Consider the following 54,839-nt stretch of genomic DNA (forward strand, 5'->3'; position numbering starts at 1 on the left):
CTCTTTCCGGTTCGCTGGCGGCGCATCCCTGCTCGCGGGCCAGCCGCACGATCGATTTGCCCTCCGGGGTCGGGTCGGCCAGCGAGGACAGCAGGGCCGCTTCGCGCAGCTGCGCGGCATCGATGCCGGCCAGCGCATGGAAGGCCGTGGCCTGGCGGTCGCCGTAGGTGATGGTGCCGGTCTTGTCGAGCAGCAGCACGTCCACGTCGCCGGCCACTTCCACCGCCTTGCCGGACTTGGCCAGCACGTTGGCGGCCAATGCCCGGTTCATGCCGGCGATGCCGATGGCCGGCAGCAGGCCGCCGATGGTGGTCGGGATCAGGCACACCAGCAGCGCGATCAGCAGCAGCGGATCGACGCGTACGCCGACGAAGCCGGCGATCGCCGGCAGCGTCGCCACTACCACCAGGAAGGTCAGCGACATCGCCGCCAGCAGCAGGGTCAGCGCGATCTCGTTCGGCGTCTTCTGCCGGTTGGCGCCTTCCACCAGCGCGATCATGCGGTCCAGGAAGCTGTGCCCCGGCTCGGCGGTGACGCGCACGATGATCTGGTCCGACAGCACCTTGGTGCCGCCGATGACGCCGGAGCGGTCGGTGCCGGCCTCGCGCAGCACCGGTGCCGACTCGCCCGTGACCGCGGCCTCGTTGATGGTGGCCAGGCCCTGCACGATCTCGCCGTCGGCCGGCACGAGTTCGCCGGCGGAGACGATCACGTGGTCGCCCGGGCGCAGCTCGGCCGCGGCGACGGTGCTTTCGGCCGCGCCTGGTTGCGGCGCGGCCAGGCGGCGCGCCACCAGGTCCCTGCGTGCGCGCCGCAGCGAGGCCGCCTGGCCGCGGCCGCGCGCTTCGGCCACGGCTTCGGCGAAGTTGCCGAACAATACGGTCGCCAGCAGGATCGCGGTGACCGCCAGGCCGAAGCCCAGCGGTGCGTTGCCGGTGAGCGTGAGCAGCAGCGCCAGCAGGGTGCCGGCCATGACGATGGCCATCACCGGGTTGTGCAGCAGATGCATCGGCGCCAGCTTGCGGACCGACTCCAGCAGGGCGCGCCGCCAGCCTGCGGCGTCGAGCAGGGGCGGGCGGCGCATGGCGGCCCGGGAAACAGGGGGGGACATCGGGATGTTCATGGCTGTGGGGCTCCCTGCAGTGCCAGGCCCAGGCGGTCGGCCACCGGGCCGAGGACCAGCGCCGGCATGAACTGCAGCACGGTGAGGACGACGATCACGCAGAGCAGGGTCAGGCCGAAGGTCGGGGTTTCGATCTGCAGGCTGCCTGCGCCCTGCGGTGCCTGCCGCTTGCCGCCCAGCTGTGCGGCGATGACCAGCGGGACGATCAGGATCGGGAAACGGCCCAGCGCCAGCACCAGCGAGCAGCTCAGGTTCCACCACACGGTGTTGGTGGCGAGTCCGGCGAAACCCGAACCGTTGTTGGCGTAGGCCGAGGTGAACTCGTAGAACACCTGGGTGATGCCGTGGAAGCCGGGATTGGACGTGCCTGCCAGGCCGGGGATGGCCAGGGTCAGCGCGGTCAGGCCGAGCAGGGTGATGGGTTGCAGCAGTACCAGCACGGCGAGCAGGCGTATCTGCGGCGTTTCCAGTTTGCGGCCGAACAGCTCGGGCGTGCGCCCGGTCATCAGTCCGGCCAGGAACACCGACAGCATCAGGTACACCAGGAACTGCTGCAGGCCGCAGCCGATGCCGCCCCAGATGGCGCCGACCAGCATGTTGACCAGCGACACCATGCCGGTCAGCGGGCTCATCGAATCCTGCATGCCGTTGACCGAGCCGTTCTGCACCTGGGTGGTCAGCGTGGCCCACAGCGCGGTGCCGTCCGCGCCGAAGCGGACCTCCTTGCCTTCCATCAGCAATGGACTGGCGGCGGTGGCGCCATGGCCTTCCAGCCACACCGTGCCGAAGGTGGACAGCAGCGACATGCCGAGCATGCAGCCGAACACCAGCGCGCCGAACCGGCGCCGGCCGGTGAAGGCGCCGATCATGAACACGACCGCCATCGGGATCAGCACGATGCCGACCAGTTCCAGCGCATTGGAAAGCGGCGTCGGGTTTTCCAGCGGGAAGCTGCTGTTCGGCCCGTACCAGCCGCCGCCGTTGGCGCCGAGCTGCTTGGCCGCGACCATCGCCGCTACCGGCCCCAGCGGGATCTTCTGCGCCTGCATGCCGGCGCTGGCGTCGATCGGCACGGCCTGCGGGCCGGCCGCGAGCGTCGAGGGCACGCCCTGCCAGGTCAGCAGCAGCGTCCACAGCAGGCACAGAGGCAGCAGGAAGCGCAGGCACAGGCGCACCACGTCGGCGTAGTAGTTGCCGACCCTGATGCGTGCGGCGTTGCCGTTGCCGTTGTCCTGCGTTCGGGCGAACAGTGCCCGCAGCGTGGCCACGGCCAAGGCCAGGCCCATCATCGGCGTGATCACCTGCAGGCCGGTGATGGCGGTCATCTGCGACAGGTAGGACAGCTGCGCCTGGCCGCTGTAGTGCTGCTGGTTGGTGTTGGTCAGGAACGACACCATCGTGTGCAGCGCGGTGTCCCAGCGCAAGTTGGGAATGTGGTCCGGGTTGAGCGGCAACCAGGCCTGGCTCATGAACACGGCCAGCGTCGGCACGGCCAGCACCAGGTTGCTGAGCAGGAAGGCGGCGACATAGCCGCGCCAGGACATGGCGCGGCCCGGGTCCACGCCCAGCAGCCGGTACAGTGGCTTTTCGATCCAGTGGAACAAGGGATCGATGCGCATCGGCGTACCGCGCATCAGCCGCGCCAGGTACAGGCCCAGCGGCCAGGCCAGGAGCATGCCGGCCAGCAGGATGACAAGGGCTTCGGTCATGGCGCGCTCCTCAGAACGACTCGGGCCGCAGGACCGCGTACAGCAGGCAGGCGGCGGCGACCAGCGCCACCAGTCCGCACAACAGGGAAAGCCAGCCGGGCATGGGAAACCTCGCTTTCTGGACGCCACTCGCGGGGCGCGCCGGTGGAAGGGCGGGGCGGCGCCGTTGCCGCAGGCCGTCGTCCCGATCAGGACCGGCATCGTCCTCCCGGAGGCCGTAAACGTTCGATGCCATGGAACCGGTGCGGGCGTAAAAACGCCATAAAAATGCGGATCGATGGCGCGTTGCGATGGCCGGGGGCGCCGGCGCCTTCCAGCCATCGCGGTCGAGGCTGCTGTCGGAGCGGTGGCGAAGGGCCCCCCGGCGGTTTTGACCGCGCCTGCCGATGGTCGGAAACGGGAATGGCAGGAACGGGGCAACAAAAAAGTGCCGGTGTCAAGTCTTTCGCGCAAATCACGCAGGGCTTGAAACCGTATATGGGACAGTAGGTTAGCTCTTTTACAGGCCACTTCGTAGAAGTGCCACCGCGTGGGCTAGGAGCCACATAAGAGCGTCGGGAGAGCAAGCCGCATCGCGCTGAATCGTGCTGGATTGCCGAGGAACGGCGAACCTGTTTCGTCATCATAGCCCAGCGGTTTAGCGGCATCCAGAACGAAGAACACGCAGCCCTGGGGCTGCGCGTTCGATGGATGCCGCAGGATGGTAGGCGACGCCATCATGTCGGCTTCGACGGCGCGCTCCGCGTTGCCGTGCCCTTCCTGAATCCCCGATCCCCCGCCATGAACGCCTCCAGCATATGCGGGATCAGCGTCGCCGCATCGACTGCTTCGCCGTAAGTCTGCGCATGCAACGCAGCGTAGCGGTCGAGGTCGGCTTTCAGGCTGGCCGGGCACGCAAAGGTCAGTTTCGTGGATTCTAGTTTCGGCAGCGGCCCCAGCCGCAGTTTCTTGCCGGTGCTCATCGCATCACCCCCCTGTTGAAGAAAAGCGGCTGGTACGGCCGCAGCACCAAGTCGCGGTTAACGATGATCCGCACCGGCAGGCCCGGCCGCTCGGTCAACGTCGGCTGGATATTCATGTTGCGCCGGGTCATCTCCTGGCCGATCTGATTGATGCTGTCCTGCGCGCTGTCGCGCCCGGCGATCACGATGCGGTTGCCGTCCTGTCGGTTCTCCGGCGCGGCCAACTCCGCACCAACGCCCAGCAGCGTGGTCAGCGCGGCACCGGCGACGATGCGGCCCCAGTGATAGTCCACGCCATCTTCCAGGCCGGAATAGCCCGCCGGATCGGTGCCGACAAGGTTGTCGAGGGTCAGCGAGGACGTGTCCGGCAGGATGATCCGGTTCCACACCACTTGAACCCGGCTCTGCCCATAGCTGACCTGGCTGTTGTATTTGCCCAGGATGCGCGATCCCTGCGGGATCAGCAGGAACTTGCCCGTGGCCGTGTCATAGACCGGCTCCGTCACCGTGGCGATCACATCGCCCGGAAGATCGGACTTGATGCCCGTCACGAGCGCGCCCGCGATCACCGTCCCAGCCATCACCTGGTAGGGCGAAGCCGGCATTTGCAGATTGCTGGAATTACGGGTTTCAGTAGCGCCGCCTTTCAGGAAAGCCTCTTTCTGGTCCTGCCGGTTCTGCGTCGCAGTCGGGTCGGCAAGCTGGGCCGCTGTCGAGGCTGGCCCGGCGGCGAGCGGATCGAACCCCGCCAGGGCTGGTGCGGAGCCGGCTGCGGCAACCTGCGTAGTGGTCGGCGCTGCGGTCTTGCCGGGCGTGCCCGAGCGGAAGAACACCGACGAAGCTGCTGCGGCTTCGGCTTCCTTGCGCCGTGCATCCTCCGGGTCGTGGCCCGGCGGCGCATAGGCTGGCGTCACGGGCTGCTGCGACTTCACGATCGCTGGCCCAAGATCGCCCGGCAGCGGCGGCCCCAACTCCGGCACCTTCGGCAGCTTGGAATAGTCCGACGGCAGGCCGTCCAGCCCTTCGGACTTCGAGACGCGATCCACGTTGTAAAGCTCGGTCTGCTCGCCCGCGCCGCGACGGTGCGGTTGCAATGACCAGATCGTGGCCCCGAGCACGGCGACCGACAGGCTGCCGACGAGGACGGCCAGCGTGCGCCGATTCAGGCGCGTGACCGGGCGCGGCTGCGCGCGCAGCGCCACCGCCTCGGGTGCGATCTTTCCCGCCTGCGGCGCGGCGAGGTCGGGGGTGTCGTCCTGGCTCATGGTCAATTCCTCCGCGTGCCGTCCGTGCGCTCGATCCGAACCACGTCACCCTTGTCGCCGCCCAGGCGCAGCTCCGCCGCGCCAAAGAGCCGATCCACGATGTAGTACGGCGCACGGAAGCGGTAGTTCACCAGTTGCCCGTCGCCCTGCGCACCGATCACGAACAGCGGCGGCAACTCGCCTTGCGCGATGCCGGCGGGGAACTGGATATAGACCTTCTCGCCATCATCGAAGGCGCGCAGCGGCTTCCACGGTGGATTGCTGCCGCTGATGGCGTAGCGGAAGCGGATCTTCTCCAGCGACAAGCCGGTATCGACCGGCGCGGCGGCGTTGGCCGCCTGCGCCTGGCGCTGCAAGGCCAGCATCTCGTCCTTCGGGTACTCCCACGACACCGAAGCCATCCACGTCTTTTCCGTCGAGGTCAGCTCCAGCAGGTAGGTGCGCCGGCTGGTGGTGATGACCAGATTGGTCTTGAGGCCCGAGCGGATGGGCTTGACCATCACATTGACGCGCAGCGCATCGCCGCTGCCGCTCGATGTGTCTCCCACGATCCAGCGCACCGTGTCGCCGGCGGCCACCGTCACCAGTTCCTCGCCCGGCTGAAGCGCGATCACGGTCACGCGGCCCACGGCCGCATAGACCTGATACAGCGCGCCGTCGGTGAAGGGCCAAACCTGAATCGCATTGACGTAGCCCTCGCGCGTGGGCGCGACGCGGGCCTCCGTATTGGCCCGCGAGACGCGCACCTTCTCGTCGGCCGGTTCCGGCGCGGGCTTGGCGTCCTCTGCTTCGGGCAATGGCTTCAACTGCGCCGGCAGCGCCAGCGGCTCGGGCACCTTGACCACTTCCACCGGCGCGAGCGGCTCCGGCAGCGGCTGGGCTTGCACCGGCTCATCGAGCGAGATGGCCGGCGGCGGCTTGCCCTGCGTGGCGCAGCCAGAGAACAGGACAGCCGAAACAAGCAGGATCAACGGCAAGGCGGATTTACGGAAAAGCGGGTTCATGGCTTGGCTCCTTCGGAAGAATCCAGTTCGCGGCTCCACGACAGGCCGTTGACGTAGATGCCCAGGGGGTTCTTGCGCAGGCGCTGTTCGGTGCGGGGGGTCTGCTGCACGATGGACACCACGGCCGTCCATCGCTCCAAGCCCGCCGCGGCACCGTTGACGTAGAGGCGCTCCGTCCAGCGCACGTTGTAAGACGTGTCGCTGGCGCGCACGACGCTGGTGATCTGCACCGTCACCGACTCCCTGCCGATGCGCGCGAACGGATCGTTCACGCGCGCGTAGTCGTTGAGCACGGCCGCGCCCTTGTCGGTCGTGTAGTCGTAGGCGTCCAGCCAGTTCTGGCGGACGACGATCGGGTCGATAGACAGCGAGCGCACCAGCGTCACGAAACGCGCGATGTGGTGCGCCGTCTGCGCATCGTTGGGCCGGTACGGCGTGGCGGCTTCGCCGACCGCGCGTACCTGGCCCGCGTTGTCCACTTCCACGACGTAGGGAGTCACGAAGGACTGCGCCGAGCGCCACACCAGGCCGCCGGCCATCAGCAGCGCGAGCGTCAGGCACCCGAAGGCCATCAGGCGCCAGTTCTTCGCCTGCACGCGCGGCGAGCCGATACGGCCGTCCCACACCTGGCCGGCAGCTTGGTACGGCGTGGCAGGCTGCGGCGTGTCGGCGTAGCGCACCTGCGGTTTCTTGAATCGCATGGTCGGTTCTCCTTATGAATCGGAATCGCGCAGGCTCGGCCCCTGGCCGGAGCCGCCGCCATCGCCGCCGCGCAGCGCGTGGGCAGTGGTGGTCGCGGCATGGGTGAGTTGCTGGCGGCGATGCAGCCGCTTGGCCCAGGCGGGTTGTTCCGGCTTCTGTGCAGCGGCGGCACCTGTGGAGGCTTGGCCGGCTGACGCGCCAGCGTCGGCCGTCGAGCCATTCCAGCCAGCGCGGAACGGAGCGGCCATCCGCTGCCCGGCAGCGGAAGCACGGGATGCAGCTGCGCGTCCGGCGGACTGCGCGCCGGTCTTGGCGACGTTGCCCATGCCGGCCATCGCGCCTTTCGCGCCACCGCCTGCGGCGGCAGAACCGGCCTGGAACGCCGACTTCGCACTGCTGGCCGCCGACGTGGCGGCGCGCGCACCGCTACCGGCCAGCTTGGCGGCAGCCGGGGCCATGCGCGCACCAGCAGCCACGGCGCCACCCACGCCCGTCGCGGCGGCGCCGATGGCGACGGCCGTGCCGGCAGCGCCGACAGCAGCACCGGCCATTGCGCCAGCGCCGAGCTGCGGCGCACCGGACACGAGGCCCGTGGCGATGCCGGGGCCGAAGATCCCGAGCGCCAGCAAGGTGAGCGAGGCCAGCATGATGACCAGCGCGTGGTCGATAGACGGCTCGGCGGGATGGACTTGGAACTGAGCGAACAAGCCCGAGCCGATACCGACGATCACGGCCAGCACCAGAACCTTGACGCCGGAGGCCACCACGTTGCCCAGCACTTTTTCGGCGAGGAACGCCGTCTTGTTCCACAGCGCAAACGGCACCAGCACAAAGCCCGCAAGCGTGGTCAGTTTGAACTCGATCAGCGTGATGAAAAGCTGGATCGCCAGCACGAAAAAGCACAGCACCACGACCAGCCACGCGAGAAACATCACCGCGATGGCATCGAGATTGACGAACACCTCGGGGAAACCGGCCATCTCGCCGACTTGCTCCAGAATCGGCGCCCCTGCGTCGATGCCGGTTTTCGCCAGCCGGCCCGGCTGCAAGAAGTTCTCCATCGTGATGGCCGAGCCGGTGGCCGTCAGGCCCAGCCCGGCGAAGGAGCGGAACACGATGCCAGCCAGCCAGTTGAAGTTGCCGATGATGTAAGCGAAGGCACCGACGTAGAGCACCTTGCGCAGCAGCTTGGCGATCACGTCCTCGCCCTGGCCGGTGGCATGGCTCATGGCCCAATACAGGCCGGCGATGGTCATGTCGATGACGATCAGCGTCACGGTCAGGAAGGCCACTTCGCCCTGCAACAGCCCGAAGCCCGAGTCGATGTAGGCGGCAAAGGTGTTGAGAAACTGGTCGATGATGGTCACGTCATTCATGGCGTGTCCTCTGATTCGGCGGGCGATGCCGGTGCCTTGCCATCGGCCGGTTCATCGAAGCTCGGCGGGATCGGCGGCAGGTCGGCCAGCGTTTGATATTCATCCGGCCCGGCCTGGCCGGAGAAGAAGCGCCGCCGGAAGGCTTCGGCGGCGGCGCGGCAGGCGTCCTCGCCCGTGGCCTGCCGATCGGCGGCGCATTGCGCGCGCAATGCCTTGAGCCGCACGGGATCGGCGGCCAAGGCATCGGCAAGGTTGTCGGCCGGCTGCTCGCTGCAAGCGGTCAGCAGCGCCACAAGCAGCGAAACCGACAGGGCGAGGACGCATCGCATGGCGGCCTCCCGTCAGTTGCCGTAAAAGTTCACGGACTGCGGCGTGTACGGTGTGCCGTCGCCCAGGAAGCGCCGCCGCACCTCGCGGGCGCGTTCCGTGGCCGCCGCCTGTCGCGCCAGCTCCAGCGCAGTCGCCCGGTCTTGCGTGATCTGGAGCCGCTGCGACTGGATGGACTGCTTGGCCTGCAAGGCCAGCAACTGGTTCATGGCCTGCATGGCTTGCAGCGCGCCTTCGGCCGACTGGCTCTTGCCCACGAGGTCGGCCAGCACGCTCTCGTCTTCGCCCAGGTTCTGCGACACCTGCGCCTGCATCTGCATCGTGGTCTGCAAGCCGTTGAGCGTGTTCCGCCAACGCTCCTGCGCGTCGCGGTACATCTGGTCGCCGCTGACGGTGGCGGCGTACTGCTCGGGATACAGGCGCGCGAACTCCCGATCGAGGTTCGTCACGTCGTAGGCCAAGCCCCTGGCCTGGGCGATCAGTCGCTCGGTCGTCGCCAGATTGGCGCGCAACTCGTTCACCACACTGGACGGCAGGCTGGCGAGGTTGCGCGCCTGGTTCATCAGCATCTGCGCTTCGTTCTGGAGCTGCTGGATCTGGTTGTTGATCTGCTCCAGCGTGCGGATCGCGGTCAGCGTGTTCTGCACGAGGTTCGTGGGATCGACCACGACCCATTGCGCATGGGCGGTGGCGGTGCAAAGCATGGCCGCGACGGCGGCGGCGATAAGGCGCTTCTTCATGACAGGCTCTCCTGTGGGTGGTCGGTGGTACGGAGGGAACCCGGCGCAAGGCCGGGGAACGAGGGCAGCAGGTCGGCCGCCCAATCGAGGCCGCGATGGCGCAGCCAGGCGCCCGCGAAGCCGGGCACGCCGGCGTCCAGCAGCACGCGATCCATGTCGCGCTGGTCTTGCGGCGTGGAAGCGCCCGCAAACGCCAGCGCCGCCGGCCCCAGGTCGAGGTCGAACAGGCGGTTGCCGAGGCGGGATTGGTAGTAGTAGTCGCGCTTGGGCTGCGCGGTGGCGACGATTTCGATCTGCCGCCTGTTGAGGCCGAAGCCCTCGTAGATCGTGCGAATCTGCGGCTCGGTGGCCTGCGGGTTGGGCAAGAAAATCCGACTCGCGCAGCTCTCGATGATCGCGGGCGCGATGCTCGAATCCTTGATGTCAGCCAGCGACTGCGTGGCGAAGATGACGCTGACATTCTTCTTGCGCAGCGTCTTGAGCCACTGGCGGATGCGCGCGGCAAACACCGGGTCATCGAGGAACAGCCATGCTTCATCGAGGATCAGCAGCGTGGGAGCGCCATCAAAGCGTTCGTCGAAGCGCGCAAAGAGGTAATGCAGCACGGCCATGACGGCGGCCTTGCTGTGCATCAGCTCCTCCATCTCGAAGCACTGCACGTCGGCCATGCCCAATCGGTCATGGTCGGCGTCCAGCAGCTTGCCGTGCGCGCCGCCCAACACATAGGGCGCGAGCGCTTGGCGCAGCGCGTTCGATTGCAGCAGCACGGAAAGCCCCGTCATCGTGCGCTGCTCCACCGGCGCGCCTGCGAGGCTTCCCAGCGCCGACCAAATTGCGGCCTTCTCGTCGGGGCCGACTGCGACGCCTTCGTGCAGCAAGCGGCCCTCGATCCATTCGGCCGCCCAGGTGCGGTAGCCCTCACGGTCGATGCGCGCGAGTGGCTGGAAGGCGATTTCGCCATCCGTGCCCAGGTCGTAGTGTTCGCCGCCCAGGCCGAGGATGGCGGCTCGCATGGAGCGGCCCATGTCGAAGGCGAAGATGCGCGAGCGGCGATAGCGGCGGAACTGCATTGCCAGCGTGGCGAGCAAGACCGACTTGCCCATGCCGGTCGGCCCCGCGACCAGCGTGTGGCCCACGTCGCCGATGTGCGTCACCAGCCGGAACGGCGTCGCACCATCGGTGCGCGTGACGATCAGCGGCGGGCCGTCGAGGTGGTCGTTCTTCTCCGGCCCGGCCCATACCGCCGACACCGGCATCATGTGCGCCAGGTTCAGCGTCGAGACGATGGGCTGGCGCACGTTGGCGTAAGCATTGCCGGGGAGCGAGGACAGCCACGCATCCACGGCGTTGAGCGTTTCAGGGATGGTGACGAAACCCCGACCCTGAATGACGCGCTCCACCATGCGCAGCTTCTCGTCGGCGACGGCGGCGTCCTCGTCCATGACGGTGACGGTCGCCGTCAGATAACCGAAGGCGACTTGATCGCTGCCCAACTCCTGCAAGGCAGCGTCGGCGTCGGCGGCCTTGTTGCTCGCGTCGGTATCGACCAGCGGGCTTTCCTGCTGGAAGATCGTTTCGCGCAGCAGCGCGATGACATTCTTGCGCTTGGCGAACCACTGGCGGCGCAAGCGTCCCAATTCCCGTTCCGCCTCGGCTTTGTCGAGGCAGAGAAAGCGCGTGCTCCAGCGGTACGCAAAACCGAGGCGGTTGAGGTCGTCCAGAATCCCCGGCCAGGTCGAGGTCGGGAAGCCCCGCACCGACACCACGCGCAGGTGCTGGTCGCCCAGCATGGGCGCAAGGCCGCCGACCAGTGCGGAGTCGGTCAGCAGCGCGTCGATGTGGAACGGCACGTCGGGCACGCCGACGCGGTAGTGCCGCGTCGAGATGGTCGAGTGCAGGTAGGTCAGCGTCTGGCTGTCGTCCAGCCAGGCGATCTCCGGCATCACGCCATCGAACAGGTCGAACACGCGATCCGTTTCCGCCATGAAGGCCGCCAGGCGCTCGCGCCAGTCCACGCCATCGGTGGGCCGGTTCTCGTACAGCATCCCCGCCGCGCGGGTGCGCGATTCCTCGGGCGGCAGGTACACCAGCGTCAGGTGATAGCCGCTCTCGAAGTCGTTGCCCGATTCCTCGAAGGTGGCCCGGCGTTCCTCGTCCACCAGCCACGACAGCGGCTCGGGAAACTCCGAGTGCGGGTAATCGGCGGCAGCGCGGCGCTCGGCCTCGATGAACAGCGCCCAGCCCGAACCCAGGCGGCGCAGCGCATTGTTCAAGCGCGCCGACGTGGCGATCAGCTCGCCTTGCGTGGCGCTGTCGAGGTCAGGCCCGCGAAACCGCGCCGTGCGCTGGAACGAGCCATCCTTGTTCAGCACGACGCCCGGCGCCACCAATCCGGCCCAGGGCAGCCAGTCGGCAAGCAAGGCCGGGCGCTGGCGGTATTCGGCAAGGTTCAGCATGGCATTCCCCTCACACGTCCAGCAGCGGGCGGTGCTTGATGTGCCGCGCGAACACGGCCATGAACTGCGGATCGACGCGCGCCCCCCAGACCGCCAGCGCGTGGCCGACGATCCAGAGCACACCACCGGGAATCCAGAGTTGCAGACCCAGCCCGACAGCGGCGGCCAACGTGCCGTTGGCGATCGCCACGGTGCGCGGTGCGCCGCCCAGCAGGATCGGCTCGGTGAGCGAGCGGTGCAAAGGCACCTCGAACCCCGCCGCGAAGCTATCCGGGGCGCTCATACGACAGCCCCGCCGGAGAAGCTGAAGAACGACAGGAAGAACGAGGACGCGGCGAACGCGATGGACAGGCCAAAGACGATCTGGATCAGCTTGCGGAATCCGCCCGACGTGTCGCCGAACGCGAGCGCGAGGCCCGTGGCAATGATGATGATGACCGCGACGATGCGCGCCACCGGCCCCTGGATGGATTCGAGGATGGATTGCAGCGGGCCTTCCCACGGCATCGAGGAGCCGGCGGCCTGCGCGGTTCCGGCCAGAAACAACAGCAGCGCGGCCAGCAGCAGCCCTTGCCCCGCAGGGCGGGCCAGGCAGCGCAGCCGCGCAAGACGCAAAGCCGGATTTGCAGAAAAACGGAAAGCAGGAATGGTCATCTGCGTCATGGCAGTTCTCCAAGTGAGTGAGGGGATGGGGAAGTCGCCGCAGCGGGTGCGGCATCGGGATGTGGCGGCAGCTCGGGAAACGGCGTTTCCAGCGCGTCCGCCAGTTGGTAGCCCACGCCATCGAAGCCGACGACGCGGGCGATGCTCTCGATGCGGCGTTTGCGCCCGCGCCCGGCGATGTGGATCACCACGTCCACGGCCTCGGCGATCAGCGCACGGGGCGGATTCACCGCCACTTCGAGAATCAGTTGCTCCAGGCGCAGCAGCGCGCCGAGCGCGGAGCCGGCATGGATCGTGGCGATGCCACCGGGGTGGCCCGTGCCCCACACCTTGATGAGATCCAGCGCCTCGGCGCCGCGCACTTCGCCAACGACGACGCGATCAGGCCGCAGGCGCATGGACGAGCGCACCAGCTCGGTCATCGACACCACGCCTGCGCGGGTGCGCAGAGGAACGTGGTCGCGGGCCGCGCATTGCAGCTCCACCGTGTCTTCGAGCACCAGCACGCGGTCGCCCGTGGCAGCGATCTCAGCCAGCAGCGCATTGGCGAGCGTGGTCTTGCCGCTGCTGGTGGCCCCGGCGATCAGCACGTTCTGCCGCTCGCGCACGGCGCGAACGAGAAAGCCCGCCTGCGCGCTGGTCATCATCCCGCCGATGACGTACCGCTCCAGCGGAATCACGCCGATGGCGCGCTTGCGCAAGGCAAAGGCCGGCCCCGGCGCGGCGGGCGGCAAGATGCCCTCGAAGCGTTCGCCCGTCTCGGGCAACTCGGCGGACAACAGCGGCTGGCCGCGATGTACTTCCGCGCCGACGTGGGCGGCGACAAGGCGGATGATTCGCTCGCCGTCCGCCTCGGGCAGTTCCACGCCCATCGGCGCGCGCCCACTGGAAAGCCGATCCACCCAAAGGGTGCGATCAGGATTCAGCATCACCTCCACCACGTCCGGGTCTTCGAGCGCGGCGGCGATCAGCGGTCCCATCGCCGTGCGCAGCATCTGGATGCGGCGGTCGAGCGACGTGGCGGTCATGGATTGGGGAACGGCGCTCATGACGCACGCTCCCGCGCTTGGGCGGCTGCCGCCGCGTCCTCCATCCGCATCGGATCGGGATGCAGTTCCTCCACCACGTCGCGCACCAAGCTGCGGCCCCGCAGCAGGTGGCGGCCAAGCTGCTCGGTGAACTGCTCGAAGCGCGCTTTGCCCTGCGCGCGTGCCGCGTCTTGGTGCGCCTCGGGAACCGGCGTGCTGACGGTCAGGTAGTAGCGGATGAACAGCGCCAGCGTTTCGATGGCGATGTTCTGGTCGCGCTCCATGCGCTCGGTCTGGCGCGAGAGGCGATCCAGCCGCTTGGCGATGGCCGCCTCGCGCTGGTCGGCGGCATCGGGCGACAGCCACGATGCGAGCGCCGCCGCGACGATGGACGACTTGGACACGCCTTTCTTGGCGGCCAGCTCATCCAGGCGCTTGGCGTGCTCCGGCTGGATGAACAGGTTGAGGCGGTAGTGGCTCATAGCTCGATTCCGTCGTTGGGGTCGAGGGAAGCCAGCCGGGCCGTGCGCTGCATGGCTGGATCGAGCTGGCGCGGAAGGGGAAGCGGAAGGTCGTCGTCGTCATCGAGCAGCCCGAGGTCAGCCGCAGGCGCGGCCAGCTCGGGGTCGTAGGCGACGGTTTCGGAGAGTTCGGGCTGACGGCGCGGGCCGCCGTCGTCGGCCGAACCCAAGTTCTCCAGGCCATCGGCGGATGCCGTGGCAGGCGCAGCGGGCACGGACGGAATCGCCAGCCCGCTCCAGTCGTCGGGACGCAGCGTCGGCGCGTCCGCGTACTGCCCGTTCGCCAGTGCAGGCGGCGGCAGCACGCGGCGCTTGAAATTGGCGTCCGCGTAGTAGCGCAGCTTCTTCGCCTTGATCGGCGCCAGGCTGGACACCATCACCACGGCCTCGTCAGGCGGAAGCTGCATGACTTCACCCGGCGTCAGCAGCGGGCGCGCGGTTTCCTGGCGCGACACCATCAGGTGCCCGAGCCACGGCGCGAGCCGGTGGCCGGCATAGTTGCGTTGCGCACGCAGCTCGGTGGCCGTGCCCAGCGTCTCGGAGATCCGCTTGGCGGTGCGCTCGTCGTTCGTCGCAAACGTCACGCGCACGTGGCAGTTGTCGAGGATCGAATGGTTCTGGCCGTAGGCTTTGTCGATCTGGTTGAGCGACTGCGCAATGAGGAAGCTGCGGATGCCATACCCCGCCATGAAGGCCAGCGCCGTCTCGAAGAAGTCCAGGCGCCCCAGCGCCGGGAACTCGTCAAGCATCAGCAGCAGCTTGTGCCGGCGCTCGATGCCGTCGGAGCCGTCGAGCGATTCGGTGAGGCGCCGCCCGATCTGATTGAGGATTAGGCGAATGAGCGGCTTCGTCCGCGAAATGTCCGAAGGCGGCACTACCAAGTAGAGCGACACCGGATGCTTGGCCGCGATCAGGTCGGCGATGCGCCAGTCGCAGCGCGAGGTGACTTCGGCCACCGTGGGATCGCGGTACAGGCCGAGGAACGACATGGCCGTGGAAAGCACGCCCGAGCGTTCGTTGTCGCTCTTGTTGAGGACTTCGCGCGCCGCCGAAGCGACAACAGGATGCGGGCCATCGCCCAGGTGGGGCGTGGTCATCATCCGATGCAAGGTCAGCTCGAACGGGCTGGCCGGATCGGACAGGAAGTTGGCGACGCCGCGCAGCGTCTTGTCTTCGCCTGCGTAGAGCACATGCAGGATGGCCCCGACCAGCAGCGCGTGCGAAGTCTTTTCCCAATGGTTGCGCTTCTCCAGCGCGCCTTCGGGATCGACCAGAATGTCCGCGATGTTCTGCACGTCGCGCACTTCATGCGCGCCGCGCCGCACCTCCAGCAGTGGGTTGTAGGCCGCCGACTTCGCATCGGTCGGGTTGAACAGCAAGCAGTGGCTGAATCGGCTGCGCCAGCCTGCGGTGATCTGCCAGTTCTCGCCCTTGATGTCGTGGATGACGGCCGAAGCCGGCCAGGACAGTAGCGTCGGCACCACGAGGCCCACGCCCTTGCCCGAGCGCGTGGGCGCGAAGGTCAGGACGTGTTCCGGGCCTTCATGCCGCAGGTACTGGCGATCGCGCTGGCCCAGGAACACGCCGGCAGGCTGTGCGAGGCCCGCCTTGCGAATGTCCTGCGCGTTAGCCCAGCGCGCAGAGCCGTAGGTGGTGACGAGGCGTGCTTGGCGCGAGCGCCAGACCGACATGGCGATGGCAACGCCCACGGCGACCATGCCGCTGGCGCCGGCGATGGCGCCGCCGGTGTCGAATACTTCCGGTGCATAGGCCCCGAAGAAGAACCACCACTCAAACAGTTTCCAGGGGTGGTAGATCGACGTGCCAAGGAAGTCGAACCAGGGCGAGCCAAGGCGTACTTGATAGCCAAGGGCGGCTGCTGTCCATTGTGTGGCGCCCCACACGCCAGCGATCACGATGCCGAATACGACGGCGATCTGACCGAACAGCACGTTCGTCCCTTGCATGACCTGGCCTCCGATTTCTCCTGAGCTGATTCCTCATGGAAAGAGCGGCACAAAGGCGTGCCGCAGGCGTCAGGATCGGTGCCGGGCCAGTGCCGGTCAAAGACCGTTTTCGGCAGAAAGGTCGAGCAAAAAGACAGAATGAGTGCGACGGCGAGCCAAAGAAAAACGCCGCAAGCGCGGGCGCATTGCGGCGTATCGAGCAAAAAATTAAGGCGATTCGGCGAACCGCCAACGATCAGAACTTAGGCGGTTCCTTCGGTGGTGTGTACGGCGTTTCGCCGTCGCCATAGAACCGCTTGCGCGTGGCCTCGGCCACCCGGTTGCACAGCACGTCGCCCAGCTTCGGGCGGTCGGTCTTGCATTGCTGGCGCAGCTCTTTGAGCCGCTCAGGATTGGCCGCCAGTTCTTCCACCGTTGGGATATTCGCTTCCGAGGTGTCGGCCTTCTGAGGCATCTCGGACGAGCCGCAAGCAGTCAACGCGGCAGCCAGTAAAAGCGGAAGTATCTTCCTCATGATGCGGGTTCCTCCGATATGTCAGAACAGCGGCCTCGCATAGGCCTGGGAGATTCCAGGGATTCGATCGCCTGTACGCGCCCAATAAATCGTTCTAGCACTTCCAGCGGCTCACTTTCGGGATACAGCAAATAAGTGGTCAGCGGCGGTACGCGCGCCGCCAGAGGCCGGGCCACTACGCCAGGTTCACGGCTGGCAGCAATGTGCGCCGCACCTGCCAGTCCAAGCGCAAAGCCTGCCGCCACCAGCGCCATCATCAGGTCGGCGGATGCCACTCGTTCCGCGATCAGCGGCTCCATTTCGGTACGGCGCAACACTCGCTCGACATGCTTGGCATGGCCTTCACAGATTTGTGGGTCACACAGGACAAGCGGATAGCGCAGCAGTTCGTCCAGAGGAATCCGCTTGTGGGCCAGCAGTGGATGCCGAGCTGGCACCGCAACCATGAGCGGATCGCTCCAGACAGGTAGAGCGAAGATGCCATCGCCTACCTCGTCGGACTGCGCAAATCCCACGTCGTACGAGTCGTCATGCAGTCCCTTGATCTGCTGCGACAGTGGAATCTCGAAGAATCTGAGTTCCACTTCGGGTTCTTCCTGCCGGCATTGCGCCAGCAATGCCGGCAAGCGCGACGGTGTAATGCCGTCCGATAATGCCACGCGCAATTGTCCGTGAAAGCCGTTAGCTGCCGCTCGCACGCTATCCCGTGCTTGCTCCAAGGCGGTGAATACACGGCGCACATGCTCCAAAAACAACTTGCCAGAACGGGTCAATTGCGTGCTGCGTGTGGTGCGCGCAAATAGCAGGACACCCAACTCCTCCTCAAGCTCCTTGATTGCGCGCGACAACGGTGATTGCTCGATGTGCAGTCGCTCGGCAGCACGAACAAAGCGAAGCTCCTCTGCAACTGCGAGAAAGTATCGAAGGTGGCGTAACTCCATTCTTTCTATCTCGCTGACGCTTCATTTTCGGTCAAATCAATCACCCATATATGCAGCTCTAAGAAGATTGGCGCATATTTGAAAATTGCGGCTCGGTAGTGATTCTTTAAGTCGACTTGCAAGCCATGCAGCTCATTTCTGCGATACGAAAAAAGGAGACGAATCCAACCACAACAGTGCCAATGAGGATGGCGTCTTGTATTTGATTGGACACTCTTGCGCCGGAGGCCTGAAAACCATACCTCAAGCAGACTCCGCTCGTCGTAAATTCAACATAAATTTACGATCACAGCCGCCGCGCGCACGCGGACGTCGACGCGCCTTGACCGACTTCACTAAACTCGTGTGCGACAGCGAAGATCTTCATAATTTACGTAGAATTTATGCGTGGAGATTGTTCATGAATGGAAAATTTACGCGCTTTCACTGAATACTTGGTTGCATGGGCATTTCGCTATTCGTTCGCGAGAAAAATCATGCATCTCGAAAAAATTCAGGCGACTAGAAAGGTCGTTGCTGCTGCGATCAGCGTGCTGCTGCTTGGGGCGGCAACCAGCGTTCAAGCGCAAGTCTCCGGCAATGTTGCATTGACGTCGGACTACGTGTGGCGCGGCTCTTCACAGACACGTGAGAAGCCGGCGGTTCAAGCAGGAGTGAAGTACGCCCACGACTCCGGCTTCTATGCTTCGGCCTGGGGTTCCAACGTCAAGTTCAAGCCAGATAACAATGCCAGTAGCGAATTCGATATCGCTTTGGGCTGGAGCGGCAAGCTGGCAGAAGACTGGGCGCTTGATGCGTATTACCTGCGCTACCAGTACCCCGGTACACAAGGCTCCCCCAGCTGGAACGAAGTCAACGCGGCGCTTACTTGGCGCGACAACTACTGGCTGTCGGTGGGGCGCTCCACGAACGCGATGGCCAGCAAGACAACTGGTACCTATGCGCTCATCGGCGTGCGATACCCCGTCAATGACAAATGGCGTTTCGAGGGCACGCTAGCGCGCTACTTCCTGGACAGCGCCTACGCGGATAGCTACACCCACGGCTCCCTGGGCGTGGTGTGGGGATTTCAAGCCCCATTCGAGGCAAGGCTGACGCTGCACGGGACGGACTCCGCCGCAAAAAGGATGTTTCCCAGTATGGCGGGCTCTCGTGTTGAGTTCGCTCTGCAAGCCTCTTTCTAAAAATCATTAACTTGCCAGCAGCATGGCAATTTTCAATAAAGGTGGATCGTGAATTTGATTATCGGATTGATATCGTTCGGGTTATTTGCATATTTGCTTTATGCACTGATCAGGCCTGAAAAGTTCTGATTACAAAATTATTCAAATCAATCGAGGTGCATTTATGGGTGATTTCTTGTTTTTGGTATTGGCTTGCGGATTTTTCGTAATCACGGCGGGGTTCATCGTTGGCCTCGAAAAAATTTGATCGGAGTCCAAGATGACTGTCGACATTGTCCAATTCGCTATCATCCTGGTGATCATGACCGGCCTGGTCGTGGTGCTCGGGAAATGGATGGCACGTCTTTTCACAAGTCCTGCGCACAGTTTTCTGGAGCGTGGTACCTATCGAGTTCTTGGCGTTGACCCGTCGGAGAAGATGTCATGGAAACGCTACGGGATGGTGCTCGTCCTGAGCAACGCCGCCATGATGCTCCTTGGCTACGTTCTGCTGCGCGTGCAGCAGTATTTGCCTGGCGATGCGCTGGAGAGGGCGTCTCAAACGCCTGATCTGGCATTCAATACTGCGGCTTCGTTCATCACCAACACCAACTGGCAAGCCTATTCAGGCGAAAGCAGCCTGTCCAACTTCTCACAAATGGCGGTCATCACCTTCTTGATGTCCGTTAGCGCAACAACGGGCGTGGCTGCCGCAGGGGGGGTCATTCGGGGCCTGAGCCGAAGGTCCACGGGCGACATCGGTAATTACTGGGTGGATTTCACCCGTGTGCTCTATCGGCTCCTGCTGCCACTGTGCTTCGTGATGGCACTGGTTTATGTCTGGCAAGGCATGCCGCAAACGCTGAGTGCCGACGCAGTTGTCGCCACGCTCGAAGGAGCCAAGCAGCAGATCATCATGGGGCCGGTCGCGAGCTTCGAGACGATCAAGCACATCGGCACCAACGGCGGTGGCTTTTTCGGCATGAATGCCGCACATCCGTTCGAGAATCCGACGCCGCTGACCAACACGCTGCACATGCTCAGCATGCTGCTGATCCCATCTGCGCTGACTTACACGTTCGGCTCGATGATCATGCGCCGCAGGCAAGGCTGGGCCTTCTTTGGCGCCTTCGTTGTGATGTTCGTAGGCTTTCTTGCGTTGATCTACAACGCGGAGCACAGCGGCAATCCGATGTTGACGCCCCTGGGCGTGGATCAGACGCAAACCGCTCTGCAGGGTGGCGGCAACATGGAGGGCAAGGAGCTGCGCTTTGGCGTGGCTCAAAGCAGCATGTTTGCAGCAGTAACCACAGCCGCAACCACCGGCTCGGTGGACTCGATGCACGACTCCTACACCCCGATGGGCGGTTTCGTTCCGTTGGCCCAGATGATGCTCAACAACGTATTCGGTGGTGATGGCGTGGGTCTAATCAATCTGGTCACTTATGCCATCCTCACGGTGTTCCTTGTGGGCATGATGATCGGCCGCACTCCTGAGTTTCTTGGCAAAAAAGTCGAGGCACGGGAGATGAAGTACGTGATGATCGCCGTGCTCGCCCATCCGTTGAGCATCCTCGGATTCACGGCCATCGCATGCCTGGTCCCGGCCACCATGGAAAGCTTGGCCAACCTCGGGCCACACGGCTTCAGTGAAGTCCTGTATGCGTATACGTCAGGCACGGCGAACAACGGCTCTGCATTTGCAGGCCTGAATGCCAATACGCCTTTCTTCAATACGACCATCGGCCTGGCCATGCTCGTGGGCCGCTATTTCACGCTGCTGCCCATGCTCGCGGTCGCTGGAGTAATGGCAGCCAAGAACAGCATTCCGGCCAGCGCAGGAACGCTCTCGACAGCCACGCCCCTGTTCACGGGGCTGCTGGTTTTCATCGTCCTCATCGTCGGCGGACTGACTTTCCTGCCCGCTCTCGCTCTGGGTCCCATCGTGGAGCACTTACTGTTGCTCACGGGCCAGACCTTCTAAGGAGTAGCTATGACTGAAATTCAAACACAAGTCAGCCCGGCTGTGACATCGGCATTCAGCGGTGTCACCCGCCCGGTGCTTGTTTCTGCAGTGCTCTTCATGATCGTGACCGGACTGGTGTATCCACTGGCCACTACTGGCGTGGCCCAATTACTCTTTAGCGATCAGGCGCAAGGCAGTTTGATTACTCGCAACGGACAGGCCGTCGGCTCGCGTGTCATTGGCCAGCTTTTCTCTAGCCCTCAGTATTTCCATGGCCGCCCCAGTGCCACTTCCGGCGCTGACCCGAACGATCCAGCCAATTCGATCGACCAGCCGTACAACGCTGCCAACAGCGGCGCGAGCAACCAGGGGGCGCTGAGCAAGAAACTGCTCGACGCCGTGGCAGAGCGCACCAAAGCCTACCGGGAGGAAAACGGTCTGGCAGCTGACGCGAAGGTACCGGTCGATGCGGTGACCGCATCTGCCTCCGGCCTTGACCCGCACATTTCGTTAGCGAACGCCCGGCTGCAAGTGTCCCGGGTGGCAAAGGCGCGCAATGTGCCTGAGAAGGATGTGCTGTCGGTGCTGGAAAAGAACACAGCGCAACGTCAGCTCGGCGTTCTTGGCGAACCCCGCGTCAACGTGCTGGAACTCAACCTTGCACTGGACGAGGCCTTCAAGGCCCGGCCAGTCACCCAATAAAGCTGGGAGTTTTTATGTCCCAAACAGAAGTCATCACGTCTACTAATAGCACCGGCCCGTCTGGTAAGCAGCCAGACCCTCAGCCCGGCGCCCTGCCATGGTCCTCGATCATTGGTGAAGCTTTTCGTAAGCTGTCTCCGCGCGTGCAGATGAAGAACCCAGTGATGTTTGTCGTGTATGTCGGCAGCATCGTGGCAACGGTTCTGGGGATTCAGGCTGTGCGAGGAGATGGCGACGCCCCGGCGGGCTTCATCTTTGCAGTGGCTGCCTGGCTCTGGTTCACCGTGCTCTTCGCCAACGCAGCCGAGGCATTGGCCGAGGGCCGCGGCAAAGCGCATGCTCAAGCGCTGCGCGCCTCTCGGCGGCGAGTGGTTGCCCGTGTGCTCAAGGAACCTAAGCTGGACGGTACGAGCTGGCCCGTCCCCAGCGACGAATTGGCCGTGGGCGCTTACGTCCATGTCAACGCCGGAGAAACCATCCCAGCGGACGGTGAGGTCCTGGTTGGGGTCGCCTCCGTCGATGAGTCGGCCATCACAGGGGAGTCGGCTCCGGTGATCCGCGAGGCTGGGGGCGATCTCAGCTCGGTTACCGGCGGGACCCGCGTGCTCTCGGACTGGATCATCATGCGCGTCACAGCGAAGCCTGGTGAGGCGTTCCTTGACCGCATGATCGCCATGGTCGAGGGTGCCAAGCGAGGCAAGACACCGAACGAGCTTGCGCTGAACATCCTGTTGGTCGCCCTGACGCTGATCTTCCTGCTGGTATGCGTGACCTTGTTGCCGTTCTCCATGTTCGGCGTACAGGTCAATGGCGCAGGACAGCCAGTGAGCATCACGGTCCTCATTGCCCTGCTGGTATGCCTGATCCCGACGACCATAGGGGCCCTGCTATCGACTGTGGGCATTGCTGGCATGAGCCGCATGATGAAAGCAAATGTATTAGCAACCTCTGGTCGCGCGATCGAAGCTGCCGGTGACGTTGACGTGCTGCTACTCGACAAGACTGGCACGATCACCCTGGGCAACCGCGAGGCTGTCAGGTTTGTCGCCGCTCCTGGCCTGTCTGAGCCGGCTGTTGCCAATGCTGCCTACCTGGCTTCGCTGGCTGACGAAACGCCGGAAGGTCGCTCCATTGTGACGCTGGCTAAGGGCAGCTTCAATGTCAAGCTTCGGACACTGGACGGTGCACAGCCCATTGCATTCAGTGCAATGACCCGCATGAGCGGCATAGACATCGATGATCGGCAACTGCGCAAAGGGGCTGCATCGGCGATTCGCGCCTACGTGGAGCATGCCGGCGGGACATTCCCTGAGGCCGTTAGCCGGATCGTCGAGGAAATTTCTCGGCGTGGCAGCACACCTCTGGTCGTGGCCGACGGCCCGAGCGTCATTGGTGTGGTCGAACTCAAAGACATCATCAAGCATGGCATCAAGGAGCGTTTCGGCCAACTGCGCGCCATGGGAATCAAGACTGTCATGATTACGGGGGACAACAGGCTCACTGCAGCCACGATTGCCGCTGATGCAGGCGTGGATGATTTCTTGGCTGAAGCCACGCCTGAAGACAAGTTGCGTCTGATCCGCAAATACCAGGCCGAGGGCCACTTGGTGGCCATGACGGGGGACGGCACAAATGACGCGCCGGCCCTTGCGCAGGCTGATGTGGCCGTGGCGATGAACAGCGGCACTCAAGCCGCAAAGGAAGCGGGCAACATGGTGGATCTGGACAGCAATCCCACCAAGCTTCTGCGGGTTGTCGAGGTGGGCAAACAGATGATCATGACGCGCGGAGCGCTGACTACCTTCAGTGTCGCGAACGACCTGGCAAAGTACTTCGCGATCATTCCGGCCGCGTTCGTCGCCACCTACCCGGCATTGGGGGCCTTGAACGTGATGGGCCTGCACAGCCCCAATTCGGCGATTCTGTCCGCGGTGATCTTCAATGCGCTCATCATCGTTGCCTTGATCCCGCTTGCCTTGCGTGGGGTGAAGTATCGGGCCGAATCGGCCTCGCATCTGCTCAGGCGCAACCTTTTGATCTACGGCGTCGGTGGCCTCATCGCGCCGTTCATCGGAATCAAGCTGATCGACATTATGCTGACCCCATTCTTCTGAAAGTTAATAATCTGGAATAATTGGGCAACGCTAAAAAACGTTGCCCAAAACCCTATGAAGTTATCGAGTTAAGAGGACCGCCTTATGGGAGCGACCCAACCCATAAAATCCGACGCCATACTGGGTGAACTCAAGCGAGAGTCTGCCGGACGGTTGACGGTATTTCTGGGTGCTGCGCCTGGCGTTGGCAAGACCTACGCCATGCTGGCCCGTGCGCGAGAACTGCACCGCCAAGGGGTGGATGTCGTTATTGGTATCGTCGAAACCCATGGCCGTGGCGAGACCTGGGCTCTGGTCGAGGGGCTCCCATTGCTGCCTCGCAAAACAATTGAGTATCGAGGGCGGCAACTGGAGGAAATGGACCTGGATGGCTTGCTAGCACGCAAGCCGGCAATTGCCTTAGTAGATGAGCTAGCCCATCGCAATGCCCCCGGAAGCCGCCATGAGCGGCGCTGGCAGGATGTGGAGGAATTGCTCAACGCCGGTATCGACGTTTACACGACGGTCAATATCCAGCATTTGGAGAGTGTGAACGACGTTGTGCACCAAATTACAGGTATTCGAGTAAACGAGACTGTTCCTGACACTATTTTTGAGCGTTTGCGTGACATTCGCCTGGTCGATTTGCCTGCGCGCGAACTGATAGAACGTCTGAACGATGGAAAAGTCTATATTCCCGAACAGGCTGCGAGAGCGCTACAGGCGTTCTTTTCACCGTCTAATCTCACCGCCTTGCGTGAGCTTGCAATGCAAACGGTGGCGGAGCACGTCGATGTCGACCTTCGCGAAAAGCGTGCCGCACGCGGGTTGGCAGGCATTCCCATTCAACACCATGTGCTGATCGCCATTGATGGCCGGGGACAATCCGAATATCTCGTGAGAGCGGGTTCCAGAATGGCCGAGCGACGTGGCTCGCCATGGTCAGTGGTCACCGTAGACACAGGCAGGTCTGCCGACGCGACACAGCAAGCAGGAAGCATCGCCCAGCCGATCTCATGGCTCAGAAGGAGCGCGCGTGCTGAGCAGCAACGTTTGATGGAGATCGACAAGGCTTTCGCGCTAGCGCGCAATCTTGGCGGGGAGACGGAGGTGATGCACAACACCGACGTCACGCAGGCATTGCTGGACGCTGCGGAAGCGCGCGGCGCAAGATCCATTGTGATCGGTCGCACGCGCGAGCGTCCTTTCGCCCGAATGTTCAACCGTACATTGACGCAGCAACTGCTACAGCGCGGCGCTCGCTACGAACTGACGATTGTCAGCACACCGCAGGCGCGGCAGCAGACGATATATTGGACTGACACGGCCAGCAGCCGAATTACGAAACGGGAAGTCTCGCTGATTCTTCTGGCCAGCGCTGCCACCATAGGTTCAGCAGCCTTGGCTGAACGAGTTCTAGGATTACAGGATCTGTCGCTGATCTTTCTCGTAGCTGTTGTGCTGGTCGCGTCACGCACTCGCATGGCGTCAGCAGTTATCACTGCCGTTCTCTGCTTCTTGGCCTATGATTTCTTCTTTATCGAGCCAAAACTTACCTTTCTGATCAGTGCCCCTCGCGGCGTCGCAACCGTAATGCTGTTTCTCGCAGCAGCACTGATCGCAGGGCGCTTGGCTTCGCAACTACGCAGACAAGTAGTGGCACTGCGAGCCGCCAACACTCACGCTACAGCAATGCAGAAATTGGGACGCCAACTTGCCAAGGCAGCCGATCTTGGACAGGTTATTGCGTCAGGCGCCTCGATACTAAGATCGACCCTTCATGCCGAAGCATGGATACGCATCAACGGGGAATCGGGGCCTACCGCCGCCACAACCCCGCTTACCGATAAAGATTTGATGGCGGCGGACTGGACGCAACAACACGGACAAATGAGTGGGCGTTACACAGACACCTTGAGTAGTTCCAGTTGGCTGTTCCTCCCAGTGCGTTCGGACAAAGACGCGCTAGGCGTGGCCGGACTAAGGTTCCGGTCGGATATGGGGCGTCTATCGTTTGAGCAGCGCCGCCTCGCAGAAAGCATGGTGGAAGACATTGGTCAGGCGGCGCTACGCACGCGGTTGGTATCACAATTGGAGGAGGCGCGGGTCACGGGAGAAACGGAGCGTCTGCGGTCCGCGTTGTTGTCATCCGTGTCGCACGATCTGCGCTCGCCCTTATCATCGATGATAGGGGCGGCCGACAGTCTGGCGCGGTACGGCAAGAACATGGGAACGGAGGATCAGCAGAGTTTGCTGGAAACCATTCATATTGAGGGCGAACGCTTGGATCGCTACATTCAGAACCTGCTCGACATGACGCGACTTGGGCAGCAGGGCCTGACGTTGACGCGCGACTGGATCGGTATAGACGAATTAGTGGGGTCGGCGTCAAGGCGTCTGCAACGGTACGAGCCGAATATCCGCCTGGAGCTCGACATTCCCTCGGGGCTGCCGCCGATTCATGTCCATCCCGCCCTAATCGAGCAGGCTTTGTTCAACGTGATGGAAAACGCGGCAAAGTTCTCCCCTCTGGAAGTTCCCATCCACGTGAAGGTCCAGCGCAATGAAGATGGCCAATTGCAAGTAGACGTCTCGGACCGTGGTCCCGGCATTCCAGAAGACGAACGACGACGCATCTTCGATATGTTCTACAGCGTGGAGCGTGGCGACCGGGGCAAGCAAGGGACTGGTCTAGGATTGACGATAGTGCAAGGCATCGTGGGCGCCCATATGGGCAGCGTCCAGGCACTGCCCGGACGGGAAGGCAAGGGAACCACGATCCGTCTGACCTTGCCGTGGGGCGAATATGCCAAGCAAGAGGCGAAAGAAGATGATGGGACGACCTAATGAAACGACTGCGAGCGCGCCGGCTGCCAGGATTCTTGTAATCGATGATGAAACGCAGATTCGCAAGTTCATCGACATCAGTTTGCGTTCGCAGGGCTATGCGACTTTGTTGGCAGGAACGGGACGCGAGGGACTAACGCTGCTAGCCAGTAAGGGGGCGGATCTTGTCGTTCTTGATCTGGGACTGCCGGACAAGGACGGAAAGGAAGTTCTCAAAGAGCTTCGGCAGTGGTCACGCGTGCCTGTCATAGTGTTGACGGTGCGGTCCGGCGAGGAGGAAAAGGTAGCCTTGTTAGATGCGGGCGCTAACGATTACGTGACCAAACCATTCGGTGTCGAGGAACTCATGGCGCGTATTCGCGCATTCCTGCGAACCGTAGGATCTGGTCTGGAGGAAGGTCCAGTCTATGACGATGGGACTGTCAGCATAGATCTGGTAAACCGGGAAGTGACGGTTCATGGCCAGATCGTCACGTTAAGTCGCAAGGAGTTTTCTCTACTGTCTCTATTGGCTCTCCAACCAGGACGGTTGATCACGCAAACGCAAATTTTAAGGGAGCTGTGGGGACCGACGCACGACGAAGATGCTCACTACTTACGCATTCTTGTCGGCAAGTTGCGTCACAAACTTGGAGACGATGCTTCCGCACCCCGTTATATCGTGACTGAACCTGGGGTTGGACTGAGATTCATCGCGAAGGAACGACAAACGGCTTGAACTGAATTCAGTGATCGGTGCCAAGCAGTTCTTGATGGCCACGTTGCCGACCAAATTCCCATGTCACTCTGCCACCGCACACCGTCGCGGCGGTCTGCTGCCCAAGCCGCTGCTTGATCACAGGTTTCCTCGGCAGACTGAAGCCCATGCCGTCGTCCAGCACGGCCGCGCCAAGGTCACGCGCTGCCCACGCAGCTTTGCCAGCCCCTGTTTGGCCAGGGAGTCGGCGCGCTGCTGCATCGCCTGTTTAGCCTCGCTACCAAAACTCAGCTCGCCCAGGCCCGAACCGCCACTGATCAACTGCTGGTCGAGCCATGTGGCCCCGATAAAGCGAACCTGCCGCTCGATGGGCACGTGCGATTTCAGCTCCACCGTCACGCCGCCTAGGCACTGCGCGTCGTAGCGGCGACCCCATTCGGCCAAGTCGTCCGGCACCTTCGGCCACGCGCTCCACGATACCGGCCTGGTGCAGGACTTCGAGGCGGTGGATGTGGCCCGCAACAACTTCCAGCGGATCAAGGTTCGGCACGGCCTGACCTAGCTCGACGACCAAGTGATGATCGGTGACCGCGCTAGTCGAGCAACCGGCGTGCCATGGCGTTGACGGCCAGATCAATCGCCGCGCACTCGCCATCGTCGATGAACCAGGCTGCCGACAAGCCGGTCCATGCAACGATCCAGCGCAGAAGCCGTTCGGGCTCAAGCCCGGTCTCGGCGGCCACAATGCGGAGCCGGGCCTCCAACCTGCACGGCAGGACCGCAAGCGGCCGATCAGGGTCGCTGAGGTCTGGATTCGTGAAGATGTTGGCATAGTCGAAGGTGCGCTCACCCAGCAGCCCGTGCGGGTCGATGGCCAGCCACCCGCGGTCGCCGAAGTCGAGCACATTCTCGTGGTGCAGGTCGCCGTGGAGCGGGCACACCTCGCGCGGCGCCGCCAGAAGTTGGCGCGCCACGCCGGCGGCGGGCGCAAGTGCCGCGTGCTCAGCGGCCAGCCGGAAAAGCGGCTGGAACCATACCTGTAGCGGATGGAGATCGGGCAGCGGCCCCGACCGCGGAGCATGCAGGCGAGCGGCCGTGTCACAGAGGATCCTGCAGGCGTCGTCGTCCTGGCCGGACCGCGCCATCCGGGGAAGGTCGCCGGCCCCGGACGCGCGCTCCATGGCTCCATGAGCAGAGCGCCGGCCGCCGAGGCGAAGACCCGGGCAGCGCCTTGCCCTTCCCACCAGGTCAACAGGCGGTAACCGGTCTCTTCATCGGGAACCCGCGCGACCTTCAGCATCGCCGGCATGTCCCCTTGGCGGACGGCAAGCAACCAGCTCGGGTGCGTCGTGAGCAGCGCACCGTCGCGCTGCAGGCGCCAGCGCTCCATCCACACAGTGACCTGAGGCGGAAAACGGGAAGACGCGCTCATGAGATGCCTGCAAGCTATCCGTTCTGTATCAGGCGCAGGAGCGTCCCGTCCGAATCGACCAGGGCGGCCATCGTGCCTCCCCACTCCTGCAGTTCGGGGGCATGGATGCGGGGATAGCCTCTGCTGGTTTCCTGGATGCCGACGGATTTGCACCGCTCGTAGAACCCCGCGAGGTCGTCCAGCCTCAGGCAGCAACTGAACCAACTCGTGAGGGGATCGAGCTCGGGGTGGGCGAAGAACTCCAGCATGAGATCCCCCCGCTTGAGGATCATCCAGCCGGAGTCGCGAAAAACTCTCCTGAAGCCCAGCTTTTCATAGAAGGCGGCGGTGGAATCGAAATCCCGTGATGGCAGGTTGGGCGTCGCTTGGTCGGTCATTTCGAACTCCAGGGTCCCGCTCAGTAGAACTCGTCAAGTAGGCGATAGAAGGCGATGCGATGCGAATCGGGAGCGGCGATACCGTAGCGCACGAGGAAGCGGTTAGCCCATTCGCCGCCAAGCTCTTCAGCAATATCACGGGTAGCCAACGCAATGTCCTGGTAGCGGTCCGCCACACCCAGCCGACCGCAGTCGATGAATCCCGAAAAGCGGCCATTTTCCACCATGATATTCGGCAGGCAGGCATCGCCATGCGTCACGACGAGATCCTCGCCGTCGGGCACGCGCGCCTTGAGCCTGGCGAACAGTTCGGCTGGCGCGAGCCCCTGATGCGCTTCATCCAAATCATCCTGATCGACAAGGCCGGCTTCCATCCGCGCACGCGCCCGCTCGACGCGATGCTTTGCCTGGTGGTCGAACGGGCAGGCAGCCGGATCAAGCGCATGCAGCCGGCGCAGGGCGTCGGCCATGAGGGATACCTTCTCGGCGGGAGCAAGGTGAGACGACAGGAGATCCTGCCCCGGCACTTCGCCCAATAGCAGCCAGTCCCTTCCCGCTTCAGTGACAACGTCGAGCACAGTTGCGCAGGGAACGCCCGTCGTGGCCAGCCACGATAGCCGCGCTGCCTCGTCCTGCAGTTCATTCAGGGCACCGGACAGGTCGGTCTTGACAAAAAGAACCGGGCGCCCCTGCGCTGACAGCCGGAACACGGCTGCATCAGAGCAGCCGATTGTTTGATGAGCCCAGACATAACCGGATAGCCTCTCCACCCAAGCGGTCGGAGAACCTGCGTGCAATCCACCCTGTTCAATCATACGAGACGATCCTCATATATCGTCGGTCAGCGCCGGATCGGTCAATTCAAATAGCGGACATTCAGTGATGGCGACTATCCCAAGGCAGGCCCTCGCTGCCGTCCGATCTTCCACGACACCCCGCCGCCGCGCACCGTTGCGGCGATCTGCTGCCCCAGCCGCTGTTCGATCACCGGCCTCCACGGCACCAGGCTGAAACCCATGCCGTCATCAAGCATGGCGTAGCGTCCGCTGGCTAGCATGACAGAGCGCCGGTAGATGCCGGCCACGCGCTGCCCATCGGCCACCGGGCGATGCTTCAGGCCGGTTTCGGCAGCAATATCCCTCGCAGCCTGCGTCAGTTCCCGGTTGCGCAGCGTGCCCAGCAGGTTGCGGGCGAGGATGACGCGCTGCCCGCGCCGCTCGGCCAGCCCCTGTTCGGCAAGGAAGTCGGCGCGCTGCTGCATCGCCTGCTGGGCTTCGCCACCAAAGCCCAGGTCGCCCAGGCCCGAGCCACCGCCGATCAACTGCTGGTCGAGCCAGGTGGCACCAATCACGCGGGTCTGTCGCTCGATGGGCAGGTGCGATTTCATTTCCACGACCACACCGCCCAGGCGCTGCGCGTCGTACTGGCGGCCACGCTCGGCCAGGTCTTCCGGCACCTTCCATAGCCCTTCGGCCACGCGCTCCACGATGCCGACCCGGCGCAGGGCTTCGAGGCGGCGGATGTGGGCTACGACGACCTCCTGCGGATCGCGGCCCGGTACGGCCTGACCCTGTGCGATGGCGAGGTGATGATCGGTGCGGTACAGCCCATCGCTCGCCAGCGCAGCGATGTTCTTGTCGGCGGCGCGCACGTCGGCCGATCCCTTCACCTCCACCACGGCGCCGGCTGGATAGTTCGCCAGCTCGTCGCGGGCGTTGAGCGCGACGTAGTGGGCTTTGCCGTCCACCCCGTCGATAACCAGATAGCCCCGGTCGCGCAGCTCGTCGGCCAGCCCCTTCGCGGCCACGCGGCCCAGAATGGTTCGGCCATCCTCGCCCGGCTCGAACACCGCCAGCTCGCGCGGCTCGCCGCGCATGACACGCTGCATGGTGCGGATGATGTCGCCACGCTCGCCCAGGGCGCGCAGCGTCTTTTCAGCGTCGGCATGGACGGCCCAGGTGCCGGGCCGCAGCTCGTCGGCCAGGCCAAGGCGCTGCAAGCGTTGCAGGCGGCCGATCAGTAGCAGGCGCTGGCGTTGCAATCTCGGCTCGTTGAGGCGTTCGACATGCAACAGGCCATCGTCGCCCAGCTCGCGCTTGAGCGTGCGATCCAGGCTCGTCCACCGCTCCTGCTCCACCTCGCGCTGCAAGGTCTGCTGGATCTCCAGCTCGGTGCGCGGCCCCAGCCATTCGGTCGCCAGCTCGGCGGCCCGATGACGGAAGCCATCGGCAATGTAGTCGCCCGCGATGATGAGGTCTTTTCCGGTGTCGTCGCGCCCGCGCACGACGATGTGCGTGTGCGGGTTGTCGGTGTTCCAGTGGTTGACGGCCACCCAATCGAGGCCCGCGCCCAGGTCGGCGTCCATGCGGCCCATCAGGTGCCGCGTGTAGGTGCGCAGGTCTTCGAGTTCCGCGCCATCCTCGGGCGAGAGGATGAAGCGGAAATGGTGTCGGTCGTCGGCGCAGCGTTCCTTGAAGGCGTCGAGGTCGGCAGCATCGGTCTGCGGCCCGTAGGCTTGGCCCGGCTCGCCATCGCGGCCCACGCCGTCGCGTTCGATGTAGCGCAGGTGCTTGGCGAGCGACTGCGGGCTGGCATGGCGCTGGTTGACCAGCAGCGTCTTGATGGTCACACGCCGCGACAGGTGTGACAGCTTCGCGCCCGCGAATCGCGCCGCGGTGTGGCCGCGACCCAGGCGCGAGCCGGGCCGCTGGCCCGTGCCCCTCCCGGAGCCGCTGGCAACGCCAGGACGACGCACCGACGACTTGCCGCTGCTGGCCTTGCCTGCCTGCTTGAGCACCTTGGAGACGAAGCCCTGGCCCCGGTTCTTCGGGGCGCTGGGGCGGATGCGGAAATCGTCATCGCGGCGGTCGGTCATGGCCGCGTTCCTTGCAAGCTCTGGCGTGTCCGGTCGTGCGAAGCACGCAGACATGCCCGCATCGGCGCGGGCTTCGCGCCACAAGCGGCACGGCGGCGAAGCCGCTCCGTGCCGCGCAACCCCCATGTGCAGACTGGCTTTCGACGCGGCCCGGTGCCGCGTCCTTTTGTCTTGCCTTCCGCCTTTGCCCCTCGCTGGCGCTCCGGGCAGCGGCGGCCCGGCGGCGCTGCTGCGTGAGCAGCCAGCGCGCCGGCGAACGCGACGACGGCCACAGGCCGGGCGCGTTCGAGGCAAGACGCCTGCACGTTGGACGGTTGCGCCGAAGGCAGCGCGAAGTGCGGTGCGAATGCACCCGCACTGCACGCGCGACGACACGGCGACGAACAGCAGAACGACACGCCTGATGGCACGATGAGATGCACGGCGGCGTGGAGCGAATCGACGGCCATCATGGGCGGGATTCCAGCCAGACCGGATCCGCTACGCCGATCACGGCGGACGTGCTGACAGGCCCGAAATACCGGCTGTCAAACGACGCCGGGTTGGTCACGCTGAGCAGGAACAGTTCGCCGGATTCAAGGCGGCGGCATTGCTGCCAGGATGGCAGCGGCCGGCCCCAGCGGTCAGCAGACAGCACGGCGGCCGAAGGCACACCGTCGATGAGGACAACGCGGCCAGTGATGCACACTTCCTGCGGCGCGACGGCGCCCACGCGCTTGAGCAGCGGCACGCGCGCCGGCAGGTAGCCGCGCTGCGCAGCCAGCGCGGCGGCGTCCGGCGGTAGTGTGGTTAGGACGATGCTGCCCACGGACGAAGGGCGTGGCAGCGAGCCGGCGCCGTCGCCTAGCGGATCGACGCGATACCAGCCGACCGCCACGCTGTCGGACGGGTTGTAGATCAGGCGCGGCAGCGGATGCACGAAGGACGCCCAGGCCAGCGCAGCGAGGCCGCAGGCGGACAGGCCCGCCAGCACGATGCGAGCGCGCAGGCGCGAGCGAGGACGCGGCGCGGTGTCGGCAGTGGAAACGGCGGTCATGGCAGTTCCTTCCCGATCAGCCATGCGGCGTGCCGCTGGGCGGTGTATTCGGGCAGCGGCAGACGCGCAGCGAGCCGGTTGGCGAGCGTGCGCCAGTACGCGGGCGAGACAGCGGCGGGTGCGATGCCCAGCACCTCGATGGCGTCGATGCGCTCCAGTACGGTGCACACCTGGTTCTCGCCCTCGGCGTGCAGCAGGAGGCGTGCGCCGGGCTGCACGCCGGGGATGCGCTGCGCTGCATCCAGCGGCGTGCAAGCCTCCATCACCATGAGCTGCCAGCGAATGGTGCCGTAGTCGTTAGCCTGCCAGCGGATGCGGCACAACATGGCGCCCGGCAGGAACACGGCGCAGCGCCGCCAGCGGTCGAGCTGGTGCGTGCGCGCAGGTTCGCCGAAGCGCAGGTAGAGCTTGAAGCGCGGTTCGATGTAGGCCAGCGCCACGCGCGTCAGCGGCGCGCTGGCAGGCTGGCCGGAAGGTGCTGCGAGCGCAGTCGTGGCCGCGCCAGCGGCAGGCGAAGCGGATGCAGTCATGGCGTGTTCTCCCCGCGGTGTTCTGGAAACTCGCGCTCCAGCAGGCCGCGCAGCAGATCGGCCACGGTCACGCCTTGACCGAAAGCAGCGATCTTGATGCGAGCGCGTAGCGCGGGCGTCACGTCGAGGGTCAGGCGGGCGGTGTAGAGGTCGCCTTTGCCCAGCGCATCGGCGTCGCCCTGGCGAATCCACGCCTCGGCGTGCGGATTCGCGGGCGGACGCGCGCCGATGCCGACGCGCTTTGCGCGTATCGGTGGCTTCGCTGTCATGTCGGCCACCGCAGCAGTTCGTCCACCAGCGCAGTGATTTCGCGGGCGGCGGCGCTGTCCGGCGCCGTCTCGCGTGCAAGCCGGCCAGCGGCCACGCTGTCGGCGAACACGATGCGCTGATGCACTTCCGCGCGTAGCGCCGGAAGCGGTTGGTCGGCGAGCGCCTGGCGCGCTTCGCGTCCGATCACAGTGGTACTGACGCGCCGATTGATGACGAAGGCCGCGCGAAGCGTAGGCCGAAACACCTGCGCCTCGCGGATCAGCGCCACCATCTCGGCGCTGGCCCAAAGGTCATACGGGCTTGGCTGCACGGGAATCAGCACGCGCTCGGCCGCCAGCAGCGCGGAGCGCGCCAAAGCGGCGATCCTGGGCGGGCCGTCGATGATGACGTGATCGGCCCGCCTGGCGAGTTCTGGCGCTTCCTGATGCAGTGTTTCGCGTGCGAGGCCCACGGCGCTGAACAGCCGTGGCAAGCCTTGCTGGCTTCTGCGCTGCGTCCAGTCCAGCGATGAACCCTGCGGGTCGGCGTCCAGCAGGACGACGTGCTGGCCGCGCATCGCCAGCTCGCCGGCGATGTGCGTGGCGAGCGTGGTCTTGCCCACGCCGCCCTTCTGGTTGAGCAGCGCGACGATCATGGCGCGGCCCTCCATGCTGGAAAGCCTTGCTTCGATTCGCCTGCAGAACCTGTCTGCTGCTGGTGGCGGTTGCCTGCCGTTTGTGGCCGTTTGGTGGTTGTCCACCGCAACGGCGCTTCCCTACTAAAAGTTAGAGAATTTAAGTTAGGGAAGTTAGAGGGCGCGCAAACCCAGTGCTGGCGAGGGTTTGCGGCCGATCGGCACGCCTGATAGCACGATAGTCCCACGGCTGATAGCACGATACCCCGCACGCCTGATAGCACGACACCATTCACAGGTTGTCCCGGAGTTATCCCCGTGCCGTTTGCGGCACGGGCCGGAAGGTCAGCAACTCCATGCCGTTGTCCGGCATCCGCTCGATGCCCAGGACGTAGCCAGGCAGCGACTGCCGCGCGACCAGCGCGCGCAGGTCGCAGGCGAAGTCGTAGGGCTTCGCGGTGCTGCCTGATTTCTGGTGCAGGTAGCGAAAGTCGAACTGCCAGCCATGCTCCTGCTTGCCGCCGTGCTTGCGCACCAGGCGGTACAACCACCGCTCGATGCCGCCGGTCAGCCGGAAATACGCCGGGTCGATGGTCAGCACCAGGGCGGCATCGAGCACGCCCGCATAGAACCAGTCCGGCAAGATCAGCTCGATGCCCAGCGGCGTGCCGCTGGCATCGGCCAGTTCCTTCCATTCGTTGATCCACGAGAAGCGGTGCAGGCGCCGTCCGGTCGTCTCGCGGATGGACGTAGCCACCGTGGTCGATTGCAGCCGATCCAGCGCGGCCTTGAGGCGCTGGTAGTCGCGCAGCGACTTGCCGCGCCCGATGAAGCGCAGGATCTCGTAAGGCGTGGCGCGCATCAGGCGCGACGGGCGCAGGCCCGCGTCCTTCGCCTCCACGATCTGCGAGGCCGCCCATATCAGCACGTCTGCATCCCAAATCGTGGCGATTCCGTGCTCGGCCGTGCCTTCCACGCGGATCGTGACGTTGCCCGCGTGGAAGTCGATGGGCTTGACCCGCTTGGACTTGCCGAGCGAGAAGAACGGATAGGCCATCAAATCCTGGCTGTCGCGAGGCGCCATGTCGCCGGGCAAGGCGCGGAACAGGTCGAGCTGTTCGCGCTCCTGCAACGGCCGCTGCCGGGACGGCAGCGCGGTGCTGGACATGGCGATGGCCTGCCGCGCGCCGCCGATCAGCGCGCACGGCTGTCGGCCGAGTGGTGCTCGGCGTATTCGGGATCGGAGGTCGTCTCGAAGCTGCGATCGGCGGCCCAGGCGTCGAGGTCGGCCACGGCGTACATGACGCGCCGGCCGAACTTGCGAAAGCGCGGGCCGCCGCCAATCACGCGCTGCTTTTCCAGCGTGCGCGGCGACAGGCGCAGGTACTCGGCGGCTTCGTCGTTGGTCAGATAGCGTTGGGGCTGCGCGGCAGCGGTCGAGGCAGTGGCGGCAGGCCGCAAGGGAGCGGGACGCATGGTGTGAACCTCCATCGGTTGAAAACGCCCGGCCACACAGCGCGACCGGATGGAGGCAGTCTCAAGAAGCGAGGGGTTTCCGATCAGGGCCGTTTTGCGTCCGCATCAAAACGACCCTTTTCAAGCGGCGGAAGCTGTGCTAACCGGCGATAGCCGCCGCGCATCAGCGCATCGCCGCGCCGCACCAGGCGGCGCACCTTGGAGCGCAGGCCGCCGTCGCTGTACCAATCGGCTGCGGCATCTACGCCGAACAAGCCTTCTGCGACTTCACGCAAGGACGCGCCCGCCAGGGTCGCGTCGAGCGCCTGCAAGGTGTGCAGCTCCAGCAGCGCGGCGGGTGTCGGCCTGGGCTTGGCGGCGGCCAGAGCGGTATTGGGCGCACGGCCGCGCGCAAGCGTGGCGGTGGCGCTGCCCCGATGGGCATAGGCGACAGCCATGCCGTCTTCCAGGCCGGGCGCCAGCGCGAAGCGCAGGCAACGGCCTGGGCTGCGCGCGATCAGCGCCAGTCCCTTGCCGTCGTGGAGCAGTTGCTTATGGCCCGGAAGGTGCCAGAACGCGAAGGCCGTGGCATCGGCTGGCGGATCGGCATCAGGATAGAGCTGCACCACGGCGGCATGACCGGGCAGCCAGGCGGGATGCGCCTCGCGCGCATCCAAGGCCGGGTCTTCCAGCAGGCGCAGCCCCCAGCGATGCGCCTGCTGTGCAGCTTGCGGCCGGCGATGGTGGCGCAGCCAGTCGAGCCGGTAGTCGTGATGCCTGCGCAGGTACTCCCAGGCGAGCGCGAGCGTATCCAGCCAAAGGACGTACAGGTAAGCGGCAGTCGGATACCAATGCGCGACGTGATGGGGGTCGACCATGACGCAACCTCCTGCGAACAGGACTCGCCGCCACGGGCAGGGCTACGCGCTACATCGCCATCGTCAGAACGTCATGGGTTAAAAAGGCGGATGGGGCTGTCAAGACCGATTGGCTCCGATGCGTTGCGTTATTCGTCTCAATGCTGCGGCGGCAGCGCCCCAATGTGGAGCGCCGTACAGGCCAGCCTGCCGCAGCCCGCGCCGGGCATCATGTCTATTTGGATCAGACTGGTGCGGCTACGCCGCAAGAATCCCGATTAAGACCTGCCCGGTATGACACCAGACTGAGAAAGTCACAGTAGGCTGTATTCGGTCGGCCGCATTTAGTCCGGGATGGCGCCGTCGCGCTGGGCCAGCCGGGTGTATTCCGACAGCGTGCGCGTGGCGTGGAAATAGAGGTCGCGCATCACGGGCTGCTTGCGCGGCCCGACGATGCTGGCCAGTTCGGACAGCTTGACGGTTCCTTGCGCCGGCATGCCGATCCCCAAGTCAATGAGGCCCCAAGCGGTATCGCCATCGGCGGGATCGAGCGCGGCCAGCAGCCACGTCACATGCGCGTCCGGCGTGAATAGCCGCACCACGGGCACCGGGTCGATCGTTCGGCCAGCGGCGCGGGCCTCGCCGTTGGCGAGCAGTTGCGCGCGCTCCGGGGCGGTGGCGAGTGGCTGGGGCATGGTCGGCAATCCCACAAATCCAATGATGCACGAATGCGGTTTCACGTCGAAGCGCAGAACCACGAAACCGGATTTGCGCCTTCGTGCGCAAGCACGGATGCGGTTCTATGGCTTTGCCGGAATCCGCCGATACGGATTTCCGTAAAGGCACAAAAACGGAGAACACCAAATGAACACTATAGATTGTAGCCCTATAGGGAGCAATGGGATGTCATCTTGGTTTTTGAGAGGAAACCATAGGTGGCGGCTGGGAACTCATTGGCGAAGGCTTTGAAGACAGTCAGGAAAGCGCGTGGCTTGAGCCAAGAAGCGTTTTCGGACGTGTCGAGCCGCACCTATATGAGTACCTTGGAGCGCGACCTCAAAAGCCCGACTTTGAACAAGCTGGCCGAGCTGTGCGAGGTAATGGAGATCCACCCGCTCACGCTGCTGACGCTGGCTTACGCAGGTGATAGCACGCGCAAGGCCGACGAGTTGCTGGCGCAGGTTCGCCAGGAACTTGAGGCGGTATTGAATTCAGATGGAGATTGAGAAGCGCCATGGCATATCGAAATGGAAACTACACCGCCTTTTACGTTGCAGAGCCATTCCATCCCAGCTCGCTGGGTGCCAATGCGACGAAAGATTTTCAGTACTACAACACCCTGCGGATGTGGAAAGGCGCTGATGCGACGTTCCCCTTCGTCGATTCACACGGCAAAACTTACAGCGTCCGCGACGGCAGCGATTGGGAATACACCCTGAAGCCGAGGCTCAGGGAGCGCCTTCGGAACTCGAAGAACATCATCCTCATCTTGAGTTCGATCACGACGAATTCCCTCGCCGTTCGAGAAGAAATCGACTACGGGATCAACGACCAGGGGCTGCCCGTGATCGTCGTCTACCCCGAATATGCCACCAAGGAAAGTCTGTTGGTCGATGGATCATTGAAGCAGGCGATCAAGAACCTGTGGGGAAATCTTCCCGTGTTCCGGGATTCGATGAGCAAAGTCCCTACGCTTCATGTCCCGATGAACAAGGAACTCATCAAAAAGTCCTTGCTGGACAGCGAGTTCATGGTTGGGAGCATGAAGGCCCCAGGCATCTACAGGTACAGCCCATAATCAATCGACATATCGGAGCGAATGGTCCACGTCATGGCGAAGGTCAACTTTTTTGACAAGCGGGTCATCAAGAAATTCCTTGAGATCACCGCTGTCGTCAGCGGTACGCTGTCATTCGTGGTTATTTTTGTTGACGTCCCTGTCGAGTGGAAGCTGAAGGCCGGCTTGGCTTTCCTGGCAATACTGGTACTTACCTACCTGGTGATATGGCTCTGGTCGAACAACCTGAACAGTATCGACATCAATGTCGAGGGCAGCGATGTAGCGATCAAGACTGGCGACATTTTCCAGCAGCCTGGATTGAAGGCCATCGCCTTCAATGAGTATTTCGACACGCAGGTGGACAACAAGATAATTGGCGAGACTTCCCTCAACGGCGTTTTCATCCAGAAGCATCTCGGCGTCCCGCTCTCCGAACTGGACAGCCACATCGAGGAATACGCTTTTGATGACAGCGAAGTCCTGGAGGAGAACGAGGCCAGAAAACAGGGGAAGAAGAAAAGGTATCAGATAGGTACGATCTGCCTGTACAAAGACTACCTCCTGACCGCGTTCTCCAAGTTCGACGAGAACAACAAGGCGCTGCTGATGATGCCGGAGTACCTTGAGTTCCTCATCAATTTTTGGGACAAGGTAAACAACGTCTACGCCCAGCAAAGCGTATCGACCACGATCTTCGGCTCGGGAATCACGCGGATCAAAGGACACAAGAACATTTCCGACGAGGATCTCCTGAAGATAATGCTGTGGACGTTCAGGATCAGCGAGATGCGATTCAAGTATCCCGCGAAGCTGACTATCGTGATCCACAAAGACAAGATTGACCAGATCAATCTTCTCGACATTAAATCCGCTAGAAACGGCGTGTAATTCCCAATAGCGGTTCGGAGCGAGCCTGCTTCTCATAGATGCTGGCTGGGTAGGTGCTGTACCAACAGCGCAGCGCCCCGCCGTAACGGGCGGGGCGCTGCGGCGGTCACGCCGCCTGCGACTTGCTGCGCGACCAGATCAGGTCGTGCGTGCCGTCCTCGCCTTCGATTAGGCGGGCATAGACCGGAGCCGGGAACGAAGGATCGTCAAGGGTCACGGACTTGTAATCCCGCCCGGCCTCGCTGGTCTTGTTCCATGCCGCGCCGATGTCGTGGCCTGCGGCCTGGAGGCGGAAGTCGGGGGCGTTCTCGCTGCTGCCCTTGTCGTTGGGAACCAGCTTGACCTTGGCGTTGAGCGTCAGGGTGCGCAGCGTGCCGGTGAAGCCGTCTTTGTCGGTGGTGAAGGTGCCGATGTTGGCCATGATGATTTCTCCTTTCGGTTGAACAAGGTTCGCGCCCATCGCGTCCTTGTTGTGATCCGACCGGCGGGGGACGGGCTGGCTGCACCGCTTGCGGTCGCAACGTAGTGGAGAGCCGGGAGGCGAAAAGAATTTGCTGCGCGAGGAAGCCGCGCAGCGGCGGGGAAATTGTTTTCGCCAGACGGTTGCAGCCATGAAGCCCGAGGCGCAGCCGCGCCCCTGCCAGGATTCACAACAACACAAGGACGCCTTGGGTCGAACCACTCCGAAAGGAGATGGGGCCGACTCGGCATCCCCGTCCGAAGGCTTCTACGGCTCGCCCGCTGACGCGGGCCAGGTCAACCACCCAACGACAGGCGAGAACGCCCCTGCCACACCTTGCGGCGCAGGTCTTGAGGCGTGGCGTGGAAGCTCCATAGCGATGCCGGGCGGGTTGTCCGTGAACCGTCCTTCGTGACGTGATGGGCAGGAACCGCCAGCGTTGAGGACGGCACGCACCTGCACAACCTGCCGCAGCGAGCGCCAGCGTGTTCGCCAGCGCCCCGCCCATCGCGGCGGGGCGCTGGCCGGGCCGATCCGGCGCAGCCGGTTCGGCGGCATCGAGGGGCGCCAAGCATTGCGCGGCGGGGATAGCCCGTAGGGCTTTCCCCTGGAGGCAAGCGAAGCGCGCAGCGCCGCAGGCGCGAAGGCGTGAGGGATTGAAGCCGAATGGCCGTGACGGCAAAGGCGGCACGGGGCGCAGCCCGAAAGCCCGGTGGCGCGGAGCGGCGACACGCTCACACCAGCATGAATCTAGGCTCTCGGGACAGGAAGCTGGATGAACCGCTCTGGTGACGAAATCGTCAGTGATCGAGTGGCCCGAGAAATAGCCACATAGAAGAGCTTTGCCTGAGCCTGACGCTCATTGGCAAAGTGGGTGGCATCGGGGATGACCACATGATCGAATTCCAGGCCTTTCAATAGCAACGGCGTTGAAACAGTGCGCTTGGGTAGCTTCCGGCCTGAATTGCTGACTCGCTGGCGAATACCGATGGTGGCCTTCGCCATCGTTTCAGCCCGATTCGATGCCACTTCGGTGGCTGCTCGCTCCGCATCGCGCCACAGTTCATTGCGGTAGAGCTTCCATCTAGGCCGTTTGCGGGCCAACGCGAACATCTGGGCAACAGCTTCCGCCCCGTTGTCATTGCCAAGACTAGGCACCAAATCCCGCATCACTTGCTGAAGCGCAACGTCCTCGGGATCAGGAGGCTCGCCGTCCACGGCCGGCTTCTTGTGGAAGCAGTCCTCAATGAGAGCAGTAAACGCTCGAAGCCTGCCGCCACTGTCTGTTGCCCGATCCCACGCGGATGCAAAATCTCGTAGTCGATTTGCGGCGATTTCCTCGATGGCCTGGTAGCCGCCATTCGCGGCTTTGGCCAATCTGTAGCAGATGGTCTTGTTGCAATGGATAGCGGCAAAGCTACCCTCCTTGCCGTCGATGCCTTCAAACAGCGTTCCCATATCGAAAGCGTCGTCGGATTTACGGTAGTTGATGCGGGGATCGGACAGGTCGATGACCTCGCCGCGCATAAGTTTCAATCGAGTCTCGGCGATCCACTCTCCGAGTTCAGGATTTTTACCAGTCCAGCGGTGAGGTGTTTCGAGCGTTCCTGCAAATGGGAAGCGAGGATGGATTTCGTTGTCCCAGCTCAACGTCGCGCCAGCGAACTCGAAGATACCCTGCATCGGGTCGCCAAAGATCAAGGTCGGCACGATGCTTGAGAGCTCCACAGCAAGCTGATGCTGCAATTCGTGGCAGTCTTGATATTCGTCGATCAAGATACGGTCGTAGGAAGCTGCAATGACTTCGCGAACAGCTTTGACCCCGAGGGCCCAAGTCGCACCACGGTAAAGCTGATTCCATTGCTCGCCAGTCTGAGGCATGCCATCAGGCGGTTGAGCCGCACGGGGGAAAGCATGCGCGTAGCGCATGCACCATCCGGCGATGGTATCGACGGCGACGCGCGCATGAGGGACTCCCAAGCGCTTTATGCGTCCTCGAATGGCATGCACGCCCGCATGCGTGTGGGTCAGGATCAGCGCGCGACCGCCCAAGGCTGCGACATTGGCAATGATTTCCGTCTTGCCATGCCCGGCGGGGGCAACCACTGCCGCGTTGCCCAACGCGAAAAGATCGGCGGCGTCAGGCATATAGCCATGTCTCAGCTTGGGTTAGGGCCGTTGCAAGAGGAGATGTTGGGTTTTCTGCCGCGATCTGCCAGACCATTGGCGCTAAGCCACGACCGATCCTTTGATCTTTAAACCATTTTTTCCGGCCAGCCACTTCGGCAATTGCTTCCCGAAGCTGGGTGCCATCCATTTCCGTGAAAAGCTCCCAAGTCGAAAAGTCTCCTCTGATCGTTTCTATATCCAGGTCGAGGACTTTGATGTCGATGTTGTTGTCGATGGCATCATCGCCCCGTTCTTCGCGCGCATAGACCAGCAACTCCTGAACCAGTGCATCGCTTGCCGTCGAGAAAATGGCCTGTTCGGTGTTGAGTCCTCCGCCGTACTCAAAAATGGCAACACCAGCCGCCGCCAGCGCGGCCATGATGGCGGGGTCCAAGACCGTGTCCGAGTCACGATAGATCGCAGTCGAATAGCCGAGGCCAGCGAGCGCAAGAGCCATTGATGATGCTTGCTCACCATTGCCGTCGGCGAGGGCTGCTCCCAATTGCTCAATGGGGCAATTTGCATGACGCGCCGGCCAGTTTTCGCGCAGACCGAGAAGAAGACCAAGCTCCGTGTTCCCTTCAGTCACCAAGATCCGACGGGCGAACATCGCCCTGGGCGTGAAGCGCATCAGTGCACGGATCGGATCAGGGGAATTCGGGTGAGCGATAGTGGCGGCTCGTCCTGGTCGGAACGTTTGGATTACGCGCAGACTGGTCGCACCGGCCTCTCCGAGTGCAACATCGGAGTGTGTGGTCATCAGGACCTGCCCCATAGGCTTGCCCGCATCCTTCGCCTTGGCTTGATCGGTCTTGAGCTGCGCAATCGCGCCAATGATCCGGTGCGGCTCAAGCCCATGCTCGATTTCGTCGATTAGGACAATGGCCCCTTCAGCGATAGCGGATTTCTGGATCGCGAGGGTGGCCAGTCGTCTACTTCCAAGGCCGGACAATCGAAGCGGCACACCACTGTCATGAAGGGCGATAGACCCCGAAGACAGCCCAGATCTTCCAAGCTCCAAGCCGGGCTCATATGCGCCTTCGACGTATGCGCCCAATCCTTTGGCAAATCCTTCCGCCAATTCAGCCGTGTCGGCTAGCGCTTCGATGTCGCTCAGATTGGCACTCGCTCGGGCCGCCCGATACGCCTCTGCGAGCCGGGCTGCTGCCTCTCTGTTGTCGCCTGTCAACCTAGCCAAAACCGATCCCTGGCCCCAAGCCAAATGCCGTGCGTCTTCACCGGCTAACCGAACAAGGCCGAACAGCGCGCGGTCACGGTTGGACAGCGTGCGAGGCTCCTCGCTTCGATCACACACCAGCTCCCAGACAGGCTCCATCGTGGCGTCGACAGTGAGGCGGACTGTCAACACGGGCTCGTCATCATCTTCGGGTTCATCGCGTAGCTGACCAGCAGCCGTCCAGCCCCGGATGTAGAGGCCGAGTCGCTCATCCGATTTCAGAGACTTGGAAAGCTCCCCGACTGTCGCCTCGATGACGATGGGATTGGAGGTGTCGCAGGTATGAAAGTCGGGCTCTGTGAACGAGAACCAGCGAGACGAGAGTGCCGCTTCGGCCGCGTCAAGCAACGTGGACTTGCCCGAATCACCCGAGCCGATTAGGCAGCAGAAGGAAGAGTCAGGCCTCCATTCCAGCGCGGAGATACCGCGAAAGTTAGCTATCTTCAGTTGTCGGATTTGCATGCGTCCCCTTTCGATGCGCGCCGGGTGACTTCTATTTTCAACCTGGAAATAGTATGTCAGGAGGCGCACATCCCAGCGCTTCAGACATTAGTTGAGGGTAAACCCGTCATTTCGGTTCCTGACGTTCACGCCGCTGGCTGAGTGCCAGCGAAGACGGCGGCGTCGCGTTTGGCTTTGAACACCGGGCGCGGCTGTTGCCGCGCCCGGATTTTGCGTTTCACCGCGCCGAGGACGCTACGGCTTGGGCGCGGTGCTGATCGCGGTTATTCCTTTGTCTCAAGGAGCCACCACACGGCACGCGGCAAGGCGCGGCCCGTGATGGGATGCAAGTCAGTCAGGTCGGCGCAGGCCGTCCAGCCACGCGGCGGACGGTAGCCGCGCACGTCACCTTCGCCGTGCCAGCGGCGGGCGCGTACCGTGCCGGGGGCATAGGTCGCCGCCATGCGTGGGCGGCTGGTCGTGGTGCGGGTCATGGGCGGTTCTCCTTCCAGCGAAGCGCCCCGGTCGAGGCCGGGGCGCTTGCCTTCGGCGCGGGTCAAGCGGCCAGCGCCTCGGCGGGTTCATCCGCCATTGCCTCGGCTTCCTGCGGGGCGTCGTCCTGCTCCTGCGGTTCTTCCTGCGTGGCTTCCGGCGTTTCGGTCTTGAAGATGGCGGGCATCCAGCCCGTGCCATCCGCCAGCCGTTCGGCTTCGCTGGCAATGTCGGCCTTCTTCAACTTCGCCAGCCTAGTGACGTGCTCGGGCGCGTACTCGCCCACGGCTTGCAGGATCGCGGCCTTCGGAACGTGCTTGAAGTAGCCTTCTGTGGTCGGTTGCCACCATGCGGCCATGTCGAGGCCCACGGCCTGCGCCAGTTCCTCGCCGGGCCGGTGCGGCGTGGCGCGAGGCGTCACCACGTCCACCGTGGAAGCCACGCACACGGCCAGCAGCCGCACCAGTTCGTCTTGCGACTTCGCCAGCAGCGCGGCGAACAGTTCGGCGCTGTCCTCCGGCAAGGCAACACCTGCCACCTGTTGCAGTTCGCGCAGCGCCACGGCGGCGGGCGATTCCGGCCAGTCCGGGGCCATGCCTTCCAGCCGGTCTTGCACGGTGAGGCGCACGCCCAACGGCAGGCCATCGCCGTAGGCGTCGGGCTGCAAGACGGTCTGCACCATGCCATGCACCAGCGCGGCCAGCGCGACTTGCGGATGCCGGGCGACTTCGATTTGCAGCGCCGCCGTGCGGTGGGCACTCAACCGCTGCGCGAGCCGGTCGGACAGGCTCGCGGCCTTGGGCGCGTCGTCGGCGTCCTCGTGCTCGTCGTCGGCGGCTTCGCCTTCGGTACTGCCGAAACCGCGCCGCAGCTTTTCCAGCGTGCGCAGCGCCTTGGCCTCGACTTCGCGCAGCAGGCCGCGATGAATGACGGCCTCGCCGTTGCGGTCGATGGTGACGATGGCACCGGCCACCTCGCGCACTTCGGGGGCATAGCCTTGCAAGGCATCCTCCGCGTCTTGCAGTTCCCCGACCACCTGATCGCGCCGCTGTTCCAGCTTCTCGGCCTTGGCCTCGTCCTCGGCGTCGCAAGCGTCCTCCAGTTCGGCGTCGATCTTTTCGAGGCGGTTTTCCAGCGAGGCAATGCGGCGGGCCTCGCGGGTGGTCGGCTCGCGGCGATGGCGCGGGGCGTTCTGGAAAGCCTGCCGTTCCTCGTAGGCCAGATGCGGCACGGCCTCCACCCATGCCCAGCCCTCGGCGCGCACGTCCTCGGCCAGCGTTGCCAGCTTGTCGCGCACCAGCGTTTCCAGCACTGCGGTATCGGTGAGGTAGGTTCCGGCATCGCCTTCCGCGAACAGGTCGCGGCGGATGCCGCCGCCTGCCTGCCGGTAGGCGTCCAGCCCGACGAAGCGCACCAGCGCGTGCGCGGCGTCGATTTCGCGCTCGGTCAGGCGCTCGCGCAGCTTGGACGGGCTTCGCTGCCATTCCGGCGCACCATAGAACGCGGCTTCCTGCGCGGCGTGGTCGTCGGTGATGGTCAAGGCCATCAACTGTTCCAGCGTCACGCCACCGGCGCGATAGTCGGCCATGAGGCGCGGCGAGACGTTCGCCAGCTTCAAGCGGCGCTGCACCACCAGCGGGGTCACGCCGAAGTCGGCGGCAATGTCCTCGATGGGGCGACCTTCCTTGACCAGCGCGGCGAAGGCCGCGAACTGGTCGGCGGGGTGCATGTTCTCGCGCTGCACGTTCTCCGCGAGGCTGACGGTGCGGGCGGACGCATCGGCCACCAGCAGGCATGGCACTTCGTAGTCGGCGGGGATGCGCTTCTTCTTCGCCAGCAGCTTCAAGGCGGTCAGGCGGCGGTCGCCTGCGACGACTTCGTATTGCTCGCCATCGGCGGCGAGGATGACGATCAGGTTTTGCAGCAGGCCGATGCGGGCAATGCTCGCGGCCAGTTCGGGAATGGACTGGCGCGGGGTCGTGCGGACGTTGCGCTTGGAACGGCGCGGCAACAGTTGCGACAGGGGAACCAAGATCAGGTTCTTGGTCGGGTCGGCCACTTCCAGCGGTGCGGCGGCTTCGATGGCGAGGGCTTCGGTTTTGAGTACGGCGTTCATGGTGATTTCTCCTAGCGGTTGGGATGCAGCAGCGAGAGAAGCGGCAAGGGCTGCTGCCTGCCCCTGCCGCGTGGGGGTTCAGGCTTTCAACTGGCGCAGGCCATCGGCCAGCAGCCACAGGGCGCGGTTCAGGCGCACGCTTTGGTCGATGCCCTGCACGGGCCGGGTGGTCTGACGGCGGCCATTCGCGGCGCGGATGGACAGGCCGCCTTTGGTCAAGTTCTCCTGCGTGCGGTTGAACACGCTCCACAGGTCGCGGCGGTCGTCGTCGCCACGGCGCGGCATCAGGATTTGCGATTCCGTGATGGGTGCGGGCTTGTCCTCGTCGTACTTCAACGCCAGCGCAGCGCGGGCGAACACTTCCGATTCCCCGGCGTCGAGCGTGATGGACTGCATGGCATCGCGCGATGCCTGCGCCCGGTCGAAGCTGTGCAAGACTTCGTAAGCGCCTTCGATGACGTGCCCGGCTACGTCGCCCTTGTGGGGCACGCGCACGTCGGCCACGGTGTCGCCGCAGACAAGGCCATTGCTGCACACGAAGCGGAACATCCCGGCCAGCATCTGATAGCTGCTGGTGCCGTCATGGGAGTTCAGCAGGATGATTTCGTTGGCCTCGCGGCCGTTGATCTGGCTGGCGTGGCGCAGCCGGATCATGTGCTTGGTGTAGTCGCGGCGGTCGTCGTGGCGCACGCGGGTTTGCGTCACCATGAAAGGCTCGAAGCCTTCCCCGCGCAGTTCTTGCAGCACGGTGGCGGTGGGGATGTAGCTGTACCGCTCGGAGCGGCTTTCGTGCGGTGCCTCGGCGAAGATCGACGGGGCCACGGCCCGGATTTGGTCATCGGACAAGGGACGTTCCGAACGCAGCACCGGGGAACGGGAAGCGAAGCGGGATGCGAGTTGCATGGCATTTCTCCTGACAAAGAAAAAAGGGGTTGCTGTTCACCGCACACCGGATTCCTAGATTCGGAGCCCAGCCTTTCGGCTGTTCGGTGCGGTCGGCACGAGGAACCCGGTTGGCCCTGTTGCCACCGTCTTTCCTGAGTTCATCGCCCGCGACGGTCAGGAGCGCGCGAACGGGTGCCGTCAAGGAGGCAAGCGCAGGGTTGGTGCGGCCCGCAGCGCAGCGAGGACACGGCCCTGCGCGCCTTGACGGCACACGGGCGCGGGCTACAGTCGCGGTGAAGGTGATGAAGTCAGGGGAGACGGCTGGACAAGGCAACGGCCATCCCACACGCCGACCGCACGGCAAGCGAAGCGCGCAGGCCCGGATCTAGGAATCCGGGCCGGAGGCGTCAGCCGAGCGGAGCGAGGGAACGATGGAAGCCCGTCAGGGGCGAGACGCCGAGGCGGCTCGATGCGCCACGCGCACGACAGCGCGACCGGCCATGTTTCTTGGCCGGGGACGCCCGGACTTCTAGGCCCTCGGCCTCAGATCGCGTCAGAAGGTCACTTGCGCCACCAGCAGGATGAACATATGATTCATATATGTTTCATATAAACCAAAGCTCATGGGCATAGTGAACATCGACGACGATCTGCACGATCAACTGCGCAAAGCAAGCGCCGTGTCGTGTCGGTCGATCAACGCGCAGGCGGCCTTCTGGATCAAGATCGGCATACTGTGCGAAATGAATCCGACGCAGAGCTTCAACGAGATCGTTGCTCGTGAACTGCGGGCCGCAGGCGTTGTGGCACAACCTGTCAAGATGGGATCGGCATGACCAAGCGACCGGAAGAAATCGCGCTTCTGGCAGATTCGGGCCAGTTGTTGGCGCAGGTGTTCGGCCATCTCGATCGGTTGGATCTGATCGGCATGTCCACCATGCAGATCAACGATCTGGTAGATGGCCTCATCGTCCATGAACTCGATGCACGTCCAGCCAGCAAAGGCCAGTACGGCTACGCCTATGCGCTCAACGCCTCCCGCAACAACGTGGTCTGCCACGGTGTGCCTTCCGCTGCGGACATCCTGCAAGATGGGGACATCGTGAACTTCGACATCACGCTGGAGAAGAATGGCTACATCGCCGATTCCAGCAAGACCTATCTGGTGGGCGAGGTGGCGCTACCGGCCAGGCGGCTCGTGCAGACGGCCTATGAGGCGATGTGGAAAGGCATTCAAGCCGTCCGCCCAGGTGCCACGCTCGGTGACGTGGGGCATGCCATCGAGCGGCACGCCCGCAGGAATGGATATTCGGTGGTCAGAGAGTATTGCGGCCACGGCATCGGCCGTGAAATGCACGAGGAGCCCCAGGTGCTGCACTGGGGCAAGCCACGAACCGGCTTGGTATTGCGCGAAGGCATGGTGTTCACCATAGAGCCTATGGTGAATCAAGGCCGGCGGGCCGTTCGGACGGAAGACGATGGCTGGACGGTCGTCACGTGCGACGGGCAACTGTCCGCTCAGTTTGAGCACACTGTGGCCGTCACCGCGAGCGGTATGCGAGTCTTGACCTTGCGCTCTGGTGAGAAGAAGCCGCATTGAGCCAAGGTAGTGGATAGGAGCGCCTTGCGGCGCTCCAAGGGCCAGGTCAGACAGCGATCCGCCCGGCCAGCCGCGCATCGCGCGCATAGGCGCTCAACCGCTTCTCGGCGCGGAACGACAGGTCACGCTCGATCGGCAGGCCCAGCCAGCCGCGCACCGTCGCCAGCTCGCCCAGGCTGACCCAGCCGATTTCCGGCTCTCCCAGGCCCGGGTCGCAAAGACCGAAGGCGCGGTCGTGGTCGTCGGGATCAATCTCGGTCAGCAGCCAGGTCGCGCCGGCGTCCGGCGTGAACAGCTTGACCACGGGCGCCGGATCGAAGTCCGCGTTCTCCAAGGATGCGCGGCCGTTGGCCAGCAGCACGATGCGCTGCTCGTCAGTGATGAGTGCGTTGTTCATGGTGAACTCCTGAAAGGATGCCGGGCGGAATTGCCCGACCCTTCCGGGGCACGGCGCAGCGCAAGCAGTCAGGGGTCAACGACGGCCGCCAGGCCGCAAGCGCCATCGGCGCGCAGCCCTTGACGGCGAGCAAGCCGTGGCACGATGAAGGGAACAGCAAGACCGCCTCCCTCACACCTCCGCGCACCCCAGTTTTTGACAAGTGCCCAGCACGCGCAGGCCCGCGAGGGCCGGAGTCGCGCCACCAGGCGCAGCAAAAAGGGGGCCGAAGCCCCCTCGGTCAGATCAGGCCGCGTTCGGCGAAGGACATGGTGCTGCCGCCCGCCACGACGATGTGATCCAGCGTGCGGACATCCACCAACGCCAGCGCCTCCTTGAGTCGCTGGGTCAACACCTTGTCGGCGCCGCTCGGCTCGGGATTTCCGCTCGGGTGGTTGTGCGAAACGATGACCGCCGCCGCATTGAGCCGCAGCGCCTCCTTGACCAACTCGCGCGGATACACCGATGCGCTGTCGATGGTGCCGCGGAACATCTCCGCGTACTCGATCAGGCGATGCTGCGTATCGAGGAACAGCACCGCGAACACTTCGTGCTCGAAGCCAGCCAGCTTGGCGCGCAGGTACTCCTTGACTGCCGCCGGCGAACTGAACGAGGTACCGCGCTGCATCTTGTGCTCGATGGCCTGGCGCGCGGCCTCCAGAATCTGGTCTGCCGTCGCCAGCAGGTAGCGGCCTTGTGCATCGCGCACCATCAGCGAGGCATCGAACGAGGAAAAGGACAGTTGCGACATGATCGCGCTCCGGTTGCTCGGGCGGAATTGCCCGGAACCGTCGCCAGCACGGCGCAGCGCAAGCAGTCAGGGGTCACAGACGGCCGCCAGGACGCAAGCGCGCACAAGCGCGCGCCGCCCTTGACGGCGAGAACGCCGTGATACGGTGAAGGGAACAGCAAGACCGCCCACACCCCGCCCACTGCACACACTCGGCTTTTGGGGCAAGCGAAGCGCGCAGGCCCTCAAGGGCCGGAGGCGTCAGGGGTCAAAGCCGAATGGCCGCGACTCGGAACGAGGCGCGGGGCGCAGCCCGCGAGCCCGACGGCGGTACGCCGGGACGCCATGCGGTTCTGTCTGCTGACGATTTGCGCAATGATTCAATAGATGTTGTATTATCGAATCATGAACGAAGCCCAAGCCGTTTCCGCCCTGAGTGCCCTGGCCCATGCCCAGCGGCTGCGCGTGTTCCGCGCCCTGGTCGTCGCCGGCCCCGAAGGGCTGACGCCCAGCATCCTGGCCGACCAGCTCGACGTGGCCCGCAACACCCTGTCCTTCCACCTGAAGGAATTGGCCCATGCTGGCCTCGTCACGATCGAGCAGCAGGGCCGCAACCTGATCTACCGCGCCGAGTACGGCCACATGAACGGCCTGATCGGCTACCTGACCGAGCACTGCTGCCAGGGCGGCGTGTGCGAGGTCAACCCGTCTTCCGCCACCTGCACCACCTGCTGAAAGGACCTCCCATGAAACGCTTCCACGTCCACCTGCACGTCGATGACCTGAACCGCAGCATCGGCTTCTATTCCCAACTGTTCGCCGCGCAGCCCGCACGCACCGAGAGCGACTACGCGAAGTGGATGCTCGAAGACCCGCCGGTCAACTTCGCCATCTCCACGCGCGGCAGCAAGCCGGGCATCGACCACCTGGGCATCCAGACCGACGATGCCGAGGAACTGGCCGGCCTGAAGGCCCGCGCGCAGGCCGCCGACATGGCACTGCTCGACGAAGGCGCCACGACCTGCTGCTACGCGCGCAGCGAGAAGCACTGGATCACCGATCCGCAAGGTGTGGCCTGGGAGCACTTCCACACGCTGGGCAATATCCCCGTGTTCAACGAAGCGTCCCAGCCCGCGACGGGCACAGCCGCGGCGTGCTGCGCGCCAAACGATGGTCGCGCTGCTGCTGCGACGCGCTCTGCCTCCTGCTGCTAACGCGAGGCGCTCATGACGACAGAGACCACCTACAACGCGCTGTTCATCTGCACGGGCAATTCGGCGCGTTCCATCCTGGCCGAAGGCATCCTCAACGAATTGGGCAAGAGGCGGTTCCGCGCCTACTCGGCAGGCAGCTACCCCAAGGGCGAAGTCCATCCGCTGGCGCTCACCACACTGGAGCGGCTGCATCTGCCGACGACCGGCTACCGCAGCAAGAGCTGGGACAAGTTCGTGGCGCCCGGCGCGCCGGTCTTCGACTTCATCTTCACCGTCTGCGACAACGCCGCCGGTGAAGCGTGCCCCGTCTGGCCGGGCAAGCCGGTCTCGGCCCACTGGGGTGTACCCGATCCGGCGGCCGTCGAAGGCAGCGAGGAACAGCGGCGCAAGGCGTTCATGGACGCCGCGCTGACTTTGCGCCGACGCATCGAATTGTTCCTGTCGCTGCCACTCCAGCGGCTCGATGCCATGTCGCTGCAGCACGAGCTGCGCGCGATCGGCAAACAGTGAGGTAGCACGGTGGCCGTACAGACTGAAGCCGGTGCTACCGCACCGACGTTCTCGATGAGCGCCTTCGAGCGCTACCTGACGGTATGGGTGCTGCTGTGCATCGTCGCCGGCATCGCCCTGGGCCAGCTCGCGCCCGGCGCGTTCCAGGCCGTCGGCCGCATGGAAGTGGCCCAGGTCAATCTGCCGGTCGGCCTGCTGATCTGGATCATGGTGATCCCGATGCTGCTCAAGGTGGACTTCGGCGCGCTCGGCCAGGTGCGCCAGCACTGGCGCGGCATCGGCGTCACGCTGTTCGTGAACTGGGCGGTCAAGCCGTTCTCGATGGCGCTGCTGGCCTGGCTGTTCATCCGCCAGGTCTTCGCCGAGTGGCTGCCGGCCGACCAGCTCGACAGCTACGTCGCCGGCCTGATCCTGCTGGCCGCCGCACCCTGCACGGCGATGGTGTTCGTCTGGAGCCGGCTGACCGGCGGCGATCCGATGTTCACGCTGTCGCAGGTGGCCCTGAACGACACCATCATGGTGTTCGCCTTCGCGCCCCTCGTCGGTCTGCTGCTCGGGTTGTCGGCCATCACCGTGCCGTGGGACACGCTGTTGACCTCGGTGGTGCTCTACATCGTCATCCCGGTCATCATCGCGCAGGTCTGGCGCCGCGCGCTGCTGCGCCAGGGCCAGGCGACGTTCGACCGCGCGCTGGCGCGCATCGGCCCTCTGTCGATCGCGGCGCTGCTGCTGACGCTGGTGCTGCTGTTCGCCTTCCAGGGCCAGGCCATCCTCCAGCAGCCGCTGGTGATCGCCATGCTGGCGGTGCCGATCCTTATCCAGGTGTTCTTCAATTCCGGCCTGGCCTACTGGCTCAACCGCAAGGTGGGCGAGAAGCACAGCATCGCCGGCCCCTCGGCGCTGATCGGCGCGAGCAACTTCTTCGAGTTGGCCGTGGCAGCGGCCATCAGCCTGTTCGGCTTCCATTCCGGCGCCGCGCTGGCCACCGTGGTCGGTGTGCTGATCGAAGTGCCGGTGATGCTGCTGGTCGTGCGCGTGGTCAACCGCTCGCGTGGCTGGTACGAACAGGCTCCGCGCAACGGAGGAAGGCATCCGGCATGAGCCTCGTCACGATCTACCACAACCCGGACTGCGGCACGTCGCGCAACACGCTGGCGCTGATCCGCGCCAGCGGCATCGCGCCCACGGTCATCGAGTACCTGAAGACGCCACCTGACCGCGAAACCTTGCAGGCGCTGATCGCACAGATGGGCATGCGCGTGCGGGACGTGCTGCGCGTCAGGGACACGCCGTACAAGGAACTCGGGCTGGATGCCGCCCGTTGGAGCGATGACGAATTGATCGACCAAATGCTGGCGCACCCGATCCTCATCAATCGGCCCATCGTGGTTTCGTCCCTGGGCGTGCGCCTGTGCCGCCCCTCGGACACGGTGATTGAGCTGCTGCCGCAGCGACCGGCGGGCGAGATTCGCAAGGAAGACGGCACACCGCTGCTGGTGGACACGCCGATCGCGGGAAGCGACACGGGCCTCACCACGGCTTTGCAGGAGGCCGGACTTCCCGCGGATGATCTGACCGAACCGGGGCGCAGCTTCTTCGCCTATGCCACGGTGACAGGCGAGCGCGTGGGCTACGGTGGCTTCGAGCATATGGGCCGGGATGTGCTGGTGCGCTCCCTGGTCGTGCTGCCGCACGCACGCCATCGCGGCATTGGCGGCGCCATGCTGGCGTTACTACTGCGACGCGCCTTCGATCAAGGCGGGCGTGACGCCTGGCTACTGACCACGACGGCGGCGCCGTTCTTCGAGCGCGGGGGCTTCAAGCCGGTGGATCGCAAAAGCGCACCGACTTCTGTGCTGGCGACGCGGCAGGCTGCGAGCTTGTGTCCCGCCAGCGCAGCGTTGCTTAGGCGGCCGATCCATTTGTAGTGCAGAACCGTCAGGACTCGCGCTGCTCGATCTGCAACCGTGCCCGTTCGGTCGCCTGCTGCAACCGCTCGCCCAGCACTGCACGCGGCGGCAAGGTGGTCAGGTACTCGGCAACGTGGATGCCGGACTTATCCAACTCCAGCAATTCGATCTGCTCGCGCTTCTTGCCGGTGCAAAGGATGATCCCCAGTGGCGAGGCCTCTTCCGGCTCGCGCTCGTGCTTGTCGAGCCAGCGCAAGTAAAGCTCCATCTGCCCTTTGTACGCCGCCTTGAACTCGCCGATCTTCAACTCCACTGCCACCAGCCGGCGCAGCTTGCGGTTGTAGAACAGCAGGTCGAGGTGGAAATCCTCGTCGTCGATCTGGATGCGCTTCTGCCGGGCGACGAAGGAGAAACCCGCGCCCAGCTCCAGCAGGAAGGATTCCATTTCGCGGATGATGGCCGCTTCCAAGTCGCCTTCCTGCCAGGTGTCGCGCAGGCCCAGGAAATCGAGGATGTACGGGTCGCGCATGACCAAGGCCGGCGACATGCGCTGCGCATCGCGCAGGGTCGCCAGTTCCTGCGCGATCGTCTCGCCCGGCTTTTGGGACAGCGCCGTGCGCTCGTACAGCATCGAGTCGATGCGCTCGCGCAGCGTCCGCACGCTCCAGCGTTCGACACTCGCCATCTGTGCGTAGTAGTCCCGCTGGAGCGGGTCTTTCAGCGGTATCAGTGCGATGAAGTGCGTCCAGCTCAATTCTCGTATCAGTGATACGAGAATCTGCTCGTCGGGAAAGGTGGCTGCGAACTGCACCATACGGCGCAAGTTTTGCTCGGCAAAGCTGCTGCCGTACTCCTTCACCAACTGCGCCGCCAGGGTGGGCAGGACTTCCTTGCCATAGGCACCCCGGCGCCCATCCAAGACCTGCGTGCGGATGCGCTGGCCGATGCGCCAGTAGAGCGTTGTCAGTTCGCTATTCACCGTCGAGGTGGCGCGCTTGCGCGCCGCCTCGATCAGTGCCCGAATGTCGCCCAGCAGCGCCGACGGTGCTGCGGGCGATGCCACGGATGACCGGCGCCCGTTCATGCTGCCGCCTCCGCAAGCTGGCGCGCGCCCGTGATGGCCTTGCGCCGGCTGGCCACCAACTCGGCCGCATCACGCACCGGCTTGTCCTCGGTGTGGACGTAGTGCATGAACATCGCCACGGTCTTGTGGCCTGTCAGCTTCATGCCCACTTTGGTCGGCACGCCCGAATTGGCAATGTCGGTGGTCGAGCGGTGACGAATGCCGTGCGTGCCGACGTGCGGGACGCCAGCGGCCTTGAGCGCCCGGCACCAGCCGCCATAGTGTTCGCCAAAGGTCAGGTGCTTGGTCGGGTCGTTCGGCGACGGTAGGACATAGGGGCAGCCCTCCCGGCGCGGCGCCGTCGAAAGCAGCCGATAGGCTTCCTCGCTCATAGGCTTGGAAATACCGCCGACCTTGCTGTCGGGCCACACCACGCGCCGGTTCTCGAAGTCCAGCCAGCTCCATTCGAGCGGGCAGATTTCGGAGCGTCGGGCGGCGAACTCGAATTGCAGCCGGATCGCCAGCGGGATGACGTAGTTCTCCAGCCCTTCCGCCTCCAGCTTCTCCAGATGGCGGAAGATCCGCACCATTTCCTCGTCCACGATGAGTCGGGTTTCCTTGCCCGGCGGGTACATCGGGACGTGGCGGCACGGATTGGTGCCGTCCGGGCGGAAACCCCACACTTCGGCCAGGTTGA

Annotated in this window: 56 protein-coding genes and 4 pseudogenes (2 of these 60 running past the window's edge); 18 read left to right on the forward strand and 42 right to left on the reverse strand. The window is 64.2% G+C overall.

The annotated features are described in order from the left end of the window. The 18 genes from kdpB (ABB22_RS07185) to ABB22_RS17720 form a co-directional block, all read right to left on the reverse strand. Positions 1–1,084, reverse strand: partial view of a potassium-transporting ATPase subunit KdpB gene (gene kdpB, locus ABB22_RS07185; protein WP_235504360.1) — the 5' portion only. It extends 938 nt beyond the left edge of the window; the window shows 1,084 of its 2,022 coding nt (coding positions 1–1,084); its start codon is at positions 1,082–1,084; its stop codon lies beyond the left edge, outside the window. A 35-nt stretch (positions 1,085–1,119) separates the two neighbouring features. Next, on the reverse strand, positions 1,120–2,832 hold the full coding sequence (gene kdpA / locus ABB22_RS07190; protein WP_055773065.1) for a potassium-transporting ATPase subunit KdpA: 1,713 nt from the start codon (positions 2,830–2,832) through the stop codon (positions 1,120–1,122). A gap of 10 nt (positions 2,833–2,842) precedes the next feature. After that, entirely contained in the window at positions 2,843–2,935 is a 93-nt protein-coding gene (locus tag ABB22_RS07195; protein WP_055773068.1) for a hypothetical protein, read from the reverse strand. Between the two features lie 613 nt (positions 2,936–3,548). Further along, a complete protein-coding gene (locus tag ABB22_RS07200) occupies positions 3,549–3,794 on the reverse strand; it encodes a DUF2274 domain-containing protein (RefSeq protein WP_057505126.1) in 246 nt (81 codons plus the stop codon). Beyond that, positions 3,791–5,059, reverse strand: a complete 1,269-nt coding sequence (locus ABB22_RS07205; protein WP_057505127.1) for a TraB/TrbI/VirB10 family type IV secretion system protein — start codon at positions 5,057–5,059, stop codon at positions 3,791–3,793. The genes ABB22_RS07200 and ABB22_RS07205 overlap by 4 nt, the downstream gene beginning before the upstream one ends. 2 nt (positions 5,060–5,061) lie before the next feature. Next, positions 5,062–6,063: a P-type conjugative transfer protein TrbG gene (trbG, locus tag ABB22_RS07210; protein WP_057505128.1), complete on the reverse strand. Its 1,002-nt coding sequence runs from the start codon at positions 6,061–6,063 to the stop codon at positions 5,062–5,064. Next, positions 6,060–6,764 carry a conjugal transfer protein TrbF gene (gene trbF, locus ABB22_RS07215; protein ID WP_057505129.1) on the reverse strand — a complete coding sequence of 235 codons (705 nt, stop codon included), beginning with the start codon at positions 6,762–6,764 and terminating at the stop codon, positions 6,060–6,062. The genes trbG and trbF overlap by 4 nt, the downstream gene beginning before the upstream one ends. Before the next feature lie 12 nt (positions 6,765–6,776). After that, the gene (trbL, locus tag ABB22_RS07220) at positions 6,777–8,141 is read right to left on the reverse strand and encodes a P-type conjugative transfer protein TrbL (protein WP_057505130.1); all 1,365 of its coding nucleotides are present in this window, start codon (positions 8,139–8,141) and stop codon (positions 6,777–6,779) included. Beyond that, positions 8,138–8,470, reverse strand: a complete 333-nt coding sequence (locus tag ABB22_RS07225) for a hypothetical protein (RefSeq protein ID WP_057505131.1) — start codon at positions 8,468–8,470, stop codon at positions 8,138–8,140. Before ABB22_RS07225 ends, trbL begins: the two co-directional genes overlap by 4 nt. Positions 8,471–8,482: 12 nt before the next feature. Beyond that, positions 8,483–9,208, reverse strand: coding sequence for a P-type conjugative transfer protein TrbJ (gene trbJ / locus ABB22_RS07230; protein WP_057505132.1), 726 nt, complete (start codon positions 9,206–9,208; stop codon positions 8,483–8,485). After that, on the reverse strand, positions 9,205–11,664 hold the full coding sequence (trbE, locus tag ABB22_RS07235; RefSeq protein WP_057505133.1) for a conjugal transfer protein TrbE: 2,460 nt from the start codon (positions 11,662–11,664) through the stop codon (positions 9,205–9,207). The genes trbJ and trbE overlap by 4 nt, the downstream gene beginning before the upstream one ends. Before the next feature lie 10 nt (positions 11,665–11,674). Next, positions 11,675–11,947: a VirB3 family type IV secretion system protein gene (locus tag ABB22_RS07240; RefSeq protein ID WP_057505134.1), complete on the reverse strand. Its 273-nt coding sequence runs from the start codon at positions 11,945–11,947 to the stop codon at positions 11,675–11,677. Continuing rightward, on the reverse strand, positions 11,944–12,327 hold the full coding sequence (locus tag ABB22_RS07245; protein ID WP_003103996.1) for a TrbC/VirB2 family type IV secretion system protein: 384 nt from the start codon (positions 12,325–12,327) through the stop codon (positions 11,944–11,946). The genes ABB22_RS07240 and ABB22_RS07245 overlap by 4 nt, the downstream gene beginning before the upstream one ends. Further along, on the reverse strand, positions 12,324–13,376 hold the full coding sequence (gene trbB / locus ABB22_RS07250) for a P-type conjugative transfer ATPase TrbB (RefSeq protein ID WP_057505135.1): 1,053 nt from the start codon (positions 13,374–13,376) through the stop codon (positions 12,324–12,326). Before trbB ends, ABB22_RS07245 begins: the two co-directional genes overlap by 4 nt. Beyond that, positions 13,373–13,837 carry a ribbon-helix-helix protein, CopG family gene (locus tag ABB22_RS07255; RefSeq protein ID WP_057505136.1) on the reverse strand — a complete coding sequence of 155 codons (465 nt, stop codon included), beginning with the start codon at positions 13,835–13,837 and terminating at the stop codon, positions 13,373–13,375. Before ABB22_RS07255 ends, trbB begins: the two co-directional genes overlap by 4 nt. Beyond that, on the reverse strand, positions 13,834–15,843 hold the full coding sequence (locus ABB22_RS07260; RefSeq protein ID WP_057505137.1) for a conjugal transfer protein TraG: 2,010 nt from the start codon (positions 15,841–15,843) through the stop codon (positions 13,834–13,836). The genes ABB22_RS07255 and ABB22_RS07260 overlap by 4 nt, the downstream gene beginning before the upstream one ends. Positions 15,844–16,078: 235 nt before the next feature. Beyond that, entirely contained in the window at positions 16,079–16,357 is a 279-nt protein-coding gene (locus ABB22_RS07265; RefSeq protein ID WP_057505138.1) for an EexN family lipoprotein, read from the reverse strand. Then, on the reverse strand, positions 16,354–17,298 hold the full coding sequence (locus ABB22_RS17720) for a LysR family transcriptional regulator (protein ID WP_082592153.1): 945 nt from the start codon (positions 17,296–17,298) through the stop codon (positions 16,354–16,356). Before ABB22_RS17720 ends, ABB22_RS07265 begins: the two co-directional genes overlap by 4 nt. A gap of 404 nt (positions 17,299–17,702) precedes the next feature. Between ABB22_RS17720 and ABB22_RS07270 the strand changes: the two genes are divergently transcribed. The 7 genes from ABB22_RS07270 to ABB22_RS17730 all read left to right on the forward strand — a co-directional run bounded on the left by ABB22_RS07270 (position 17,703) and on the right by ABB22_RS17730 (position 26,787). Beyond that, positions 17,703–18,482: a TorF family putative porin gene (locus ABB22_RS07270; protein ID WP_333783566.1), complete on the forward strand. Its 780-nt coding sequence runs from the start codon at positions 17,703–17,705 to the stop codon at positions 18,480–18,482. Between the two features lie 48 nt (positions 18,483–18,530). Next, a complete protein-coding gene (gene kdpF / locus ABB22_RS19000) occupies positions 18,531–18,611 on the forward strand; it encodes a K(+)-transporting ATPase subunit F (protein WP_113931806.1) in 81 nt (26 codons plus the stop codon). Between the two features lie 130 nt (positions 18,612–18,741). Then, positions 18,742–20,445, forward strand: coding sequence for a potassium-transporting ATPase subunit KdpA (gene kdpA / locus ABB22_RS07275; protein ID WP_057505140.1), 1,704 nt, complete (start codon positions 18,742–18,744; stop codon positions 20,443–20,445). Between the two features lie 9 nt (positions 20,446–20,454). Then, a complete protein-coding gene (gene kdpC, locus ABB22_RS07280; RefSeq protein WP_057505141.1) occupies positions 20,455–21,129 on the forward strand; it encodes a K(+)-transporting ATPase subunit C in 675 nt (224 codons plus the stop codon). Positions 21,130–21,143: 14 nt separating this feature from the next. Beyond that, on the forward strand, positions 21,144–23,243 hold the full coding sequence (gene kdpB / locus ABB22_RS07285) for a potassium-transporting ATPase subunit KdpB (RefSeq protein ID WP_082592155.1): 2,100 nt from the start codon (positions 21,144–21,146) through the stop codon (positions 23,241–23,243). 84 nt (positions 23,244–23,327) lie between these two features. Further along, a complete protein-coding gene (locus tag ABB22_RS07290) occupies positions 23,328–26,069 on the forward strand; it encodes a sensor histidine kinase (protein ID WP_057505142.1) in 2,742 nt (913 codons plus the stop codon). After that, positions 26,056–26,787: a response regulator gene (locus ABB22_RS17730; protein WP_236756988.1), complete on the forward strand. Its 732-nt coding sequence runs from the start codon at positions 26,056–26,058 to the stop codon at positions 26,785–26,787. The genes ABB22_RS07290 and ABB22_RS17730 overlap by 14 nt, the downstream gene beginning before the upstream one ends. Before the next feature lie 7 nt (positions 26,788–26,794). Here ABB22_RS17730 and ABB22_RS18580 read toward each other — a convergent pair. The 14 genes and pseudogenes from ABB22_RS18580 to ABB22_RS07355 all read right to left on the reverse strand — a co-directional run bounded on the left by ABB22_RS18580 (position 26,795) and on the right by ABB22_RS07355 (position 36,906). Further along, positions 26,795–27,222: pseudogene (locus tag ABB22_RS18580) on the reverse strand (DUF3363 domain-containing protein). A gap of 137 nt (positions 27,223–27,359) precedes the next feature. After that, on the reverse strand, positions 27,360–27,947 hold the full coding sequence (locus ABB22_RS18585) for an aminoglycoside phosphotransferase family protein (protein WP_425477791.1): 588 nt from the start codon (positions 27,945–27,947) through the stop codon (positions 27,360–27,362). A gap of 59 nt (positions 27,948–28,006) precedes the next feature. Then, positions 28,007–28,198 (reverse strand): annotated as a pseudogene (locus ABB22_RS19005) (aminoglycoside phosphotransferase family protein); the annotation flags it as partial. A 14-nt stretch (positions 28,199–28,212) separates the two neighbouring features. Beyond that, complete coding sequence (gene ble / locus ABB22_RS07305) at positions 28,213–28,575, reverse strand: BLMT family bleomycin binding protein (RefSeq protein ID WP_057505144.1); 363 nt, start codon at positions 28,573–28,575, stop codon at positions 28,213–28,215. Positions 28,576–28,595: 20 nt separating this feature from the next. Then, positions 28,596–29,390, reverse strand: coding sequence for an APH(3')-II family aminoglycoside O-phosphotransferase (locus ABB22_RS07310; RefSeq protein ID WP_057505145.1), 795 nt, complete (start codon positions 29,388–29,390; stop codon positions 28,596–28,598). Positions 29,391–29,464: 74 nt separating this feature from the next. Next, positions 29,465–31,450, reverse strand: a complete 1,986-nt coding sequence (locus ABB22_RS07315) for a relaxase/mobilization nuclease domain-containing protein (protein ID WP_057505146.1) — start codon at positions 31,448–31,450, stop codon at positions 29,465–29,467. A 448-nt stretch (positions 31,451–31,898) separates the two neighbouring features. Continuing rightward, a complete protein-coding gene (locus tag ABB22_RS07320; protein ID WP_057505147.1) occupies positions 31,899–32,486 on the reverse strand; it encodes a S26 family signal peptidase in 588 nt (195 codons plus the stop codon). Beyond that, a complete protein-coding gene (locus tag ABB22_RS07325; RefSeq protein ID WP_057505148.1) occupies positions 32,483–33,016 on the reverse strand; it encodes a DUF2840 domain-containing protein in 534 nt (177 codons plus the stop codon). Before ABB22_RS07325 ends, ABB22_RS07320 begins: the two co-directional genes overlap by 4 nt. Continuing rightward, positions 33,013–33,285 (reverse strand): hypothetical protein, encoded by a 273-nt coding sequence (locus tag ABB22_RS07330; protein WP_057505167.1) that lies wholly within the window; start codon positions 33,283–33,285, stop codon positions 33,013–33,015. Before ABB22_RS07330 ends, ABB22_RS07325 begins: the two co-directional genes overlap by 4 nt. Further along, positions 33,282–33,920: a ParA family partition ATPase gene (gene parA, locus ABB22_RS07335; protein ID WP_057505168.1), complete on the reverse strand. Its 639-nt coding sequence runs from the start codon at positions 33,918–33,920 to the stop codon at positions 33,282–33,284. The genes ABB22_RS07330 and parA overlap by 4 nt, the downstream gene beginning before the upstream one ends. Positions 33,921–34,209: 289 nt before the next feature. Next, positions 34,210–35,067, reverse strand: a complete 858-nt coding sequence (locus tag ABB22_RS07340; RefSeq protein WP_057505149.1) for a replication initiator protein A — start codon at positions 35,065–35,067, stop codon at positions 34,210–34,212. A gap of 26 nt (positions 35,068–35,093) precedes the next feature. Continuing rightward, a complete protein-coding gene (locus ABB22_RS07345) occupies positions 35,094–35,375 on the reverse strand; it encodes a helix-turn-helix transcriptional regulator (RefSeq protein WP_057505169.1) in 282 nt (93 codons plus the stop codon). An 83-nt stretch (positions 35,376–35,458) separates the two neighbouring features. Further along, on the reverse strand, positions 35,459–36,232 hold the full coding sequence (locus ABB22_RS07350) for a DUF2285 domain-containing protein (protein ID WP_057505150.1): 774 nt from the start codon (positions 36,230–36,232) through the stop codon (positions 35,459–35,461). Between the two features lie 323 nt (positions 36,233–36,555). Next, on the reverse strand, positions 36,556–36,906 hold the full coding sequence (locus ABB22_RS07355) for a DUF2958 domain-containing protein (RefSeq protein WP_057505151.1): 351 nt from the start codon (positions 36,904–36,906) through the stop codon (positions 36,556–36,558). A gap of 240 nt (positions 36,907–37,146) precedes the next feature. Here ABB22_RS07355 and ABB22_RS07360 point away from each other — a divergent pair, with 240 nt between their 5' ends. The 3 genes from ABB22_RS07360 to ABB22_RS07370 are packed head-to-tail and all read left to right on the forward strand — an operon-like array spanning position 37,147 to position 38,879. Then, the gene (locus ABB22_RS07360; RefSeq protein ID WP_082592158.1) at positions 37,147–37,437 is read left to right on the forward strand and encodes a helix-turn-helix domain-containing protein; all 291 of its coding nucleotides are present in this window, start codon (positions 37,147–37,149) and stop codon (positions 37,435–37,437) included. An 8-nt stretch (positions 37,438–37,445) separates the two neighbouring features. Next, positions 37,446–38,009, forward strand: a complete 564-nt coding sequence (locus ABB22_RS07365) for a TIR domain-containing protein (protein ID WP_057505152.1) — start codon at positions 37,446–37,448, stop codon at positions 38,007–38,009. Between the two features lie 33 nt (positions 38,010–38,042). Next, positions 38,043–38,879, forward strand: a complete 837-nt coding sequence (locus ABB22_RS07370; protein ID WP_244481334.1) for a macro domain-containing protein — start codon at positions 38,043–38,045, stop codon at positions 38,877–38,879. Between the two features lie 106 nt (positions 38,880–38,985). On the opposite strand, the gene ABB22_RS07375 is transcribed toward ABB22_RS07370, so the two are convergent. From ABB22_RS07375 to ABB22_RS07400, 6 genes are all read right to left on the reverse strand, one after another. After that, positions 38,986–39,300 (reverse strand): DUF736 domain-containing protein, encoded by a 315-nt coding sequence (locus tag ABB22_RS07375; protein WP_057505154.1) that lies wholly within the window; start codon positions 39,298–39,300, stop codon positions 38,986–38,988. 789 nt (positions 39,301–40,089) lie between these two features. After that, on the reverse strand, positions 40,090–41,487 hold the full coding sequence (locus ABB22_RS07380; RefSeq protein WP_057505155.1) for a UvrD-helicase domain-containing protein: 1,398 nt from the start codon (positions 41,485–41,487) through the stop codon (positions 40,090–40,092). Further along, positions 41,480–43,207 (reverse strand): ATP-dependent nuclease, encoded by a 1,728-nt coding sequence (locus tag ABB22_RS07385; protein WP_057505156.1) that lies wholly within the window; start codon positions 43,205–43,207, stop codon positions 41,480–41,482. The genes ABB22_RS07380 and ABB22_RS07385 overlap by 8 nt, the downstream gene beginning before the upstream one ends. Positions 43,208–43,470: 263 nt before the next feature. Then, a complete protein-coding gene (locus ABB22_RS07390; RefSeq protein ID WP_057505170.1) occupies positions 43,471–43,680 on the reverse strand; it encodes a hypothetical protein in 210 nt (69 codons plus the stop codon). 62 nt (positions 43,681–43,742) lie between these two features. Further along, positions 43,743–45,794, reverse strand: coding sequence for a ParB/RepB/Spo0J family partition protein (locus tag ABB22_RS07395; RefSeq protein ID WP_057505157.1), 2,052 nt, complete (start codon positions 45,792–45,794; stop codon positions 43,743–43,745). Positions 45,795–45,872: 78 nt separating this feature from the next. Next, positions 45,873–46,697 carry a DUF932 domain-containing protein gene (locus tag ABB22_RS07400; protein ID WP_057505158.1) on the reverse strand — a complete coding sequence of 275 codons (825 nt, stop codon included), beginning with the start codon at positions 46,695–46,697 and terminating at the stop codon, positions 45,873–45,875. Between the two features lie 605 nt (positions 46,698–47,302). On the opposite strand from ABB22_RS07400, the gene ABB22_RS07405 reads away from it, so the two are divergent. Next, positions 47,303–47,515: a ParD-like family protein gene (locus tag ABB22_RS07405; protein WP_016448848.1), complete on the forward strand. Its 213-nt coding sequence runs from the start codon at positions 47,303–47,305 to the stop codon at positions 47,513–47,515. Next, positions 47,512–48,279, forward strand: coding sequence for a type I methionyl aminopeptidase (gene map / locus ABB22_RS07410; RefSeq protein WP_057505159.1), 768 nt, complete (start codon positions 47,512–47,514; stop codon positions 48,277–48,279). The genes ABB22_RS07405 and map overlap by 4 nt, the downstream gene beginning before the upstream one ends. A gap of 46 nt (positions 48,280–48,325) precedes the next feature. On the opposite strand, the gene ABB22_RS07415 is transcribed toward map, so the two are convergent. Together ABB22_RS07415 and radC are read right to left on the reverse strand one after the other, a co-directional pair. After that, a complete protein-coding gene (locus tag ABB22_RS07415; protein WP_016448850.1) occupies positions 48,326–48,676 on the reverse strand; it encodes a DUF2958 domain-containing protein in 351 nt (116 codons plus the stop codon). A gap of 280 nt (positions 48,677–48,956) precedes the next feature. After that, the gene (gene radC / locus ABB22_RS07420) at positions 48,957–49,466 is read right to left on the reverse strand and encodes a RadC family protein (protein WP_016448851.1); all 510 of its coding nucleotides are present in this window, start codon (positions 49,464–49,466) and stop codon (positions 48,957–48,959) included. A 384-nt stretch (positions 49,467–49,850) separates the two neighbouring features. Between radC and ABB22_RS07425 the strand changes: the two genes are divergently transcribed. The 6 genes and pseudogenes from ABB22_RS07425 to arsN2 form a co-directional block, all read left to right on the forward strand. Further along, positions 49,851–50,180, forward strand: a complete 330-nt coding sequence (locus tag ABB22_RS07425) for an ArsR/SmtB family transcription factor (RefSeq protein WP_057505160.1) — start codon at positions 49,851–49,853, stop codon at positions 50,178–50,180. Between the two features lie 11 nt (positions 50,181–50,191). Further along, complete coding sequence (locus tag ABB22_RS07430) at positions 50,192–50,659, forward strand: ArsI/CadI family heavy metal resistance metalloenzyme (protein ID WP_057505161.1); 468 nt, start codon at positions 50,192–50,194, stop codon at positions 50,657–50,659. A gap of 12 nt (positions 50,660–50,671) precedes the next feature. After that, positions 50,672–51,169 (forward strand): arsenate reductase ArsC, encoded by a 498-nt coding sequence (locus tag ABB22_RS07435; RefSeq protein WP_057505162.1) that lies wholly within the window; start codon positions 50,672–50,674, stop codon positions 51,167–51,169. 54 nt (positions 51,170–51,223) lie between these two features. Beyond that, positions 51,224–52,270 (forward strand): ACR3 family arsenite efflux transporter, encoded by a 1,047-nt coding sequence (gene arsB, locus ABB22_RS07440; RefSeq protein ID WP_152984070.1) that lies wholly within the window; start codon positions 51,224–51,226, stop codon positions 52,268–52,270. Further along, positions 52,267–52,665 (forward strand): annotated as a pseudogene (gene arsC / locus ABB22_RS18720) (arsenate reductase (glutaredoxin)); the annotation flags it as partial. The gene arsB and the pseudogene arsC, both read left to right, overlap by 4 nt. 42 nt (positions 52,666–52,707) lie before the next feature. Beyond that, positions 52,708–53,097 (forward strand): annotated as a pseudogene (gene arsN2 / locus ABB22_RS18725) (arsenic resistance N-acetyltransferase ArsN2); the annotation flags it as partial. Positions 53,098–53,107: 10 nt separating this feature from the next. Here the strand turns inward: arsN2 and ABB22_RS07450 are convergent. Together ABB22_RS07450 and ABB22_RS07455 are read right to left on the reverse strand one after the other, a co-directional pair. Next, entirely contained in the window at positions 53,108–54,163 is a 1,056-nt protein-coding gene (locus tag ABB22_RS07450) for a PDDEXK nuclease domain-containing protein (protein WP_057505164.1), read from the reverse strand. Further along, a protein-coding gene (locus ABB22_RS07455) for a tyrosine-type recombinase/integrase (protein WP_057505165.1) crosses the window boundary here: on the reverse strand, positions 54,160–54,839 show its 3' portion. 520 nt of this gene lie beyond the right edge of the window; the window shows 680 of its 1,200 coding nt (coding positions 521–1,200); the start codon falls outside the window, past its right edge; its stop codon occupies positions 54,160–54,162. Before ABB22_RS07455 ends, ABB22_RS07450 begins: the two co-directional genes overlap by 4 nt.

Origin of the sequence: Stenotrophomonas nitritireducens (assembly GCF_001431425.1) — a bacterium.
GTDB classification, from domain to species: Bacteria; Pseudomonadota; Gammaproteobacteria; order Xanthomonadales; family Xanthomonadaceae; genus Stenotrophomonas; species Stenotrophomonas nitritireducens.

Bases quoted from the DNA above. Each gene is read 5' to 3' on its own strand.
- map (WP_057505159.1), top strand. From the start codon at position 47,512: ATGACCAAGCGACCGGAAGAAATCGCGCTTCTGGCAGATTCGGGCCAG.
- ABB22_RS07350 (WP_057505150.1), bottom strand. From the start codon at position 36,232: ATGGTCGACCCCCATCACGTCGCGCATTGGTATCCGACTGCCGCTTAC.
- ABB22_RS07385 (WP_057505156.1), bottom strand. From the start codon at position 43,207: ATGCAAATCCGACAACTGAAGATAGCTAACTTTCGCGGTATCTCCGCG.
- ABB22_RS07435 (WP_057505162.1), top strand. From the start codon at position 50,672: ATGACGACAGAGACCACCTACAACGCGCTGTTCATCTGCACGGGCAAT.
- ABB22_RS07370 (WP_244481334.1), top strand. From the start codon at position 38,043: ATGGCGAAGGTCAACTTTTTTGACAAGCGGGTCATCAAGAAATTCCTT.
- ABB22_RS07395 (WP_057505157.1), bottom strand. From the start codon at position 45,794: ATGAACGCCGTACTCAAAACCGAAGCCCTCGCCATCGAAGCCGCCGCA.
- ABB22_RS07365 (WP_057505152.1), top strand. From the start codon at position 37,446: ATGGCATATCGAAATGGAAACTACACCGCCTTTTACGTTGCAGAGCCA.
- ABB22_RS07390 (WP_057505170.1), bottom strand. From the start codon at position 43,680: ATGACCCGCACCACGACCAGCCGCCCACGCATGGCGGCGACCTATGCC.
- ABB22_RS18585 (WP_425477791.1), bottom strand. From the start codon at position 27,947: ATGGAGCGCGCGTCCGGGGCCGGCGACCTTCCCCGGATGGCGCGGTCC.
- ABB22_RS07240 (WP_057505134.1), bottom strand. From the start codon at position 11,947: ATGAGCGCCCCGGATAGCTTCGCGGCGGGGTTCGAGGTGCCTTTGCAC.
- ABB22_RS07330 (WP_057505167.1), bottom strand. From the start codon at position 33,285: ATGACAGCGAAGCCACCGATACGCGCAAAGCGCGTCGGCATCGGCGCG.
- arsB (WP_152984070.1), top strand. From the start codon at position 51,224: ATGAGCGCCTTCGAGCGCTACCTGACGGTATGGGTGCTGCTGTGCATC.
- ABB22_RS07310 (WP_057505145.1), bottom strand. From the start codon at position 29,390: ATGATTGAACAGGGTGGATTGCACGCAGGTTCTCCGACCGCTTGGGTG.
- ABB22_RS07225 (WP_057505131.1), bottom strand. From the start codon at position 8,470: ATGCGATGCGTCCTCGCCCTGTCGGTTTCGCTGCTTGTGGCGCTGCTG.
- kdpA (WP_057505140.1), top strand. From the start codon at position 18,742: ATGACTGTCGACATTGTCCAATTCGCTATCATCCTGGTGATCATGACC.
- ABB22_RS17730 (WP_236756988.1), top strand. From the start codon at position 26,056: ATGGGACGACCTAATGAAACGACTGCGAGCGCGCCGGCTGCCAGGATT.
- ABB22_RS07260 (WP_057505137.1), bottom strand. From the start codon at position 15,843: ATGCAAGGGACGAACGTGCTGTTCGGTCAGATCGCCGTCGTATTCGGC.
- ABB22_RS07200 (WP_057505126.1), bottom strand. From the start codon at position 3,794: ATGAGCACCGGCAAGAAACTGCGGCTGGGGCCGCTGCCGAAACTAGAA.
- trbB (WP_057505135.1), bottom strand. From the start codon at position 13,376: ATGAGCGCCGTTCCCCAATCCATGACCGCCACGTCGCTCGACCGCCGC.
- ble (WP_057505144.1), bottom strand. From the start codon at position 28,575: ATGACCGACCAAGCGACGCCCAACCTGCCATCACGGGATTTCGATTCC.
- ABB22_RS07380 (WP_057505155.1), bottom strand. From the start codon at position 41,487: ATGCCTGACGCCGCCGATCTTTTCGCGTTGGGCAACGCGGCAGTGGTT.
- ABB22_RS07270 (WP_333783566.1), top strand. From the start codon at position 17,703: ATGGAAAATTTACGCGCTTTCACTGAATACTTGGTTGCATGGGCATTT.
- ABB22_RS07375 (WP_057505154.1), bottom strand. From the start codon at position 39,300: ATGGCCAACATCGGCACCTTCACCACCGACAAAGACGGCTTCACCGGC.
- trbJ (WP_057505132.1), bottom strand. From the start codon at position 9,208: ATGAAGAAGCGCCTTATCGCCGCCGCCGTCGCGGCCATGCTTTGCACC.
- ABB22_RS17720 (WP_082592153.1), bottom strand. From the start codon at position 17,298: ATGGAGTTACGCCACCTTCGATACTTTCTCGCAGTTGCAGAGGAGCTT.
- ABB22_RS07320 (WP_057505147.1), bottom strand. From the start codon at position 32,486: ATGACCGCCGTTTCCACTGCCGACACCGCGCCGCGTCCTCGCTCGCGC.
- kdpC (WP_057505141.1), top strand. From the start codon at position 20,455: ATGACTGAAATTCAAACACAAGTCAGCCCGGCTGTGACATCGGCATTC.
- trbL (WP_057505130.1), bottom strand. From the start codon at position 8,141: ATGAATGACGTGACCATCATCGACCAGTTTCTCAACACCTTTGCCGCC.
- ABB22_RS07405 (WP_016448848.1), top strand. From the start codon at position 47,303: ATGGGCATAGTGAACATCGACGACGATCTGCACGATCAACTGCGCAAA.
- kdpA (WP_055773065.1), bottom strand. From the start codon at position 2,832: ATGACCGAAGCCCTTGTCATCCTGCTGGCCGGCATGCTCCTGGCCTGG.
- ABB22_RS07245 (WP_003103996.1), bottom strand. From the start codon at position 12,327: ATGACGCAGATGACCATTCCTGCTTTCCGTTTTTCTGCAAATCCGGCT.
- parA (WP_057505168.1), bottom strand. From the start codon at position 33,920: ATGATCGTCGCGCTGCTCAACCAGAAGGGCGGCGTGGGCAAGACCACG.
- ABB22_RS07195 (WP_055773068.1), bottom strand. From the start codon at position 2,935: ATGCCCGGCTGGCTTTCCCTGTTGTGCGGACTGGTGGCGCTGGTCGCC.
- ABB22_RS07290 (WP_057505142.1), top strand. From the start codon at position 23,328: ATGGGAGCGACCCAACCCATAAAATCCGACGCCATACTGGGTGAACTC.
- ABB22_RS07450 (WP_057505164.1), bottom strand. From the start codon at position 54,163: ATGAACGGGCGCCGGTCATCCGTGGCATCGCCCGCAGCACCGTCGGCG.
- trbG (WP_057505128.1), bottom strand. From the start codon at position 6,063: ATGAACCCGCTTTTCCGTAAATCCGCCTTGCCGTTGATCCTGCTTGTT.
- radC (WP_016448851.1), bottom strand. From the start codon at position 49,466: ATGTCGCAACTGTCCTTTTCCTCGTTCGATGCCTCGCTGATGGTGCGC.
- ABB22_RS07345 (WP_057505169.1), bottom strand. From the start codon at position 35,375: ATGCGTCCCGCTCCCTTGCGGCCTGCCGCCACTGCCTCGACCGCTGCC.
- kdpB (WP_082592155.1), top strand. From the start codon at position 21,144: ATGTCCCAAACAGAAGTCATCACGTCTACTAATAGCACCGGCCCGTCT.
- ABB22_RS07205 (WP_057505127.1), bottom strand. From the start codon at position 5,059: ATGAGCCAGGACGACACCCCCGACCTCGCCGCGCCGCAGGCGGGAAAG.
- trbF (WP_057505129.1), bottom strand. From the start codon at position 6,764: ATGCGATTCAAGAAACCGCAGGTGCGCTACGCCGACACGCCGCAGCCT.
- ABB22_RS07400 (WP_057505158.1), bottom strand. From the start codon at position 46,697: ATGCAACTCGCATCCCGCTTCGCTTCCCGTTCCCCGGTGCTGCGTTCG.
- ABB22_RS07425 (WP_057505160.1), top strand. From the start codon at position 49,851: ATGAACGAAGCCCAAGCCGTTTCCGCCCTGAGTGCCCTGGCCCATGCC.
- ABB22_RS07255 (WP_057505136.1), bottom strand. From the start codon at position 13,837: ATGAGCCACTACCGCCTCAACCTGTTCATCCAGCCGGAGCACGCCAAG.
- trbE (WP_057505133.1), bottom strand. From the start codon at position 11,664: ATGCTGAACCTTGCCGAATACCGCCAGCGCCCGGCCTTGCTTGCCGAC.
- ABB22_RS07315 (WP_057505146.1), bottom strand. From the start codon at position 31,450: ATGACCGACCGCCGCGATGACGATTTCCGCATCCGCCCCAGCGCCCCG.
- ABB22_RS07340 (WP_057505149.1), bottom strand. From the start codon at position 35,067: ATGTCCAGCACCGCGCTGCCGTCCCGGCAGCGGCCGTTGCAGGAGCGC.
- ABB22_RS07355 (WP_057505151.1), bottom strand. From the start codon at position 36,906: ATGCCCCAGCCACTCGCCACCGCCCCGGAGCGCGCGCAACTGCTCGCC.
- ABB22_RS07325 (WP_057505148.1), bottom strand. From the start codon at position 33,016: ATGACTGCATCCGCTTCGCCTGCCGCTGGCGCGGCCACGACTGCGCTC.
- ABB22_RS07430 (WP_057505161.1), top strand. From the start codon at position 50,192: ATGAAACGCTTCCACGTCCACCTGCACGTCGATGACCTGAACCGCAGC.
- ABB22_RS07265 (WP_057505138.1), bottom strand. From the start codon at position 16,357: ATGAGGAAGATACTTCCGCTTTTACTGGCTGCCGCGTTGACTGCTTGC.
- ABB22_RS07415 (WP_016448850.1), bottom strand. From the start codon at position 48,676: ATGAACAACGCACTCATCACTGACGAGCAGCGCATCGTGCTGCTGGCC.